The organism is Streptomyces sp. NPDC050509, from assembly GCF_044457965.1.
In the GTDB taxonomy this organism is placed as follows: domain Bacteria; phylum Actinomycetota; class Actinomycetes; order Streptomycetales; family Streptomycetaceae; genus Streptomyces.
Genome location: NZ_JBITHL010000004.1, coordinates 167,901 through 225,571 on the forward strand (window position 1 = coordinate 167,901; position 57,671 = coordinate 225,571).

General features: G+C 69.8%; 41 protein-coding genes, 1 tRNA gene and 6 pseudogenes (1 of these 48 only partly in view). 23 read left to right on the plus strand and 25 right to left on the minus strand.

Annotation, left to right across the window (positions count from 1 at the left end; translation table 11 throughout):
* From ACIBJC_RS13265 to ACIBJC_RS13275, 3 genes are all read right to left on the minus strand, one after another.
* On the minus strand, positions 1-210 hold the full coding sequence (locus tag ACIBJC_RS13265) for a DUF397 domain-containing protein (protein ID WP_399291598.1): 210 nt from the start codon (positions 208-210) through the stop codon (positions 1-3).
* A 216-nt stretch (positions 211-426) separates the two neighbouring features.
* Positions 427-1,284 (minus strand): helix-turn-helix domain-containing protein, encoded by an 858-nt coding sequence (locus ACIBJC_RS13270; protein ID WP_399291600.1) that lies wholly within the window; start codon positions 1,282-1,284, stop codon positions 427-429.
* 431 nt (positions 1,285-1,715) lie between these two features.
* Positions 1,716-2,459 carry a GPP34 family phosphoprotein gene (locus tag ACIBJC_RS13275; RefSeq protein ID WP_399291601.1) on the minus strand — a complete coding sequence of 248 codons (744 nt, stop codon included), beginning with the start codon at positions 2,457-2,459 and terminating at the stop codon, positions 1,716-1,718.
* Between the two features lie 194 nt (positions 2,460-2,653).
* Between ACIBJC_RS13275 and ACIBJC_RS13280 the strand changes: the two genes are divergently transcribed.
* Together ACIBJC_RS13280 and ACIBJC_RS13285 are read left to right on the plus strand one after the other, a co-directional pair.
* Positions 2,654-5,080 carry a D-alanyl-D-alanine carboxypeptidase gene (locus ACIBJC_RS13280; protein ID WP_399291603.1) on the plus strand — a complete coding sequence of 809 codons (2,427 nt, stop codon included), beginning with the start codon at positions 2,654-2,656 and terminating at the stop codon, positions 5,078-5,080.
* Positions 5,081-5,387: 307 nt separating this feature from the next.
* Positions 5,388-7,217, plus strand: a complete 1,830-nt coding sequence (locus ACIBJC_RS13285) for an MFS transporter (protein ID WP_399291605.1) — start codon at positions 5,388-5,390, stop codon at positions 7,215-7,217.
* 123 nt (positions 7,218-7,340) lie between these two features.
* Here the strand turns inward: ACIBJC_RS13285 and ACIBJC_RS13290 are convergent, their stop codons facing one another.
* The 3 genes from ACIBJC_RS13290 to ACIBJC_RS13300 form a co-directional block, all read right to left on the minus strand.
* Positions 7,341-8,447 carry a hypothetical protein gene (locus ACIBJC_RS13290; protein WP_399291606.1) on the minus strand — a complete coding sequence of 369 codons (1,107 nt, stop codon included), beginning with the start codon at positions 8,445-8,447 and terminating at the stop codon, positions 7,341-7,343.
* A gap of 1 nt (position 8,448) precedes the next feature.
* Positions 8,449-9,690 (minus strand): methyltransferase, FxLD system, encoded by a 1,242-nt coding sequence (gene fxlM, locus ACIBJC_RS13295; protein ID WP_399291607.1) that lies wholly within the window; start codon positions 9,688-9,690, stop codon positions 8,449-8,451.
* Between the two features lie 116 nt (positions 9,691-9,806).
* On the minus strand, positions 9,807-10,016 hold the full coding sequence (locus ACIBJC_RS13300) for a hypothetical protein (protein ID WP_399292381.1): 210 nt from the start codon (positions 10,014-10,016) through the stop codon (positions 9,807-9,809).
* Here ACIBJC_RS13300 and ACIBJC_RS13305 point away from each other — a divergent pair.
* From ACIBJC_RS13305 to ACIBJC_RS13320, 4 genes are all read left to right on the plus strand, one after another.
* Positions 9,916-10,200, plus strand: coding sequence for a lasso peptide biosynthesis B2 protein (locus ACIBJC_RS13305; protein ID WP_399292321.1), 285 nt, complete (start codon positions 9,916-9,918; stop codon positions 10,198-10,200). The two genes, ACIBJC_RS13300 and ACIBJC_RS13305, sit on opposite strands and share 101 nt — an antisense overlap.
* Positions 10,201-10,286: 86 nt before the next feature.
* A complete protein-coding gene (locus ACIBJC_RS13310; protein WP_399291609.1) occupies positions 10,287-11,306 on the plus strand; it encodes a protein-L-isoaspartate O-methyltransferase in 1,020 nt (339 codons plus the stop codon).
* A 402-nt stretch (positions 11,307-11,708) separates the two neighbouring features.
* Complete coding sequence (locus tag ACIBJC_RS13315) at positions 11,709-12,608, plus strand: Scr1 family TA system antitoxin-like transcriptional regulator (RefSeq protein WP_399291611.1); 900 nt, start codon at positions 11,709-11,711, stop codon at positions 12,606-12,608.
* Entirely contained in the window at positions 12,608-12,853 is a 246-nt protein-coding gene (locus ACIBJC_RS13320) for a DUF397 domain-containing protein (protein ID WP_399291613.1), read from the plus strand. Before ACIBJC_RS13315 ends, ACIBJC_RS13320 begins: the two co-directional genes overlap by 1 nt.
* Before the next feature lie 74 nt (positions 12,854-12,927).
* Here ACIBJC_RS13320 and ACIBJC_RS13325 read toward each other — a convergent pair whose 3' ends face one another.
* The 5 genes from ACIBJC_RS13325 to ACIBJC_RS13345 form a co-directional block, all read right to left on the minus strand.
* A complete protein-coding gene (locus ACIBJC_RS13325; protein WP_399291614.1) occupies positions 12,928-14,004 on the minus strand; it encodes a C40 family peptidase in 1,077 nt (358 codons plus the stop codon).
* A 28-nt stretch (positions 14,005-14,032) separates the two neighbouring features.
* Positions 14,033-14,515: a poly-gamma-glutamate biosynthesis protein PgsC/CapC gene (locus tag ACIBJC_RS13330; RefSeq protein WP_382886346.1), complete on the minus strand. Its 483-nt coding sequence runs from the start codon at positions 14,513-14,515 to the stop codon at positions 14,033-14,035.
* Entirely contained in the window at positions 14,512-16,245 is a 1,734-nt protein-coding gene (gene pgsB, locus ACIBJC_RS13335; protein WP_399291616.1) for a poly-gamma-glutamate synthase PgsB, read from the minus strand. The genes ACIBJC_RS13330 and pgsB overlap by 4 nt, the downstream gene beginning before the upstream one ends.
* A 6-nt stretch (positions 16,246-16,251) precedes the next feature.
* Positions 16,252-18,597 (minus strand): HAMP domain-containing protein, encoded by a 2,346-nt coding sequence (locus ACIBJC_RS13340; RefSeq protein ID WP_399291618.1) that lies wholly within the window; start codon positions 18,595-18,597, stop codon positions 16,252-16,254.
* A 371-nt stretch (positions 18,598-18,968) separates the two neighbouring features.
* Positions 18,969-20,258, minus strand: coding sequence for a CapA family protein (locus tag ACIBJC_RS13345; protein ID WP_399291619.1), 1,290 nt, complete (start codon positions 20,256-20,258; stop codon positions 18,969-18,971).
* A 53-nt stretch (positions 20,259-20,311) separates the two neighbouring features.
* Between ACIBJC_RS13345 and ACIBJC_RS13350 the strand changes: the two genes are divergently transcribed.
* The gene (locus ACIBJC_RS13350) at positions 20,312-21,289 is read left to right on the plus strand and encodes a hypothetical protein (protein ID WP_399291621.1); all 978 of its coding nucleotides are present in this window, start codon (positions 20,312-20,314) and stop codon (positions 21,287-21,289) included.
* A gap of 108 nt (positions 21,290-21,397) precedes the next feature.
* Here ACIBJC_RS13350 and ACIBJC_RS13355 read toward each other — a convergent pair whose 3' ends face one another.
* A complete protein-coding gene (locus tag ACIBJC_RS13355) occupies positions 21,398-22,243 on the minus strand; it encodes a MerR family transcriptional regulator (protein ID WP_399291623.1) in 846 nt (281 codons plus the stop codon).
* A gap of 236 nt (positions 22,244-22,479) precedes the next feature.
* Between ACIBJC_RS13355 and ACIBJC_RS13360 the strand changes: the two genes are divergently transcribed.
* Together ACIBJC_RS13360 and ACIBJC_RS13365 are read left to right on the plus strand one after the other, a co-directional pair.
* On the plus strand, positions 22,480-23,640 hold the full coding sequence (locus ACIBJC_RS13360; protein ID WP_399291625.1) for an adhesin: 1,161 nt from the start codon (positions 22,480-22,482) through the stop codon (positions 23,638-23,640).
* Between the two features lie 541 nt (positions 23,641-24,181).
* Positions 24,182-25,768 carry an RICIN domain-containing protein gene (locus tag ACIBJC_RS13365; protein ID WP_399291627.1) on the plus strand — a complete coding sequence of 529 codons (1,587 nt, stop codon included), beginning with the start codon at positions 24,182-24,184 and terminating at the stop codon, positions 25,766-25,768.
* Between the two features lie 21 nt (positions 25,769-25,789).
* On the opposite strand, the gene ACIBJC_RS13370 is transcribed toward ACIBJC_RS13365, so the two are convergent.
* Both ACIBJC_RS13370 and ACIBJC_RS13375 read right to left on the minus strand, forming a co-directional pair.
* On the minus strand, positions 25,790-26,590 hold the full coding sequence (locus ACIBJC_RS13370; protein ID WP_399291629.1) for an MBL fold metallo-hydrolase: 801 nt from the start codon (positions 26,588-26,590) through the stop codon (positions 25,790-25,792).
* Positions 26,591-26,606: 16 nt separating this feature from the next.
* The gene (locus ACIBJC_RS13375) at positions 26,607-27,152 is read right to left on the minus strand and encodes an ester cyclase (protein WP_399291631.1); all 546 of its coding nucleotides are present in this window, start codon (positions 27,150-27,152) and stop codon (positions 26,607-26,609) included.
* Between the two features lie 175 nt (positions 27,153-27,327).
* Between ACIBJC_RS13375 and ACIBJC_RS13380 the strand changes: the two genes are divergently transcribed.
* From ACIBJC_RS13380 to ACIBJC_RS13410, 7 genes and pseudogenes are all read left to right on the plus strand, one after another.
* Positions 27,328-28,077 (plus strand): TetR/AcrR family transcriptional regulator C-terminal domain-containing protein, encoded by a 750-nt coding sequence (locus ACIBJC_RS13380; protein WP_399291633.1) that lies wholly within the window; start codon positions 27,328-27,330, stop codon positions 28,075-28,077.
* A 6-nt stretch (positions 28,078-28,083) separates the two neighbouring features.
* Positions 28,084-28,365: pseudogene (locus tag ACIBJC_RS13385) on the plus strand (type II toxin-antitoxin system RelE/ParE family toxin); the annotation flags it as partial.
* Positions 28,355-28,525: pseudogene (locus ACIBJC_RS13390) on the plus strand (helix-turn-helix domain-containing protein); the annotation flags it as partial. The pseudogenes ACIBJC_RS13385 and ACIBJC_RS13390, both read left to right, overlap by 11 nt.
* A 966-nt stretch (positions 28,526-29,491) precedes the next feature.
* Positions 29,492-31,051, plus strand: a complete 1,560-nt coding sequence (locus ACIBJC_RS13395) for an FAD-binding oxidoreductase (RefSeq protein WP_399291635.1) — start codon at positions 29,492-29,494, stop codon at positions 31,049-31,051.
* A 51-nt stretch (positions 31,052-31,102) separates the two neighbouring features.
* A pseudogene (locus ACIBJC_RS13400) lies at positions 31,103-32,212 on the plus strand (replication initiator); the annotation flags it as partial.
* Positions 32,202-32,381: a helix-turn-helix domain-containing protein gene (locus ACIBJC_RS13405; RefSeq protein ID WP_399291637.1), complete on the plus strand. Its 180-nt coding sequence runs from the start codon at positions 32,202-32,204 to the stop codon at positions 32,379-32,381. The pseudogene ACIBJC_RS13400 and the gene ACIBJC_RS13405, both read left to right, overlap by 11 nt.
* Positions 32,381-33,368 (plus strand): annotated as a pseudogene (locus ACIBJC_RS13410) (tyrosine-type recombinase/integrase). Before ACIBJC_RS13405 ends, ACIBJC_RS13410 begins: the two are co-directional and overlap by 1 nt.
* Before the next feature lie 68 nt (positions 33,369-33,436).
* On the opposite strand, the gene ACIBJC_RS13415 reads toward ACIBJC_RS13410, so the two are convergent.
* From ACIBJC_RS13415 to ACIBJC_RS13450, 8 genes are all read right to left on the minus strand, one after another.
* A tRNA-Arg gene (locus ACIBJC_RS13415) sits at positions 33,437-33,512 on the minus strand.
* Positions 33,513-33,640: 128 nt separating this feature from the next.
* Positions 33,641-34,462 (minus strand): hypothetical protein, encoded by an 822-nt coding sequence (locus ACIBJC_RS13420; RefSeq protein ID WP_399291639.1) that lies wholly within the window; start codon positions 34,460-34,462, stop codon positions 33,641-33,643.
* Positions 34,463-34,972: 510 nt separating this feature from the next.
* A complete protein-coding gene (locus ACIBJC_RS13425; RefSeq protein ID WP_399291641.1) occupies positions 34,973-36,223 on the minus strand; it encodes an IS701 family transposase in 1,251 nt (416 codons plus the stop codon).
* Positions 36,224-36,355: 132 nt separating this feature from the next.
* The gene (locus tag ACIBJC_RS13430; protein WP_399291643.1) at positions 36,356-37,165 is read right to left on the minus strand and encodes an ISL3 family transposase; all 810 of its coding nucleotides are present in this window, start codon (positions 37,163-37,165) and stop codon (positions 36,356-36,358) included.
* A gap of 430 nt (positions 37,166-37,595) precedes the next feature.
* Positions 37,596-38,636, minus strand: a complete 1,041-nt coding sequence (locus ACIBJC_RS13435; protein ID WP_399291645.1) for a hypothetical protein — start codon at positions 38,634-38,636, stop codon at positions 37,596-37,598.
* Positions 38,534-39,133: an HIT family protein gene (locus tag ACIBJC_RS13440; protein WP_399291647.1), complete on the minus strand. Its 600-nt coding sequence runs from the start codon at positions 39,131-39,133 to the stop codon at positions 38,534-38,536. The genes ACIBJC_RS13435 and ACIBJC_RS13440 overlap by 103 nt, the downstream gene beginning before the upstream one ends.
* Before the next feature lie 329 nt (positions 39,134-39,462).
* The gene (locus ACIBJC_RS13445; protein ID WP_399291649.1) at positions 39,463-40,008 is read right to left on the minus strand and encodes a TetR/AcrR family transcriptional regulator; all 546 of its coding nucleotides are present in this window, start codon (positions 40,006-40,008) and stop codon (positions 39,463-39,465) included.
* 25 nt (positions 40,009-40,033) lie between these two features.
* On the minus strand, positions 40,034-41,533 hold the full coding sequence (locus tag ACIBJC_RS13450) for an MFS transporter (protein ID WP_399291651.1): 1,500 nt from the start codon (positions 41,531-41,533) through the stop codon (positions 40,034-40,036).
* 138 nt (positions 41,534-41,671) lie between these two features.
* Here ACIBJC_RS13450 and ACIBJC_RS13455 point away from each other — a divergent pair, with 138 nt between their 5' ends.
* Positions 41,672-42,313 (plus strand): helix-turn-helix domain-containing protein, encoded by a 642-nt coding sequence (locus ACIBJC_RS13455; RefSeq protein WP_399291653.1) that lies wholly within the window; start codon positions 41,672-41,674, stop codon positions 42,311-42,313.
* A gap of 678 nt (positions 42,314-42,991) precedes the next feature.
* Positions 42,992-43,314, plus strand: a pseudogene (locus ACIBJC_RS13460) (metallophosphoesterase); the annotation flags it as partial.
* A gap of 49 nt (positions 43,315-43,363) precedes the next feature.
* On the opposite strand, the gene ACIBJC_RS13465 reads toward ACIBJC_RS13460, so the two are convergent.
* Both ACIBJC_RS13465 and ACIBJC_RS13470 read right to left on the minus strand, forming a co-directional pair.
* Positions 43,364-45,856, minus strand: coding sequence for an excinuclease ABC subunit UvrA (locus tag ACIBJC_RS13465; RefSeq protein WP_399291655.1), 2,493 nt, complete (start codon positions 45,854-45,856; stop codon positions 43,364-43,366).
* A 120-nt stretch (positions 45,857-45,976) separates the two neighbouring features.
* A pseudogene (locus ACIBJC_RS13470) lies at positions 45,977-46,393 on the minus strand (ACT domain-containing protein).
* Between the two features lie 717 nt (positions 46,394-47,110).
* Here ACIBJC_RS13470 and ACIBJC_RS13475 point away from each other — a divergent pair.
* The gene (locus ACIBJC_RS13475) at positions 47,111-49,120 is read left to right on the plus strand and encodes an N-6 DNA methylase (protein WP_399291656.1); all 2,010 of its coding nucleotides are present in this window, start codon (positions 47,111-47,113) and stop codon (positions 49,118-49,120) included.
* Between the two features lie 96 nt (positions 49,121-49,216).
* On the opposite strand, the gene ACIBJC_RS13480 is transcribed toward ACIBJC_RS13475, so the two are convergent.
* Positions 49,217-50,668: a protein kinase gene (locus ACIBJC_RS13480; protein WP_399291658.1), complete on the minus strand. Its 1,452-nt coding sequence runs from the start codon at positions 50,666-50,668 to the stop codon at positions 49,217-49,219.
* Positions 50,669-50,880: 212 nt separating this feature from the next.
* On the opposite strand from ACIBJC_RS13480, the gene ACIBJC_RS13485 reads away from it, so the two are divergent.
* The 4 genes in view from ACIBJC_RS13485 to ACIBJC_RS13500 are tightly spaced (each overlapping or abutting the next) and all read left to right on the plus strand, a layout consistent with a single transcriptional unit that may run on beyond the window.
* Complete coding sequence (locus ACIBJC_RS13485; protein ID WP_399291660.1) at positions 50,881-52,554, plus strand: PD-(D/E)XK nuclease family protein; 1,674 nt, start codon at positions 50,881-50,883, stop codon at positions 52,552-52,554.
* Positions 52,551-53,705 (plus strand): hypothetical protein, encoded by a 1,155-nt coding sequence (locus ACIBJC_RS13490; RefSeq protein ID WP_399291662.1) that lies wholly within the window; start codon positions 52,551-52,553, stop codon positions 53,703-53,705. The genes ACIBJC_RS13485 and ACIBJC_RS13490 overlap by 4 nt, the downstream gene beginning before the upstream one ends.
* Complete coding sequence (locus ACIBJC_RS13495; RefSeq protein ID WP_399291663.1) at positions 53,698-57,336, plus strand: hypothetical protein; 3,639 nt, start codon at positions 53,698-53,700, stop codon at positions 57,334-57,336. Before ACIBJC_RS13490 ends, ACIBJC_RS13495 begins: the two co-directional genes overlap by 8 nt.
* On the plus strand, positions 57,299-57,671 hold the beginning of the coding sequence (locus ACIBJC_RS13500) for a pPIWI_RE module domain-containing protein (RefSeq protein ID WP_399291665.1). It continues 2,801 nt past the right edge of the window; only the first 373 of its 3,174 coding nucleotides appear in the window; its start codon is at positions 57,299-57,301; the stop codon falls past the right edge of the window. The genes ACIBJC_RS13495 and ACIBJC_RS13500 overlap by 38 nt, the downstream gene beginning before the upstream one ends.

Below are 57,671 nucleotides of genomic sequence, written 5' to 3' on the forward strand. Positions count from 1 at the left end.
TCAGGCGAGGTCGGTGGCGCCCCTGCCCATTTCCTGGACGAAGGCGTTCCACGAGCTGGGGACGAAGGAGATCGACGGCCCCTCGGGAGCCTTCGAGTCCCGCACGGCAATGGCCTGGACGACGGGGGACTTGACCTCTACGCATGCGCCGTTTCCGCCGGAGTACGAGGACTTCGTCCACGTGTCCGTAGCGCCCTGAAGGATTGCCATATTCGCTCCGGTTCAACAAGTGAGGTGAAATAGCGCCAACTTCTGTTGGCATGATCGACGCTACTCGCCTCACGTGATGAGCGGAGCGTGCATTCACTCGTCCGGATGGTCTATGGCCGAATAGCCTTACGAGGGACGCTGGTTGAGGTGTATGCTACCTCGTCCGTCTGCGTAAAAGCGGATCAGTTCGACAATCCGGACCAACGTGACGGCTGCTCAACGGGCGTAATCCTTCGCGATATCCGCGATGTACTGCCGCGTCTGATCGGCATTCAGCGCCTGCGCGCGCAGGTGTTCGTACATCACGCTGTACCGCTGCACATCATTGGCCTTCTCCAGATAAAGGTCGCTCGTCACGCCCTCGATGTAGACCACGCTGGAGTCCGACGCGTCGGGGAATTCGAGAATCGCGTAGTGCCCGGTGATTCCGGGATGCGCGCCCATGTCGAAGGGCAGCACCTGAACGGTCACATGCGGCAACTGCGACTGCTCCAGAAGGTGTTCGAGCTGCTCGCGCATGAGCTGGCGGCTGCCGACGACCCGGCGCAGCGCCGCCTCGTCCACCACGGCCCAGAGCCGCAGCGGCTCCTCGGGCGCGTTGATCCGGTCCTGCCGCCGCAGCCGCACCCCGACGCGCTTCTCCACATCCGGTACGGCGGACTCCGGCAGCGCGCCGTTGATCAGCGCCTCGGCGTACGGACGGGTCTGGAGCAGCCCGGGGACCACCTGCGGCTCGAACACGCGCAGCGAGGCCGCGTCCGTCTCCAGCCCGATGTAGACGCTGTACGGGATGTCGCCGAAGGCGTGCCACCAGCCCTGCTGGCGGGAGTCCTTGGCCATTTGCATAAGCGAGTCGACGATCCGGCTGTCCTCGACCTCGTAGACCCCGCAGAGATCCCGCACATCGCGCTGGCTGATCGAACGGCGGCCGTTCTCCAGCCGGCTGATCTTCGACTGGGAGACCAGCAGGCGTTCCGCGACCTCCTCCGCCGTCATGCCTTTGAGTTCGCGAAGCCGGCGCAACTCCTGGCCCAATCGGCGTCGCCTGACGGTGGGATTGACGTTGGACGCCACGGAAACTGCACCTCCGGCTGTGTAGCTGTAGCTGTACGTATCTACTGCTCAGCAGACTGCCACCAAAGGTCCCGACTGCGCTGGGAAATGGCTACAGAGGTGATTGAGCCGTTCTGCGCGCCTGGCCGCGCGCCCCCACGCGCGCCGTCGCGCCGGTCCGGGCGCGAGGCGGGCAAGCCCCTTGGGGCGGCCTGGGGCGGCCTGAGGCCGCCTGGAGGCCCTGTAGCGGGCCCGTCAGGCCGTGGCCAAGGGTCGGGACCCTCCGGGGGCCCGCGCGTTGCGCGATGGCCGATACGCGACGCGCGGGGCGGCCGGAGGGTGTCCGGCTGCCCCGCGCGTCCTGTGCGGCTCCCGAACCGGGTCTGGGGACGTCGGTGCGGCGGATTGCTGTGGTGCGTCAGTCGGCGCCTGCTTCGGCGCCTGTTCCGTGTTCAGTGCGCCGGTACGCGCGCCATGCCACCGCGTTGCGGCTGCATGGGCACGCCACCGACCGGCCGGGCGCCGACCGGAGCGCTGGGCGCGCCCTGGGCCGGGTTACGGCGCGGCTGTGCGCCCACCCCGTTCTGGACGTCCATCACGGCGTGCGCCACGAGACCGCCCATCGGGTCGTGTCTGATCAGGTCCCGGAGCCGGGAGCGCGACGAGCGCCCCTCGTTCCCGGGGTAGAGGTGCTTGCCGAGTCCGACCGCATGGGCCAGCGCGGCGAGCGCCGCGGTCCGCGGGTCCGGCGGAACGCCGGTGCGGATCGCACTGTCCAGCCGGGACTTGATTTCCCGGCTGATCGCCGTCTCCGTCGCCTGGTAGCGAGTCGTCGGCAGCACTCCGCACATCTGGCCCGCCACGGCATGCACCATGCCGCACCGCTCCAGATGCGAGAGATAGGTCTGGCGCAGCCCCAGTCGGGGCCCGCCGATCCAATGGACGGCCCGAACCGGGCTGCCGCGTCTGCGCAACAGCTCCAGTGCGGAGTCCAGAGTCGGATCTCCGGTCGGCCGTGGCATCACCACGGCGATACGATCCCCGTCAGGGGCTATCCGTCCTGCCAGAGCCAGCTCCACTAGCTGTGCTCCGGCCAGGCCGAGGTCGAGCGACTGCGGCTGCGCTGTGGTACCCGTGGCCGGGTCCAGAGCGAGCAGCAGAAGCTCCTCCGGAATTGTTCTGCGGCTCCTGCCCATCCATGCCTCCCCGCGTGGATGAATGACAGGGTGACCCCTCTCACAATGGTCTGTCGAGGGTGCCTGGGTACTTTGTGCGGGAACCGTTATGTATGTCGTTCTCGTCTAGCACTCGGGCCGAGGTCCCAGAGCGGGACACTGATAGATGCTTCGGACAGTGCGGTTTACGTCGGATGAGACATGAAGGAGACGCGGTGGCGGGCGAGTCCCCCGACAAGTCGGATCAGCGGAAGTCGTCGGGGGAGGCGGTTCCTGGCGAACGCGACCCGAGGCTCGCGGTCTTCCGTGAATCGGCCTCGTCCGCGACGGACGGAGCCGGCGGGGCCGACGGGCCGGAGTCCGGCTCAGGGGGCTCGACGAAGGTTGCGACCGCAAATCGCACCGAGGGTTCCACGGCGGAGTCCGAGGACGGCCCGGCGGAGGCCGAGGGGCCAGGGGAAGCGGACGGCGACCGCATAACGGCGGCACCGGAGCGCCCGAAGTCCGACAACCGGACGATGACGCTGAAGAGCGACGGCAACGGCGGCACGGCACCGTCCTGGGCGAGGCCGGAGAAGTCCGGATCGGCCGATTCCCCGGACCGGGACGCGACCTCCGCCAAGGGCGAGAAGAACGAGAAGAACGAGAAGAACGAGAAGAAGAAGGACGACGGGAAGGAGTCGGCGGACCCCAAGGACTCCAAGGACTCGAAGGGTGCTGAGGGCTCCAAGGACACCGAGGAGCCGAAGAAGCCCCAGGAGTCCCAGGAGCCCAAGGACTCGCAGAAGGACGCCCAGAAGGACGCGAAGGAGGGCTCCAAGAAGGAGTCCCGGAGCGACAGCGGCGACGACCGGCCCGAGCCGGAGTCCAAGCCGAAGCCCGAGGCCAAGTCCAAGCCGGAGCCCGAGTCCGCGTCCAAGTCGAAGGCGGAGCCGGAGTCCAAGTCCGACCCTGAGACTGCACCCGACCCCGACCTCGACCCCGACCCCGCGCCGGTCGACCAGGCCACCGCCGTCTTCAGGACCCTCCCGAAGCCCGCCACCGACCAGCCCACCACCGCGCTCAAGCTGCCCAAGGAGACCGGCGCGGCCGAGGCCGGGACGGACGCGAAGGCCGGGAAGACCGCGGAGGACGCGAAGGCAGGGAAGCCCGCAGAGGCCGGGAAGGCAGGGAAGGACGAGACCCCGGCGGAGCGGACGAGCACGTTCGTCCCTCTGCGCCGCGACGACCTTCCCGCCGCGTCGGCCGAGCCCGCCGCGTCACCGGCGGCACCCGCCACGTCCAAGCCCGCCCCCGCGCCCGCCCCCGCGCCGTCCCGGATCCCCGAGGCCGAGCGGACCCGGCAGCAGCCGTTGCCGCCGATGCCCCCGCTCGACCTGCTCGCCGAGCTGACCAACAAGCCGGCCCCGCCGGAGACCCCGGTCCGCACGATGGTCCGCCGGGTCAAGATCTGGACGCCGCTGGTGCTCCTCGCGGTGGTCGTCTTCGCGATCGTCCAGGCGGCACGGCCGCTCCCCGACCCGGAGCTCACGCTCACCGCGGAGTCCACGTACGCCTTCGAGGGCGACAAGCCCTCACTCCCGTGGCCCGACCACGGGCAGGGCGTCGTGTCCGTGGCGGGGCTGGGCGTCGTGGACACGTTCGGTGAGCAGAAGCCGGTGCCGATCGCCTCCGTGACCAAGTCGATGACGGCCTACATCATCATGCGGGACCACCCGATGAAGGTGGGTCAGGACGGCGCGCGGATCCCGGTCGACGCCCTGGCGGAGAAGGAGGGCGGCTACGACGAGTCCGGCAACGAGTCGACGCTGAACACGATCAAGGAGGGCGACAAGCTCTCCCAGAAGGACGCCCTCAGCGCGCTCATGATCCCGTCGGCGAACAACGTGGCGCGGCTCCTCGCGCGCTGGGACGCCGGTTCGCAGGACGCGTTCGTCAAGAAGATGAACGACGCCGCCAAGGAACTCGGGATGAAGGACACGACGTACACCGACCCGTCCGGCCTTGACGCGACGACCGTCTCCACCGCGGCCGACCAGGTCAAGCTGGGCATGGAGCTGGTGAAGATGCCGGGCCTGATGGTGATCACCCAACTGCCCTCGTGGACCGACCCGTCCGGCAAGACGTGGCCCAACTGGAACACCCTGGTGCCCTACAACGGCGCCATCGGGATAAAGACCGGTACCACCACCAAGGCCGGCGGCAACCTGCTCTTCGCCGCGACCAAGGACGTCGACGGCACGAAGCAGTACGTCGTGGGCGCCGTCCTCGGCCAGCAGGGCCCCTCGATCATCGACGCGGTCAACGCGGCGAGCAAGAAGGTCCTGATCCCGACCCGCGAACTGCTGGAGTCGAAGACCGTGGTGAAGAAGGGGCAGACGGTCGGGTACGTCGACGACGGCCTGGGCGGTCAGACGCCCGTGGTCGCCACGAAGGACCTGAAGGCGGCCGGCTGGCCGAGCCTGAAGATCTCCGTCGGGCTGACGGACGGCGGCAAGACGATCCCGCAGACGGCCACGGCGGGCACGGTGGTCGGCCAACTGACCGTCGGATCCGGTCCCGGCCAGGTGACCGCCCCGGTCGCCCTCCAGAGCGACAAGGCCGAGCCCGGCTTCGGCGCGAAGGTGACCCGCGTCGGCTGACCGGCCGCGGAGCTGAGCCCACACCGGTGGCCCCGGAGCATTCGTGCTCCGGGGCCACCGGCGTGGAGGCCCTGTGCCTGCCGTACGGGCCAGTCATACGTGCTAGCGTCGCGAAACGGACATCTGTTGGGCACCGCCCCGTCATCCGCTCAGCCGGCCGCCCCGGGCAACTGAGCGCCCCGGGATCGGCGTCCTGGACGATGCGGGCGTCCTGCGGGATGCCGGGGGTCGGCACGCCGCGCTTCGGGCGGAGACGCGGAGACGGTGCGACGGGTGCGACGGGGACGGGAAGACGTGGAGAGCCGCAGTGACGACCACTGAGCCGACGCGCGCCGACAGCGGCGCTGCCACCGGGGTGCCCGCCGCCAGGGCGCGAATAGACCCGCCTCCGGGGCCCACCCCCACCAGCGGCCGGTTCCGGGCCCTCCGGGAGCGTGTGCCGCGCCACCCCGTCCTGTTCACCACCCTCGTCGCCGCGGCCGTCCACGTCCTCTGGTTCTTCTTCTTCGCGAACAGCGGCGGCGACATCGCCGCCCAGGACGCCTGGGCCGAGTTCGTCGGCCGCCACCCCGACTCCGCGTACAACCTCGCCTGGTACGGCGGGATGCACCCCGTCTCGTACAGCGTCGTCTCGCCCTATCTGATGTCGGTCCTCGGCGTCCGTACGACGATGATGGTCGCCGGGACGGTCTCCGCCGCCCTGACCGCGCTGATCCTCGTCCGTGTCCCGGCCGTCCGTAACCCCGTGGCGTGCGCGCTCGCCGGGGTCTTCGCGTTCCTGTGCAACGCGCTGTCCGGGCGCGTCACCTTCGGCCTCGGCATCATGTTCGCGCTCGGCGCCGTCGCCGCCGTCTTCTGCTGGCCCCACCGCTGGCGCCGCAAGCGCTGGCTCAAGGGCGTCGCAGCCGCACCGCTCGCCGCGCTCGCCACCGCCGCCAGCCCGGTGGCCGGGCTGTTCCTCGGGGTCGTGGCCGCCGCGCTCTTCCTCAACAAGCGCCGCCCCGGCGCGTACGCGCTCGGCCTCGCACCGGCGGCGGTCGTGGCGCTCTCGGCCTGGCTGTTCCCGTTCTCCGGTACGCAGCCGATGTCGGTCGGTACGGCCTCGCTGCCGTTCCTCTTCTCCGTCCTCACCTTCGTCCTCGTCCCCGGGGAGTGGCGTACGGTCCGGGTCGCCACGGCCGTCTACGGCTCCGGCGTGCTGCTCACGTACGTGATCGACTCGCAGATCGGCTCCAACGTCTCCCGGTTCGCGATGATCGTCGGCGGGGTGGTGCTGCTCGCCGCCCTGCCGTACACCGCGCCGCGCTCACGCCGCTGGTACGCGCTGGTCGTCGCCTTCGCCGGGCTGAACTTCTGGATCGGCTTCAAGGGCGTCGACGACATCGTGCGGACCGCCCCCACCGCCTCCTGGGCGCGCGAGCTGGCGCCGCTGGTCAACCAGTTGCAGCGCAGGGGCGCGGAGACGGGCCGGGTCGAGGTCGTCCCCGCCAGCAGCCACCGCGAGTCCTCCGCGCTCACCCCGTACGTCAACCTCGCCCGGGGCTGGAACCGGCAGGCGGACATGGAGCGCAACCCGCTCTTCTACGACGACACCCTGACCGAGACCACCTACCGCGACTGGCTGGACCGCTGGGCCGTGCACTACGTGGTGCTGCCCGAGGGCAGGTCCGACGACGGCGCCGCGCAGGAGGCGGAGCTGGTCCAGAAGGGCCTGCCCTATCTGGAGCGCCTGTGGGGCGACGCCAACTGGCAGCTCTTCGCCGTCCAGGACCCGACCCCGCTCGCCGATCCGCCCGCGACCGTCGACCGGGCCGCCGCGGAAGAGGTGACGATCCAGGTCCCGTCGGCCGGGCGGGTGCTGATCCGGATCCCGTACTCGCCGTGGCTCGCGCTGGTCGACGAGGACGGCAACCGGGTGCTGCCGCCGGAGGAGACGCCAGCGTCCGAGGCGGCCGGGGAAGCGGAAGGGAACAGCCCGAAGACCTTCACCAACCCCAACGGCTGTCTGCTGAAGGCCGAGCCGACCGCGCAGGGCGACGAGTGGACGGAACTGCTCGCGCCCCGGGCCGGGGTCTACCGGCTGGCCGCCCCGTACAAGCTGCCGCGCGGGACGGGCTGCCCGGAGGAACTGCGCTGAGCGCACGAACCCAACAGCCCGGTTCCCGGGAAAACTCGGCCATGCCACCGAGGCCGTACTCTCCGGGCGTGTACGGCGGCAGGAGCGGTACGTGCCCTGAGCAACCAGGTGACGCGGCGGCCTTCACGAGTCGGCGTGGAGCCGCCGGGCAAGGTGGCGTTCCGTCACGCCAATGCTAATCGCCACGGCGTCCGAGAGGTCCTGCTCCAAGGGTGCGGGGATCCTGCCTTGGCCGAGGCCGGCCGAAGCGACGGCGGCCGACAGCGTGCAGATCTCGTCCCGGTCCATCTGCTCGCGACACATCGGATGAGCAAGGATGTCCCGCGCCACGTACCCGTCGCCGTACGTCGTTGCCTCGTGCCTGAGGCGGCGGAACGCTTCGGCCTGCTGGGGACGTGGGGAGAGATCGAGCACGGCCAGTCCGACACGGGAGCGGAAGACGGCAAGTTCGGGGGCGGTGTCGAGTGCCAGGTAGTGCTCCACCATGGTCTCGACGGGGCCGACAGGGCACTCTCCGGCTGCGGTGAGACAGAGCACGGCGAGGCACGCGGCGACAGGGCGTTCCCAATCCTCCGACAGCGCGCTGTTGTTCAGGAATTCCAGTGCTTCCGTGGGCTGGCCACCGAGGCAGCGGACCAGCACCTCCACTTGACGTCCGTCGAAGAGGCGCCGGCCTACCCCGTGGTGTTGCTCGACGTGTGCCCGTGCGCGGTCCCATTGACCAGCGGCAACGAGGGCACGGGTGCCGTCGCCGAGCAGAACCGTCCACAGCCACTGGCACACCTGTTGATATCCGGCCGCTGAGTCCGTGAGGTGCTGAAAGGTCACGGCGCGGCCGTCGATGACCGCTTCTGATTTCGATCTCACCGCTCGGTTCAATGCGTCGAGCAGGAGGTACGCGGCATCCCCGTCGCTGTCGCGGATGCGCAGGCGTGCCAGGTTGACCAGGGGCTCCAACGCGTACCGGGCTTCCTGCGCGCCCAGGGGTTGAGCGCGCAGGAAGACCTCGGTGTGACGCCGACACAGATCGCGCGCCAGATCCGGTATGCCGCAGTCGCTCGCGATCAGCGCCGCCTTGTTCAGCACGACGGTCGCGGAGTTCACCTCGCTGTCGCGTTCAGCGGCGCGAGCCAGGTCACTGATCTCACGGACCCGATCTGCAAGAGGTGGGCAGGCCGGACGCGGACGGGCGACCAGCGGGAACCGCCGTGCTGTCTGACCGACGTCCATGTCACTGCCATTCGATGACGATGCGGTTCAGCTCGTTGTCGAAGGCGAAGCGACCGGGCTTCGGCGCGAGCGGCGCCGCGTCGAGCGGCTGGATCTCGAACCCGACGTCGCGGCTCCGGAAGTCACGGTTCCAGGCGCGGACCTGATCGGAGACAGCTCCGGCGAGTGCCTCGCCATCGGGGCCGTGGCCGATGACGCCGAATTCGTACAGGTTGGCGCCGTCGGGGGCCTTCTCGGCGGCCGGGCGTCGGGTGAGGTAGGTGAGCGTTGAGCCCTCGAAGACGGCGGTGGAGGACGCGTAGGGCGCGGTGACCAGACCGCTCTTGAGGGCTTCGGGCTTCGCGGGCATCCGGCTCAGGCCGTTGGGCATGGTGCAGGTGAGCCACAGCTCCAGGTACTCCGCCGACTCCGGGCCCCGGAAGTTGACGCCCGTCCACACCTCCGCGCGCGGCTGGCGGAAGACGTCGCTCAGGGCCTCCGGGGCTACCGTCTGGTCTCCGTTGGTGACGAGGGTGACGGTGTTGTCGGGGTCCAAGGGGACGAAGACGCGCGGGTCGTCGGCGATGCCCCTGCGCAGCGGCATGAACGTGTTCATCTGGCTGCCGACGCTGCGCCAGGCCCCGTCCTGGTGCTCGAAGGCGATCGAGCGCGAGACGCTGCCGCGCAGGCGCATCGGGGTGAGGAGCCGACCGCCGGGGGCCAGTTGGTCGATCCAGGCGTGGGGCACACCGTGGGCGCCGACCGTGGCGACGATGCGGTCATACGGCGCATTGGGAGCGTGGCCTACTGCTCCGTCGCCGAGGATCACCTCCACGTTGCGGATGTCGGCTGCGGCCAGTCCGGCACGTGCCCCGTCCACGATGTCCCGGTCCACGTCGATCGTGGTGACATGCCCCTTCTCTCCGGCGAGGTAGCCGAGGAGACCCGCGTTGAAGCCGGTGCCGGCCCCCAGCTCCAGGATCTTCTGGTCAGGCTCGACCTCCAGTTGTTCCAGCATCATGCCGACGATGTCGGGCTGGGAGGCACAGCTGATGGAGGCGCCGCTCTCATCGAACTTGGTGTTCACGGGAGCGTTCCCGTACGCCTTCTCCAGCGGGGCGTTCGGGACGAAGAGGTGCCGGGGCACCGCCCGCATGGCCTCCTCCACGCGGGGCGTGCGCACGTGTCCTTCATCGACCAGACGGTCGATCAGCTGGGTGCGCAGTCGGTCGGCTGAACTGGCTTCGATGGTGTCACCGTTCACCTGTTGACCGTAGTGCTCTACGGCCCCTCAGTACGGTGAACGCGGCGTTGTCGCTCGTCCCTACGACTATCTCTTTCGCGAGTGTCGACAAGGACACCAGGAAGGGCTGCCAGAGCCTAGACGCTGAGGAAGTCGATCGCTCGCTCGTCGAGTTCTGCCGCGCAGTGCACCCCGCGGGCGCGGAACCGGGCGAGGTCCTTGCGCATGTTCTTGACGGCCTTGCGTGTGCGTACCGACTGCACGCCTTCCATGTGGTCGATGGCCCGGTTCCAGGTCTTGGCCGTGCGGCATGCCGGCCGCTGGTGGCCGGGGCGTATCGCCTGCATGGAGACCTCCCTCGGCGCGGTCCTCGCCGCCGCACTGGTCGGGCAGCGGCTCGATTGGTGCCTGGGCGTGCGCTTCGCCCCGCCGCCGGTCGAGTACCACTCTTGGGCGTCCCTTCCCGATGGCGGCCCGGTCGGGGAGTACACCGCCGCCGGCTGGCATCACCACACAGCCCTGACCATCTGAACTCCGTGCGATCACCCTGGCGTGTCCTTCACTCGCCTGGAGCAGTTGACGCATACGCGTACCTCACCCCTCGAAGGAGTGGCCCCGTGACCACCGTCGCCCAAGCAGCCGAGACCGTACCTGAGCACCACTACACCCACCACGAGGAACGCGGCGTCACACCCCACCGCTCCAATCCCCGCGTGATCCATCGCGAGTTGAATACGCTCGACGTGCGCGAGGGCATGAATGTGGTGGAGTTCGGCACCGGCTCCGGCTACTCCGGCGCCCTGCTCTCGCAGCTCGTCGGAGCTTCGGGGCAGGTCACCAGCCTCGACATCGACGCCTACCTGGCTCGCTGGGCCGCAGTCATCCACCAGGAGCGCGGCGTCCGCAACGTCGAATGCCACGACTCGGACGGTACCGCAGGCTTCGCCTCCCGGGTCCCGTACGACCGGATGGTGGCCTGGTGCACGCCTCCGCTCCTGCCCAAGGCATGGGTGGATCAGATGGTGGACGGCGGGATCATCGTGGCGCCGCTCCCGATCGCGGCCGTGCCCAACGTGACCGTCGTGGCGAAGATCGTGGTGCGCGAGGGCCGGCCCGAGGTCGAGTCGGTGGCGAACGGCGGCTACATCGAGGCCACGACTTCACCCAAAGGCGATCTCGACCTGCCTGGCCGGTGGGTGGACTGGGAGAACCGCGTCCCGTCCCCGTCCTGGATCTCCCTGGCCTGGCGCGACGAGGACGACCAGATGCGCACCGGTGCCCGAACCGCACTGGACCGGCTGAAGGGCGCGCACACCGCGCCGTACGGCCGGGAGATCGACTGGCCGTCCTGGCGGACCTTCGCCGCCTCGCTCGCAGACCCCCGCCTCACCATGGCCGGACTCCGCCCGGACCTGTGGGCCATCGGGCACACCACGACGACCTCCGCAGCCGCCATCCAGCAGGACGGCACGATCCTGGCCGACCGCTCCGACAGCCCCTCCCTGGAAATTCTGCGCGGTTGGCTCACCGCGTGGGAGGACGCGAACCGCCCCGCACCCGAGACCTACACGCCCCGTCTGGTCCGACAGGATCTGGCCGACGGCCAGGACGGCTGGGCGCTGCGGCTCAGCCGATAGGCCGAGCCGGTTCAACTGCTGTCCCACGAAGCCCGTGCGGCCTGAGTCAACTGCATGGGCTTCGCTGTGTTCGAGACCTCCGGCCGTCAGACCGGTTCCCGGAACATGTGCTGGACTTGGCGGGCCGTCGGCCGCGCACTCGGGTCGGTGACCAGCCCAAGCCCGGAACATTGCCCGCACCGACCGAGGCCGAACCCGTGAGCGCGTGACCCGTGAGCGCGGAAACCTCGGCGTTGGCGTCAGGGCGCCAATCCGACCCGGCCGAACACCGGTTCACCAGTCCGGCGACCCGTACGCTGAGTCAGCGTACGGGTACACACGGTGGACGGGTGTGGTAACTCCACGTAACCATGTCCGGGTTCGGGGTGTGTGTCGAGGCGGGTGTGCGGGAGGTGTCCTGGCATGGCGGATGAGACCGGCAGTGACGAGACCGGCAGTACGGACGGGACCGGTGAGATCGGTGGACCCGGCGGGGCGGGCCCCTGTCCCACCGGAGTGGAACCGGAGAGGTCGGACAGCCTCAAGGCGTTCGGCGAGGTGATCAAGGCATTCCGCAAGCGGTCGGGCCTGACCCAGGAGGAGTTCGCCCCGAGGGTTCGGTACTCGCCGCAGACGGTGGCCTCGATCGAGCAGGGCAGGCGGTTCCCGCAACGGGCCTTCGTGGAGCGGGCGGAGGAGGTGCTGGACGGATTCGGGGCGATCAGGGGCGCGGCAAAGCATCTGTCGCGGAAACCGGGGCTGGCGAGCTGGTTCCGGCAGTGGGCGCTGCTGGAGGCGGAGGCGCTGAATCTGTACACGTATGAATGCCGCCTGATTCCCGGCCTCTTGCAGACGGAGGCGTACGCGCGCACGCTGTTCGTGGAGCAGTTGCCGCCCCTCGGCGACGACCAGATCGAGGCGCAGTGGGCGGCGCGGGCGGAGCGGCAGCGGCTGCTGCGGGAACGGCCGAACACGGCGTACAGCTTCATCCTGGAGGAGCACCTGTTCCTGCGGCGGACGGGCGGGGCGGAGGTGACGCGGGGGCTCGTCGAGCATGTGCTGGAGATCGCGGAGTTGCGGAATGTGGAGATCCAGGTGATGCCGCAGGTGCGGGAGGCTCATGCTGGATTGGATGGTCCGGTGCAGTTGCTGGAGACCCCGGAGAACCGGTGGTTCGCGTACTGCGAGGGCCAGCGAGGCGGCCAGTTCGTATCCGACCCGAAAGAGGTCAGCGTGCTCCAGATGCGGTATGCCAGGATGCGTTCGCAGGCTCTCTCCCTCGAAGACTCCCTGAGCCTGTTGCGGCGAATGCGAGGAGCATGATGAGCACCATGGAACTGGTCTGGTTCAAGAGCAGTTACAGCAGTGGCGGTGACGGCGACTGCGTCGAGGTGGCCCTCTCCTGGCGCAAGTCCAGCCACAGCAGCGGCTCCGGCGACTGCTGCGTGGAGGTGGCCACCTGCCTCGACACCGTCCACGTCCGGGACTCCAAGGTGCGGCAGGGTCCGCAGCTCGCCCTCGCACCAGCGGCTTGGAGCAGCTTCCTCTCGTACGCGGCCCAGGCCTGACCCTCGGCATATACGCATGAGCGCCCCGCCCCGGAGCTGACCGGTCCGGCGCGGGGCGCTCGCGGTGACGTACGTCAGAGGCGCTTCGCCGCGCGCAGCAGCGCCGCGTAGAAGCCGTTGCCGTCCAGGCGCGAGGTGCCGCCCTGGTCGCCCATCGTCGGGCCGTTGACCTCTTTGCGGCTGGAGATGAAGATCTGGTGGCCCTCGGTGTCGTTGCCCAGGTACAGGCCGACGTGGTCCATCCGGTCCTTGGTCCGCCTGTCCATCTTGAAGAACACCAGGTCGCCCGGCTGGAGCTTGCTGGTGGACTCAGGACGCGTGTACCAGGGCGAGGGGCCGCCCAGCTTGTAGATGTCCACACCGACGTCCGAGCGCGTCATGCCGTTGGCGGTGCGCGGCAGGCCGTCGCCGACCCCGTCGGCCACCATCAGCGGGTAGCGGGCCCGGTAGCCGAAGATCGTCCGGATGTAGCCCGAGCAGTCGATGGCGCGGTAACGCGCCTTCTGCGGCTGCTTGGTGGTGCCGTCGCGGAAGGTGTACGGGATGCCGAGGTAGTCGTAGAAGTCGGACTGCTCCAGCCGGTTACCGGGGGAACTTTCGTCGACCGGACCGAAGTTGGCGTCTCCCGTGTACGGGACCCCCTCGTCGTCCTTCTTGAGCGGCGCGCCCTCGATGTACTGGAAGGCGTACGCGAAGATGTCGTCCTCCTCGCTGCCGAAGAACTCCTTGAACCAGTCCTTGAACCACTTCTCCTTCTCGGCGCCCTCCGTCCACACCTCCGGCATCAGCCGCACCCAGTCCTCCGTGACCACCCGGGACTTGGTGTTGGTCGGCTCGTCGAAGGTGCGGCTGGGGCCGGTGAGGGTCGCGGTGCGCGCGCCGTCGGTGAAGGTGGCGAGGATCTCGCCGTCCTCCCCGCGCAGCACCGAGCGCTCCGGGTTCTTCAGCCGCTCCCAGGACTGCTCGCCGGTCGTGGCCTTGGCCCCGTTCCGCAGCTTGCCGGGGGTGTCGGTGATCGCCTGGACGGCGGGCGCCTTGGCCTGCTCGTCCTTGCGGAGTTCTACGGTCAGATAGGCGCTGCCGGCCAGCAGCGCGAGGACCGTCGTGGCGTGCAGGACCGGGCGGCCCCGCTTCTTGGACTTGGCACTCATGACGAATCGGCTCCCGTGGGTGGGCGGGTCAGGCTGACGGCAGGGCGCCGAGCAGAATGCCGGCGGTGAGGACGACGTAGGCCGTGAGCGTGACCGTGCCGGTGGCGAGGATGGTCGCGCCCTTGGGCTGGCGTACGAGCTGGTACGCGATCAGACCCGGGACGATGAAGCCGAGTGTCTGGTTGGCGTACATGAGGGGGAACTCCAGCGACAGCACGATCATCACGGTCCCCTGGAGGAGCACGCCGATCATGACGACCGCGGAGAACAGGCGCTTTCCGTAGAGGATCACGAAGCGCTGGACGAGCAGCGTGCTGACGTACGTCAGTACGGTCACGCCGACGACCATGGCGGCGCGCTGGAGGTCCTCGACGAGGGTCAGCGCCAGCCAGCCCGGGGTGATCATGCCGCCGGGGGAGAGGTTGGTCGTGAGGTAGCAGATCAGGGAGAACATCAGGCCCAGGCCGATGCCGATCGCGGCGATCTCGGGGGTGAGGACTGCGGGGATCAACGGGGTTCTCCTGGGTTCTGCCGCGGGGTCTGGTGGGGCGAGGGGTACTCGTGGTGCTCCGGGTGTTCCGGGTTCTCCTGGTACTCGCCTGAGGCGGTGCGGTGGTCGTACGGGGACTGCCGCGCCTGCTCCTGCTGGTCGTGCTGGTCCTGATGGTCCTGGTGGCCCGGCATCTGGACCGGTTCGAACGCGCCGCGCTCCGGCCGCTGCTGGTAGCGCTGCTCGTACGCCTCGGAGTAGGGGCGGTACGGGTCGATGCGCGGGGCGTAGCGCGGCAGCGCCAGGGTCTCGTCGTGCCGGGGCTGTGCGGCGGGCCGCGGGGTCTCCTGCCCGTGCGCCTGTACGTCGGCGGGCGCGGGCGGGAGTGCGAGGAGCGGGGCGTGCGCCGGGGCGTTCCCGGACGCGGACACGACCGGGACGGCGACGGTGTCGTCGGCGGCCGGGGTGACCGAGGCGGAGGCGGCCGACGCGGCGGTGGGCGGTGTGCGTACCTCTCCGGTCCCACCGGTCCCGCCCGCTCCTCCGTCACCCTCCTCCGGGTCCGGCGTCTCGTCGGCGGGCAGCTCCGCCAGGTGCTCCAGCAGCAGTTCGCCCTGGCCGTGGATGTTGCCGATCGCGACGAGCGAGGACTCGGGCCCCAGGATCCCCAGCAGCTCGCGCATGAACTCCTCGGGATCGCGCTTGTCGCCGCCGAGGTCGACCGCGTGCGACCGCCACTCGGCCGGGATCGCGTCGATGGCGCTCTTCGCCGGGTGGCCGATGACGAAGACCTTCTCCGGCTGGAGCTCGGGGATGATCTCGCCCATCTGGCCGTTGCGCTCGACGCGGTCGGGACGGCAGTTGATGACGACGTTGAGCGGGCGGGAGATCGCGCCCAGGTCGAGGAGCTGGTTGATGTTCATCAGCGTGGACTCGGGGTCGTTCGCCGCGAAGACGTTCGCGAACCGCAGCTTCTTGCCGTCGGGCGTGAGGTAGCGCTCGACGGAGAGGACACCCGGGTCCGGCGGCGCGTCGTACATGCCCTGGAGCGCGGTCTCGCGCTCGACGCCCATCAGCTCGGCGACCTTCAGCGCGATGGCCACGTTCTCCTTGAACGTGAACCAACTGAAGCCGCGCAGCTCCTCGTCGGAGACGGTGTCGGGGTCCGCGTAGATGAGCTGGCAGTTACGGGCGTCCGCTTCCTCCTGAAGGATGTCGAAACGATCCTTCTCCGCCGTGACGCAGATGCCGTCCTCCGGCATGGAGCGCGACAGCGAGCGCGCCACGTCGTCCAGGGTCGGGCCCATCTCGGCGAGGTGGTCCTCACGGACGTTGCACAGCACACCGATCGTGGAGCGGATCAGCTTCGACTGGTTGATCTCCTGGAGCGCGGGCATCACGGCCATGCACTCGATCACCAGCGCGTCGGGGTTGTACGCGGCGGCCCGCCGCACGATCCCGATCTGCTCCACCACGTTGGCGATGCCGAACTTGCGGTAGACGGGCTCCTCGGTGGCGTCCGGGTGGATGAAGCGCGCCGCGGTGCCGGTGGTCTTGGCGACGGTGACCAGGTCGCCGCCGCGCAGCGCGCCCGCGCACAGCCGGGTGATGGAGGACTTGCCGCGGATGCCGTTGACCAGCACCCGGGTGGGGATGCGGTTCAGGTTGGTGAAGTGCCGCCGCTGTTCGACGAGCCCCGCGATCAGCAGGATCGCGCTGCACACGAGCAGCACGAAGTAGAGGAAGAGCACGGTCGGTCAGTTCCTTCCGGCGAGGGCGGACGGCGCGCCATCGCGCTTGCGTTGCTCCAGAAGCTGCTGGCGCAGCAGCTCCAGGGAGCGGGCGATGGCGCCGACCTCGTCGTGGTGGCGCGGGTAGAGGACGGTGCGGCGGTCGCCGCCCGCCAGCGTCTCGGCCTGCTTGGCCAGGTCGCGCAGCGGACGGACGACGATGATGTGCAGCCAGCCCAGACAGCCGGCCGCGGCCGTGACGCCGAGCAGCCCGGCGAGGACCGTACGGTTCTGCGCGCTGTACTCGGGGATGGCGAGACCGGAGGCGGGCTGCCAGCTCACGACCGTCCAGCCGAGTGCCTTCGCCGCGCCGCCGCCCGCGAAGGGCGCGGCGGCGGCGATCTGGATGCCGTCCCCGCTGCGGTAGAGGACGCTGCTGGGCTTGGCGCTCAGGCCGACCTGCTGGTTGGTGCCCGCGACGAACGAGTCGAGCCGCTTCGACGGCAGCTTCTCGAACGCCAGGTAGCCGGTGTTGGAGCCGAGGACGCGCCGCTCGGCGTCGACGATCCGCACCTGGCCGAGGCCGGGCCGCTTCAGCAGCGAGTTGAGGAAGTCGACGCGGAACTCGCCGACGACGGCGGCGCCGTCCCGGCCCGGCAGCTCGGCGTATCCGGCGATGCGCGGCTTCGTGTCGTCCGTGTCGAGGAGGGTGACGGGCGCCTCGCCCGGCTTCTGTCCCGCCGGGTGCTTCGGCGTCTCACCGGCCTTGGCGAGCACCTCGCCCTCGGGGGACAGGACGTACATCGACTCGTAGCGCGGGTGCTCGCGCATGGTCCGTTCGAGGACGGTGGTCATGGCGTCCGGCTCGGTCTTGTCGCCGATGAGCGTGGCGACGGAGACGATGTCGGCGTGGCCCTCGTTGAGGGCGCGGCGCACCCGGTCGGCGAGGGTGTCGGTGCGCTCGCGCTGGTCGTTGACGATCTGCTGCGGTACGACGACGGAGTCGCCGGCGCGGTTGAGCAGCAGCATCATCGGGGCGGACCAGACGAGCAGCAGGATGCCGCCGGTGGCCAGCAGGGCGCGGGTGCCGACGCGGCGTCCGCGGCGGCGCCGCGGTGCCTTGCCGGAGCCGCTGGAGCCGGAGGCGCTACCGGACACGGACGCGGGCGCGTCGTCCGCGGTCGCCTCGGGCGTCTCGCCGAGGAGCTGGCGGCGCAGCCGGTCCAGCGCCTGCCCGAGCCGGCGCGTCTCGCCGAAGCGGGGCACGGTCACGGGCCGGGTCAGATCGCCGCGGGTGAGGCGGCGGCTCTCCAGGAACAGCCGGATCAGGGGGCGCTGGACCGTACCGAGCAGCAGGGTCACGGCGAGCGCGCCGATGACGAGCAGCGCGGCGGCCGAGAGCAGACCGAACAGCGGGCTGTTCACGCGGCTGGTGTTCTCGGGGACGGTCACGAGGGAGACGACGGAGAGGCCGAGGCTGGTCGCGTCGGTGGACTCGCCCGCCTCGGGCGCGGCCAGCGAGGCGTATCCGGCGATCGGGCGCTCACCGCTGATCCGCGTTCCCGTCATCGTCCCGCTGACGCCGAGGAAGCCGCCGGAGCCGGGCTCCTTGGACTTGACCGGGTTCTGCTCGGCCTTCTTGGCGCTGCGCTTGGCGAAGGAGCGGAGCTGCTTCTTTGTCTGCTTGACCTCCTCCTCGACCGTGTCGGAGGGGATCTTCTCGGGCGCCGGGATGCCGTCGCTGCTGAGGATCTGGCCGCCGGAGTCGACCACGGCGATCACCCGGAACTTGCCGATGCTGACGCCGGGGAACTTCAGGCTGTTCGAGGTGACCAGGAGCTGCTGCGGCTGCCCCTCCCAGGAGAGCAGGGCGAAGGTGAGCAGCCGGGTCTCGCCGTTCTTGAGGCGGACCATGCGGGGCGCGAGGCCGTCGGCGTCGGCGAGCTTGTCCCGGTCGATGGCGAGGAGCGGTACGTTCTCGCCGCGCGCGGCCAGCAGCTTGCCGGACTTGATCTCGACGACCGCCGAGCCGCGCCACTTCTGGTAGACGCTGCCGAGCTTGTCGAGGACGGTGTCGGCGGAGACCGGGTCGCCCGCGTTGAAGAGGGCGGCCGTCCGGTTGAGGTCCGTGATGGACTCGTCCAGCGAGGCGCGCAGCGCGATGGCGCCGTCCTCCGCGAAGTGCTGCTGAGAGGTGAGGACGGCCTCGGGCAGCGGCTCCCGCTGGGGGTTGCCGAGGCCGAGTGCGGTGAGGGCGGCCAACGCGAGAAGCAGGGCCGAGAGGGCCGCGATGGGTGGACGAATGCCGCCCAGGAGCGACATATCGGCCCGTTTGCGGACCTTGTGCCGCCGCTTCGCCGACGAACCGGCCATGCGGGTACCTCTCTCAGAACAGTGCGTGCGGGCATGCGGGCAGAGCGGGACGCGGTCGCGCGGGAACGCACGACCGGCAGGTGGGCGCGGTGGGGGACGGACGGGGGCGTGACAGCACTTCCCCGTCGCGGTACGAGCCCCCGTCGCGATATGAGGACCGGTCACACCGACGAATGGTTGTGTCGACCTCGAACGAATTTTTGTGTGATCTGAGTTACAGGAGGTGTTCGTGTGGGTAACAGGGCCGATTCGGGGCCCGTGCGGCGGTATGCGGGCCCAGCGCGGCGGAACGCTGTGCCCATGCGGCGGAACGCGGGCCCCGTGCGGCGGAACGTGTCCGTCCCGCCCGGGTCACCCGCCCCCACCCACCCTCACTCGGGCAGGGCCTGAAGGGGCGTCAGCCCGTCCTTCTCCGCACCACGATTCAGCATCGTGCCTTGTGTACGGTCGAAGGCCAGTTGGTAGCGGGCGAGTTGCTCCTGCGTGAACTTCTTCCCATCGGCGCCCTTGCCGTCCTTGACCGCCCGCGCCGGGTCCAGCAGGCGGTAGTCCGTGACCGCCCCCGCCGGCAGGCTGTCGGGGTCCTCGTGGTCCTCCGGGTCGGGCGGGGTGTCCACGAACGTCGGCACGTACTGCGCCTTCACGTCCCACTCACCGGCCCGCTTGGTGAAGGTGAACCAGCCGATGACGCCCTCCTCGGACGTACCGCTGGGCACCTCGTGCCGGGCGACCTGGTTGCCCAGACCGTAGGCGAACCAGGTGCCGCCGACCTTCTCCATCGGCTGTACGACATGGGCGTGGTGGCCGATCACCAGGTTGATGCCGGTCTTCTCGGCGATGCGCTTCGCGAGCTTCATCTGCGCGGTGCTGGGCTCCGGCTGGTGCTCGCGCCCCCAGTGGATGCTGAGGATGACGACGTCCGCGCCCGCCTTGCGCGCCGCGCGCTCGGCGGCGGCGATCGCCTTGAAGGAGGTCTTGTTGACCAACCAGGGCTTGTCGGCGGGCACTTCGTGCTTGACGAAGCCGAAGGCGAAGGAGATCTGCGCGACCTTCACCCCCTTGACGTCCACGATCAGCGGCGTCTCGGCCTCGTCCTTGGTGCGGGCGGAACCGGTGTGCTTCAGACCGGCCTCGTCGAGGGTGTCGAGCGTGCGCTTCACACCCGCGGGGCCGTGGTCGATCGAGTGGTTCGACGCCGTCGAGCAGGTGTCGTACCCGATGTCCTTGAGCGTGCCGGCGATGTCCGGCGGGATCTGGAAGTTCGGGAAGCCCTCGTAGGGGCCGCCCTTCTTGGCGATCACCGGCTCCATGTGGCAGATCGCCAGGTCCGCCTTGCTGATCACCGGCTGCACGCCCGCCATCAGCGGGCCGAAGTCCAGCCCCTTGCCGTTGCCGCCGGGCGCCTTCGCGTCCTTGGCGGCCTGGTCGATCAGGGGCGGGTGGATCAGTACGTCACCGGCCGCGGCCACCGTGAACGACGGGCCGCCGCCTTTCGCTTCCTCGCTCCCGCCCGATCCGCCGTCGTCACCCGAGCCGAGTGCGGAACACCCCGCGACGGCGGTGGCGAGAGCGAGGACCGCGGCGGCGCGCAGGGCGGTACGCGCCGTCGTGCGCAGAGCCGTGCGGGGCACTGCGCGGGACAGAGGGAGGGATCTCTTCACACTGGTATTTTGACCCGCATATGACACGATCTCCGACCGTGAAGATAACAATCATGGCAAGCCTGCTGGTCGCAGCCCTGATCGCGGTGGTTGTGGTGATCGTCACCCCCCTGCTGGGCCGGTCCTCCGGCACGTCCTCCCCGCCCGCCGGGACCGGCGACGCCGACCTGGCCACCGAGGTCGACCTGGAACACCGGATAGCCGACTTCGCCACGGCCAAGGTGGCGGACGCCCGCTACCTGCCGCCGAACCGGGCCCAGCGCGACACCCTCGCCGAGGGGGTCGCGCTGTACGTGGACGGCAAGCACGAGGCGGCCGAACGCAGGCTGGCCGAGGTCGACTTCGGCGTACGGATCCTGCGCGACACCGTACGGGCACCCGCCACGACCGGGTCCGCCCCGTCCGGGGCGAGCGACGCGCCGGGCCGCCGGTACGCCGAGATCGCCGACCGGGCGGGCGAGAACGTACGCGGCTGGGGGCGCGTGTACGTGGCGCTCGACGCCCCGGTCCACTTCTCCGTACAGGTACCGCACCCCGTCGCCGACGCGTACAGCGACCAGCTCGGCGTCGGCGTCCTGCGCGGTACGCCCGGCGGGGTGCTGGTGATCGCCGGGACGCGCCGTACCGCGGGGGAGGGCAAGGCAGCCGACGTGGCGCACCGCCGCGACACCGTCTTCCACGCCGTCTGCGCCGAACTGGTCGCCCGCCGGATGCCCGGGATCCAGGTGCACGGATTCGCGGACAGCAGCGCCCCTGACCACGACCTCGTCGTCTCCACCGGCGCGGGCGAGGCGGCCCGCCCCCAGGCCGTCACCCTGGCACGCGCCCTGTCCGACGACGGCTTCCGGGTCTGCCGCGCCTGGTCCGCGAAGTGCCCGCTGGCGGGCCGCAAGAACAAGCAGGGCGTCCTCGCGGCGGACAAGGACGTCCCGTTCCTCCACGTGGAGGTCAGCCGCACGGTCCGTACGGACCCGTCCCGCATGCGCGACGCGATCGAGGCGATGACGGCGGCGGTACGCCAGTGGTCCTAGCGCCCCTCCCGGCACGGGAGAGCGCGCCGCGCACGCGGGGACTCCCTCCACACGCACCCCGCACGCACCCCGCACGCACCCAGCACTCACCCCGAGCTCACTCCGAGCTCACTCCACGGGGAAGGCGATGTCGCAGACCTCGTCGGACGCCGACGCCGCGTCCCAGTCGGCGAAGTAGACCTCACGGCACGGCCCGCCGACGGACAGCCCCTGCCCCGCGATCCACTCCTCCACCGCCTCGAACGCGGAGAGGATCTGCGGGTGCGCCACCTGGGCCTTGGTGATCCGTACGTACGCGAGACGCCGCGCGGGATCCACGCGCACTCCGGTCGTACGGCCCGCGCCGGTGGCAGCCGACACGTACGCCCGCGCCGCGGCCACGTCCGCGACGGGGACACACACCTCCGCCGGCCCGTCGCTGTCCGGGCTCACCGCCGCGTGGTAGACGACGAACGGAGCGCCCGCCACGCCCCCGCACTCCCCGGCGGCCCCGGTCAGCCGACCGAGGGCGGCGGGGATCCAGCGGGGCAGTTCGTCGGCGAGCAGATGCCTGCGCTCGGTGAGTACGGCCTGCTCCGGTACGTCGACGGTCCTGACCTCGTACATGTGCGTTCTCCTGCCTGACAGCCGGTCACGGATATGGGCGGCCAGCGCGCTCCGTACGACATGGCGCTCCTCGATGTCGGTCCAGTACGCGGCCACCTCGGTCGCCGCCCGTTCGCCGGGCAGGACAACCACCTCGGCGATCCGCGCCAGCGGCATGTCGAGCTGCCGGAGCAGCGCGACCAGCCGGGCGCGTTCCACCTGGTCGGGGCGGTACCAGCGGTAGCCGGTGGCCGCGTCGACCCGGGCGGGGGTGAGCAGGCCGAGCCGGTCGTACAGCCGCAGCGCCTTGGGCGAGAGCCGCGAGCGCGCCGCGAACTCACCGATCGTGAGCAATTCCACACCGTCCACGAGGCCCCATCCTCCGTCACCGGGCCTCCTTCGGCCCGGCGGGCGGAGGCTGCGCCCTGACCTTGGGGCAAGGTCAACGCGGCGGGGCGGAGGGGGACGGCGGCGCGGGAGTGGGCGGCGGAGAATTGGTAGACCAATCGTGGTCTTCTGCTGCCGGAGCGCACCGTGATCCCCCATAGTGAGGCGGCATGAGGTGTGAGCGGTGCGGGAATGGCCATGGACTCTCGCTGCCGGGCATGCAGTGTCCCGTATGTGGCGCGGGCACCGAGGAGTTCCGGGGCGAGCAGGGCGTACCGGGTGAGTACGGCGTACAGAGCGAGTACGGCGTGCAGAGTGAGTACGGCGTAGCGGGCGGGTACGGCGTACCGGGCGAACAGCGCGGGACCGGCGGGCCCGACGAGTACGACGTGATCCGTGCGTATGAGCCGCCACCGCCGGACGACGACCTCTGGGTGTCCAGAACGATGACGCCGGGAAGCGCGCCGGGCCCCGGCGGACCGTCCCCGGCCGCCCCCTCCGCCGCCTCGGCCCCGCGCAAGCGCCTGCTGGTCACCGTGGCGGTGGTGGCCCTCGGCTGTCTGGGCGCGGTGGTCGCCGTCGTCGGTACGAGCGGCGGGGGCGACGCCGGACGCGGCCCCTCCGCCGACGGGCAGCCGTCGCGGATCGGGTCCCCGGAGCTGCCGGGGCTGGGCGGTGTGGTCACCCCGGGCCCCGGCGACGGCGGCGCCGGCGACGGCGGCGCCGGCGACGGCGGCGCCGGCGGCGAAGGCGCGGCCGGCGGGGGCGGGGGCCAGGCGGGCGGCGCGGCTGCCGGACCGGGGCCGTCCGCGCCCCCGGCCCCGGCCCCGCCCGCACCCTCCGACTCCGCCTCGGCGCCGGGCCACGGACCGGGTACGGGGGAGTGGGCCGGCCCCGGCTGTACGACCGGCACCTACCGCGAGCACGGCCGCTTCGAGAACGGCAAGGCCGCCTGGTACACCGTCAAGACCGGCGGCTACAAGGGTGGTTCGTGCGACGGCCGGTTCTCCGCCGTGCCGATGTCCGGCAGCCCGAACGTCGACCGGGGTTCCACCGCCGTCTGGTCCTGGAAGCTCGACGCGTCGTACAAGAAGTGCGCCCTCGCGATCTACGTACCGGACAGTGGTCACGACGCCGACGCGGCGGGCGACCCCACCGTCTACCAGGTGCTCGCCGATCCGGCGGACGGCACCTCCGGCTACGCGGCCTTCGGCGTACGCCAGACCGTGCACCGCGGCAGCCTGGTCCAGGTGGGCAGTTATCCGGTCAAGGGGAAGGTGTTCTCCGTACGGCTGGTCGACCGGGGCCAGGACTGGGGCAGCCAGGAGCGGTTCGGGGCGCACCACGCCGCGGCGCAGATGCGGGTCAAGTGCGCGTAGGGCGTCGCGTGCGCGCAGGGAGTGGTGTGCGCGCAGGGCGTCGGCTGTGCGCAAGGAGCGGAGTGCGCACAGGGCTCTGAGCGGCAGGTCAACGGCCGGGTACGGCACGGGCATTGCGCGTACCCACGGATAAGTCGCCCTCCGCGCGGACACATTGACTTACCTTCAAAACAGCGATCTGCCATGTGTCTTGTTTCCGTCGAGTCACTTGTGGAATGGTGAACTTCCTCGTGCATGGTCCATGGCTGCCATTGCTCCGTCCCTCGAAATTACGGGCGCCGACCGCGCCGACCGCGCCGTCCCGTAGTGCCAATACCGAACAGGTATGTACCAATCGAGGGTCTGCTTTTCAGGCCAGAACTTCTGCGTGTCACATTGCGCCCTGGAAGGAAGTATCTCTGTGCACCCCCCTCACCCCCCACGCCCTGCCTATCCGCCCCGCTCCGCCCGTCCGCCCCAGCCGTCCCCCGGCCCAGGGGAATCCGACGCACGCCTTCTCGCCGCACTCCGGGCGAGAGCCGGTACGGGGGACACGTACCCCGTGGCGCTGCTGATGGCGCGGCACTGGGAAGCGGTCCACGACTACGCGGCGGTCTGCCTCGCCTCCCCGGCGAAGAGCGCGTCGGTGGTCGCCGCCGCGACGTTCCATCAGGTGCTCGAAGTCCTCGGCCGGGCCGAACCCGGCGCCGCGCTGAGACCTCAACTGCTCGTCACCGTACGGGACATGGTGGGTGCCTGGTCGTCGGCCGAACCGATCAGGGATCTCCTTCCCGAACTGGGGAGACCGGCGGTGGCGCGTGGCACGAGGGCGGCGAGGACGCGCGACGCGAGCCATCGCAAGCTCGCCGTTCGCTCTTTTCGGGCGATGTCGGGAACTGCGCAGTGCCTGCTGTGGCACACCGAGGTCGAGGCCGAGCCCATATCCGTACCGGCGGCATTGCTCGCCCTCGATACCGATACGGCGCGCATCGAACTGGAACAAGCGCGCGAGGAATTCCGGAGAGGCTGTCTCCGGGCACACATCGAAATCGCCCCGAAGCCGGAATGCCGGTATTACAACCGTCTGCTCGATGTACCGATTCGTCGCGGCGGCGCCCTGCTCCCCGACGTACGGAACCATCTCGCCGAGTGCGCGCACTGCCGGGACGCCGCCGACCAACTCGGCCATTTCAACGGCAAGTTGGACGTCCTGCTGGCGGAGGCCGTACTGGGCTGGGGCGCCCGCCGCTACCTCGACCTGCGGGCCGACGCCCGTACGGCGGACCCCCGGGCCGGCGCCGCCGCGCGTCCCGCCGGCCGCCACTCGGCGCCGGGCCGGCAGCGGCTCCTGCCGGCGCTCACCGTGCTCAACCGGGTCTCCCCCCTGTCGCCGGCCCCCACCCGCGCCCTCGTCGCCGGCCTGGGAGCCGGCTCGGTGATCCTGCTCGCGGCCGTCCTGACCGTCAGCCTGTGGCCCGCGCGGCACGCCCACGACGACTACGGCTCCGCCGCGTCCAGCAGCGCGTCCGCCCCCTACCCCGCGCACACCGGCTCCGCGGGCGCGGACGGCCAACTCCCGCCCGACCCCGCCGGGATGGCCACGGGCCCGCAGGACATCCGGCTGCGCAACGCCGCGGACGGCCTGTGCCTGGACAGCCGCGACGCCCGGCCGCGGCTCGGCTCGGCGGCGACGATGGCGACCTGCTCCTCGGTCGGCACCCAGCAGTGGTCGTACGAGGACGACGGCCTCCTGCGCAGCGCCGCCGAGCCCGGACTGTGCCTGAACTCCCGCGGTGTCGACGGCGTCGCCGTCCTCGGCCGCTGCGCCACCCGCCCGGCCCGCGCCGCCGACGTACGGTACGACCTGACGGTGCAGGGCACCCTGATCCCCCGCTGGCAGGACGACCTCGCGGTGACCCCGGTTTCACGGGACGCGGACGCCGATGTGGTGGTACGTCCCCGCGACGGTTCCCCGGGCCAGCGCTGGCTGGCCGACCGCGTGGCGACGACCACGGGCTCGCGCCCCATCACCGAGTCGCCCCCGGCCTCCGCCTCCGCCACGGCCCCCGTCACGGACCCGCCCATGCCGGCCCCGGGGCACAACCGGCCGGACCCGCTGACCGAGGCCCGGCTGATCCCGCGCCCCTGACGCCGCGACACCGCGACGCCGTCACGCCCCGGCGCGAGCCTTCTCGTACAGAACCGGGTCGTGGGCGGAGAAGACCGCCGGACCGGAGTCCGCCGGACCGGAATCCGTGCGCCGGTACAGCTCGGCGAGGCGGGCGTGGTTGTCCCTGACCCTCCTCCGGTCCCAGGCGACGAGGGTCTCCATGGCCCGCAGGGCGGCGGGGACGGGCGTACGGCCGTCGACCGTGCCGTGGTGGTAGAAGGCGTCACCGGCGTGCAGCAGCCAGCGGGTGCCGGTGTCGACCGCGACACACGCGTGTCCGCGGGTGTGGCCGGGGAGCGAGACGAGGACGATGCCCGGGGCGATGGAGTCGAGCTCCTTCGCCGCGGCGAACCCGAGCCACCTCTCGCCGTCCGGGCTGTGCTCCACGATCTTCGGGCCGTGGGCCCACTGGGCCGGCCGGTAGCGGAGCCTCTCCCGCCGGGACGGGGCGACCATGGATCCGAGCGCCTCGGCCGCGGTGAGATGGACCTGGGCGTGCGGGAAGTCGGCGATGCCTCCGATGTGGTCCGCGTCGACGTGCGTGAGGACGATGTGCCGTACGTCGTCCCGCGCGAAGCCCAGCCGCTCGACCTGGTGCGCGGCGGTCTCCTCGGCCCGGAAGACGGGCCTGACGAGATGACGTGCAGGACCGAAACGCCGCCGGGGATCCGCGACGTCCTCCAGCCCGAGGCCGGAGTCGACGAGGACCAGCCCGCCCGCCGTCTCGACGAGGAGGACATGGCAGACCAGGTGCGCGGTCGGCAGCAGCATCGTGCCGCAGTTGAGATGGTGGACCTTCATGGCCGGGTCCTCGCCGTCAGTCGGCGAAGGCGGGGGACGTGGTGTTGACGAGCGAGGGATGGGGCTCGTCGCCGGACATGGAGAGCAGGCCCTTGAGACAGCGGGCCGCCAGGAGCCAGTTCTTGGGGTTCCTCATGTTCAGGCCGCCGATGAGCTGCTTGAGCATGGTCAGGGTGTCGAAGTAGACGCGTTCGCAGACCAGGTTCTCGTCGGCGTCGAAGAGGAAGTACGCGGTCATCCGCACCCGGAACCGGCTGCCGGTGGCCGGGATGGCCCCGAGCGGGCCGAGGTGGGTGCCCAGCAGCCAGAACTCGGCGATCACGGCGTCGTCGCTGTGACGGAACGCGATGATCTCGTGGTCCTGGTCGGGGAAGGCGACCCGGGTGTCGTGGTAGTAGCCGCGTACGGCCGTGTCGCCGTCGTGGACCTGCATGGTCGGGATCAGCTCGTAGTGCGGATGCGGGAACGTCGACAGGACGTCGTCCCACTCCTGGCGGACCTCGTCCCGGAAGTGGTCGAGGACGAGCTTCTGGCGGGCCGCGCGTATCTCGGCGGTGAGCATGGGATGTCCTGTTCGTTCAGGCCGTGTGGGCTGGAGGAACCGCGGGTCGGGCAGGGGGGCCTGAACGACGAACGGAGAGAACACTTATGGCGTATGTCTTCGCCGAAGCTAGACTTGCGCTGTAAGTGATGTCAAGGGGTGCCCGGACACCGATCCGGCGCACAGGAGGCCGACCATGAGCGTCCGAGGCACCGGCCGAGGCAGACGTCTCGGGCTGACCCGGGAGAAAGTGACCGAGGCGGCCCTGAAGCTGATCGACCGCGACGGCCCCGACTCCTTCTCCCTGCGACGGCTGGCCACTGAACTCGACGTCGAGGTCATGTCGCTCTACAACCACGTCCCCAACAAGGAAGCGCTCCTGAACGGCGTGGCCGAACTGCTGCTCGCCCGCATCGACTTCACGGGAGCGGACACCGGCACCTGGCAGGACCGCATCCGGGCCCACGCCATCGCCTTCCGCGCCGCCGCCCAACAGCACCCCAAGGCCTTCCACCTGGTCTGCGTCCGCCCCACACAGTCCCCCGCGTCCCTGCAATCCATCCGCTCCGCCCTGGCCGCCCTCACCGAACTGGGCCTCACACCCGAGGAACAGGTCCACGCCCTACGCGGCTACGTCGCCTTCATGTCCGGCTCGATCATGCGCGAACTGGGCTCCGCCATCACCGTGGGCACGGTGGACCCCGGCCAGGTACGACAGCGGATCGACGAGATCACGGCGACGGGAGACCCCCTCCTGTCCGCCACGGCACCCCACCTGGCCGTCAGCGACCACGACGTGGAGTTCCACTACGGCATAGAACTCCTGATCGCCGGCCTGGCGACACGAGCGGGAGTCCCGTACGACGGCGGCCCGCCCACCACGCCACGCACGGATCGCGGGCGCGCGGCGTGGCCAGAGGGAGGCGTGGGTCGCGGAGGCTCGTGAAGGGAGTTGCTTCCGTTCCGCCTCTACCGGCGGGTGGAGGACAAGACGGACCGTCTCCTGGACGAGCCGACGACGCTTGGTGAGCCGTACTCGCGTCACCTGGGCGGCAAGCTGCGTGAGCTGCGCTTCGCACTGGACGGCGAGGCCGTGCGCATCCCGTACTGGCTCGCCTCCGGACAGCGGATCATTCTGTTGACGGTGTTCCGTAGGACGAGGATGCGTGAGGCGGCGGAAGTCGAACGTGCGCATCAGGCCCAGAAGGTCTGCGAGGCCGAACATGGCCGAGCGGGCCGGGCTGACGCAGCCTCAGGTGTCCCGGATGGAGGGCGGCGACACCGTGCCCACTCTTCCGTTGCTGCGACGCCTGGCCAAGGCCCTGGACGGCACACTGAACCTGGCCATCGACGAGGGTGACTCCCGCGTCACCTTCACTCCGCACGCCGCCTGAAACCGAATCCCGCCCCGGCGACCGTGCCGCGCGCACGAAGGCCCTCCCGTTCGCTGGACGGAAGGGCCTTTCACCAGGTGTTTCTCTGTGCCCTCGGCAGGATTCGAACCTGCGACCCCCGCTTTAGGAGTTCGATCACCGGACCGTGGGCAGGGCCGGTCGTGAAGGTGGGAAGGTCGTCTTCCGGTGCCGGGGACTGCCCATGTCCACGGCCGTTGATGTCAGCGATGGATGTCAGGTGGTCTGTCCCGCAAGGCTGTCGCGTCCGTCCTCATCTGCGCGGCGGTCCAGCTTCTCACCGGCAACGACGGCTCCTCTGGAAGTGTCTGGTCGGTCTGAGCCTCAGCCGACGACAGTTAGCCACGACGGCGGGAATGCCGACCGATCAGGCGCGCGTGTGTCTCGCTGTACCCCCACCGGCCTCAGCCGCGGTGCCATGCCGTCGACCAGAGCAAGATGCGCCGGTGGAAGTCTGGCGGCGAGACCTTGGGCGAGGCCTCTTGGTCCCGAAGCAAGTTGGGCGAGCGTTTGACCTTGGGTCGGTGTGTCTCTCACCTGTCGTGACGGTCCTCAGACGTCCGCGGTTGTCCGCCGCCGTGCGTCGGCGTTGTCACGCAGTTTGACACTCACCCGCCCAACCCGACCGGGCGCTCAGAAGGTGCGGGCACACCGGTTCAACCAGGCTTTAGCAGCTGGTCCCCATTCCGCCGACGGGCGTGCGGGTCTGCCGCGGTACGCCGTCGTTGCCGTCAGGACTGCCGTCACCGCTGTCACAGCGACAGTCGGCGCACAACAAACGGCGATCTCACGAACCGGTTATGACGAGATCCGCTGGGTTACTCCTTCAGGCTGTTGTCATCGACCTCAATTGGCGTGTCGGGAAACACCGCACGACCACCCCCTTAGCGTGCGGAGGTCAACCACAAAGGACTGCCCGGCAGCGGGCAGATAAGGGCTCCCTTAGCCGTGTACCGGGGTAGCCCGATCGAGAGGATCTGGACCTTGAGCGATGTTTCTCGCCGCTACCTGCTCAGGGCGTCGGCGGCCGCCGGCGTCGGGGCGGTCGTCGTCCCGGGCCTTACGGCCGCAGGCGCGCCGGATATCGCGGCCGCGAGCACCCCGGGCCTTATGGCCGCGAGCGACCCGAGTGGAAGGCCGGGATGCCCGCCGGCGAAGCTGACCGGCCACATCGTCCGCCCCGGGGACGCCTCGTACACGGATGACCGAATCGGGTACGACCAGCTCTTCTCTCACTATCCGCTGGTCATCGTCTTCGCACAGGAAACCCAGGACGTGGTGAACGCCCTCACGTGGGCGCGGCAGCACGACGTCGCGCTGCGCGTACGGAGCGGCCGCCACGCCCTTGAGGGCTGGTCGAACGTCGACAACGGCATCGTGATCGACGTCAGCCAGCTGAAGTCGGTCCAGATCGACACCGACGCCCGTATCGCGACGGTCGGCGCCGGGCTGACCCAGTTGGAAGCGGTGACGACGCTCGCCAAGCAGAACCTTGCCGTCACGACCGGAAGTGAGGGCAGCGTCGGCTTGGTCGGTGCGACGGTCGGCGGCGGCCTCGGGCCCCTCAACCGCTGGCTCGGCATGGCTTGCGACAGCCTGATCGGGACCGAGGTCGTCGTCCCGTCGGGTGACGACTGCGCCAAGGTGATCCGTGCCGACTTGAATGACCACTCGGACCTGCTGTGGGCGCTCCGCGGGGCGGGAAACGGCAACTTCGGGATCGTCACGCAACTCACCTACAAGGTGCACTCGCTCAAGCGTATCGCCTATGTGCAGGCGACCTGGGACGGCCTGGGGGACCTGCACGGGATCTTCGATGCATGGCAGCGTACGGTACCGTTCGCCGACAACCGTCTCGGATCCGAAGTCGAGATCCACAAGTCCCAGATCCTGCTGTTCGGGTGGCTCGCGGAGGGGTCGGCGGCAGAGGCCGAAGAGATGCTGGCCCCGATCCTGTCGGTCGGTACGCCCGATGTGAAGGTGCAGGTCGGTAACTGGGGCGACATCTTTGCGGGATCCCAGGTCCCGCGCGCGCAAGAGCCCGCCAACGTGAAGTTCTTCTCGGAGTTCGCCAAGCAGCTGTTCCCGAAGGAGGCGATCGACGTCATCGGCGACTTCATGCGAAACGCTCCCACGGAGGACAGCAACTACTTCGTCGATGCCTTCGGCGGGGCGATCAAGAGGGAGCCCCGCGGCGGCACGTCGTTCGTGCACCGCGACGCGATTTTCTACGGCGAGATCGGCGCAGCCTGGGGGACTCCTTCAACGACACCAGGCGTCTGCGACCCGCTCACCTCGACATGCCAGGCCTGGACCGCCGAGTTCAGCCAGGCGATGCGGCCCTACGTGGACGGCGCCTACGTCAACGTGCCGAACGTCGGAATGCAGGAGTGGGAGACCGCCTACTGGGGGAGACAAAACTTCGAGCGGCTGCGCAAGATCAAGGCGAAGTACGACCCCTGCAACGTCTTCCAGTACGAGCAGAGCATCCCGCCCGCGTCACTCTGATCGACAGTTCGTCGGGGGGTCTGTCAAACGACGAACGTTTTACAGTCCCCCACCCGGTGCTCCTCCTGCGCCAAGACCTACCGTCGCGACACCTACCACCTGATCACCGCCGGACTACGCGGCGGCAAAGGCACCCCCGAACAGGTCGCGCACCACCCGCGAGTCTTCGCCACCTTCACCGCCCCCAGCTTCGGCCCCGTCCACAACCGCCCCACCGGCCGCCCCGCCTGCCACTGCGGCACCACCCACCCCGCCGACGATCCCGCCCTCGGCACCCCTCTCCACCCGAACTCGTACGACTACGAAGCCGCGGTGCTCTGGAACGCCCACGCCGGGGCCCTGTGGCGGCGCTTCTCCATCTACCTCCGCCGCGAGACAGCCAAGCGCGCCTGACTCACCCAACGCGCCTTCCGCCAGCACGCCCGCGTCTCCTTCGCCAAAGTCGCCGAATACCAGCGGCGCGGCGCCGTCCACTTCCACGCCGTCATCCGCATCGACGGCCCCGACGGCGGCGCCACCCCACCCCCGGCCTGGGCCACCGCCGAACTCCTCACCGACGCCATCGCATCCGCCACCCTCGCCGCCCGCGTCACCGGACCCGTCCTCGACGGCCACGCGCACACGTTCGCCTTCGGCCGCCAACTCGACGTACGCACCATCCGGGGCGCCGACTTCGCGGGCGGCACCGAACTCACCGACCGCGCCGTGGCCGGCTACATCGCCAAGTACGCCACCAAGGGCGCCGAAACCGCCACCGGCACCCTCGACCACCGCATCCGCCTCCTGGCCGAACTCGCCCACACCGACCTCACCGAACACGCCCGCCGCCTCGTCCGCACCTGCTGGGACCTCGGCGCACGCCCCGACCTCGAACACCTCCGCCTCCGCGCCTGGGCCCACATGCTCGGCTTCCGCGGCCACTTCTCCACCAAGACCCGCCGCTACTCGACCACCCTCGGAACCCTCCGCCAGGCCCGCGCCGAATGGCAGCGCCTCCAAGCCGCCCTCGCACGCGGCGAAGACGCCCACGCACCCGCGCTCTCCACGCTCGTCCTCTCCCGCTGGGACTACGCCGGAAACGGCCTCACACGAGACGAAGCCTGGCTCACCGACCTACTCCACGCAGACCGCTCGGAGGGAGACGGCTCTCATGGCCGATGAACTGCTGACCGTCCCGGAAGTGATGGCCCGGCTTCGCCTCGGCCGGTTCACGGTCTACGACTTGATCCGATCCCGGCGACTGCTTTCCATCACGGTCGGCCGTGCCCGGCGCATCCCCGGTCACGCCTTGCGCGACTTCATCACCCATGAGATCCAGGAGGCTGCCTGATGGCCACCCAGCGCAAGCGCAACCCGAACGGCGCGGGCACCATCACCAAGCGCAAGGATGGCCGCTATCAAGCCGCCGTCCATGTCCTCCAGCCGACGGCACCCGCGCCCGCAAGTTCGCCTACGGCAAGACCTGGACCGAGTGCGACACCAAGCGCCGTGAGCTGCTGGCCAAGTCCGAGAGCGGCATCCCCGTACCCACCCGCTCGGCCAAGCTCGCCGAGTGGCTGCCGTATTGGCGCGACAACATCATCAAGCCACGCAGGAAGCTCAGCACGTACGACAAGTACGAGTCACACGTCCGTCTTCAACCGGAACGTGGCCGGTCTTGTCGAGCCGCCGCGCGCCAAGTCCCGCGAGCTGAGTCCCTGGACGCTGGACGAGACCTTGGAGTTTCTGGCGGCTGCCCGGAAGGACCCGCTGTGCGCCGCGTTCGTGCTCGCGATCACCATGGGCCTGCGCCGTGGTGAAATCGTCGGACTCCGCTGGAAGGATGTCGACCTGGAGAACCGCGTCCTTCACGTCTGTCAGCAGACCCAGCGGCGGCGCGGTGTCCTCTACGACGACGATCCCAAGGGGCGTCGCCGTCGGGCGGTCCCGCTACCCGCCATGTGCGTTGCTCCGCTGCGCTGGCACCGTATGCGGCAGATAGCTGCCAAGAAACGAGCGGGGAAGAGGTGGCAGGAGGGCGGATACGTCTTCGCCACCCGGACCGGCCACGCCGTCGAGCCACGCAACGTCTACCGCTCCTTCACCCGCGTTGCCGAGTCGGCCGGCCTGCGGGTCATCCGGCTGCACGACGCCCGGCACGGCTGCGCCACGATCCTCACCGCTGCCGGGGGTGGCCCCGCGCGTCGTGATGGAGATCCTCGGCCATAGCCAGATCAGCATCACCATGGACGTCTACACGCACGTCGTCCACGACACCCAGCGCGAGGCGATCAGCCACATGGACCGGCTACTCAAGAGGCGCCCCGGTCGCCAGTGATCGCCGGCGTTGATGTCAGAAGTGGATGTCAAAGGCCCCGGACCATGATCGGTCCGGGGCCTTTTGGCTGGTGCCCTCGGCAGGATTCGAACCTGCGACACCCGCTTTAGGAGAGCGGTGCTCTATCCCCTGAGCTACGAAGGCGGGCCTTGCGTGAAACGTGGATGAATACTCTGAGTGATGACTCGTCCATGTTGAGGCAAGGTCCTGGGCTGCCCGTGAGGGCAGACCAGGACAGCGTAGCGGATGTGGGCGGGGCCGTGGTGGCTGCCTCAGCGCGCCGGGCTTTGGCCGGTGTCGTCGATGGTTTCTGCGTCTGCGTCGGTGTATGTGGGGTCTTCGGTGTAGCGGGCGTGGCTGGTGGTGTTCTGGGCGAGCACGAAGCCGAGGATGACGAGGCTCTGGGCTTCGGCTCCGAAGGCGATCATGCGGCGGTTCCAGAGGGAACGGTCGAGTTGTGAGAAGCCGGATTCGCTGCCGTCGCGACCGCCGTAGAGGGTCTGGTGGGTGCGGGTGGCGTCGGGGATTTGGTGGAGGTGTTCGGCGCGGTGGAAGCCTTGTTCGGTGTCGCTGTGTCCTGCTTCACGTTCGCCGGGGGTGGTGGTGATGCCGACGGGTTCGCGGTGTTCATGCGGGCCGCGGGGACAGGGGATGGCCAGAAGGTGGTACCAGCGGTGGGTGTGGGCGGAGCGGCGGCGTTCGAGTTTGCGGACAGGGGCGGGCAGCAGGGTGCTGGTGCCGTTGTCGAGGAAGACGCGTTCGTGGAAGCGTCCGTTCTTGGACCAGAGTTCGTGGGCACAGTGGGGGTGGGTGAGGGTGCGGATGTAGCGGGGGCGGGCGCCCTTGTGCTGTTTGTTGATGAGGAGTCTTCCGCGGCGGGCGATGATGTCGCGGTGCGTGCCGCGGAAGGCGCCGTCGTAGAGGACGCCCATACAGCCGTCGGCTGCGTCGAGGACGGCGCAGGCGGTTTCCAGGGCGATGGCGGCTTCGCCGCCGGGGTGGTCGTGAGGGACGTGGCGGTAGCGGAGGAAGCCCCGGCGGAAGTAGCCGCGGTGTCGGGTGGAGAACGCGACGAACTTGGTGCCCAGGACCATCGTTGTCCCGTCGTCGCTCCCGCCGTCCTTGCTGCTGGTGTCGGTGTTGTTGTCTGAGGCGCTGGTGTCGCTCTCGCCCTCGTCGCGGTTGCCGCCGCCTTCTTTCTGCCAGGAGGCGGCCTGGCAGCGTCCGCGTACCGTTTGACGGTTCGGCTGGTCATGCCGAGCTGCCGCTGGATCGCGCGGCGGCTGTGTCCCGCCTCCACCAGGGCGTGGACCGTGGCGTGAACGGTCCTGGTTCGGTCGGCGAACCGGTGGCCGGTCGGCCAAGGTGAGTCGGAGGGCTCCGGTGCAGGCTCCGGCTCGGCCGTTTCAGGTCGCTGGGGTACTTAGTACTCCAGCAGGATTTCGCTGTCTGACCTGTGGGTTTGGCTGGGCGGCCGGATTGTAGCGGGACGTGGAATGGTCAGGGGTGGTTTCACGGAGGCCGTCCCTCGATCGTGCGACAACGCCGCACGTAATGACAGCGACGCGCGACTGCTTGTCGTCGTCGGCGCCAGTTCGACCAGCTCACCGCGTGGTGTCGGCCTCGACGTCCGCGCAGGTGCGGGGGTTGGGGCCGACAAGCTGCCAGGAGTCGCCGAACCTCTGCCACGGTGAGCCCGACGGCCCCGGCTGCCTCACCGGTTCCGCCCCCTTTTCCCGGGCCCGGTGTGCCGTGACGGCGAGGAAGGCGTGCGCGAGCATCGCCAGAGTGATGTGCCGATACCAACCCGGGTAACGTCGGACTTCGTACTGGTCCAGGCCGCACTCGTTCTTCGCGGCCTGGAAACACTCCTCGATCGCCCAGCGCGACCCGGCGATCCGCACCAGCTCCACAACACTCGTCCCCAACGGAGCGTAGGCGAGGTAGTAGGCGATCTCGTCGGGCTTGCGGATGCTGCGCCGGGCCAGCGCCCACCGTATCCGGTGAGGGACCTCCCCCTGGTAGTCGAACTCAGCCACAGCCGGCAGCCGAACTGCCGCCCAGTGGTAGACGCGCGGGCCCTTCGCGCCGTCGCCGCACGAGATCTTCTCCCATGCCTCGTCCGGGGCCTGCGCGAACAGGCCGTCGATGCGGGGACAGCCCACGCTGAACTGGGATTTGGGCACGGCCAGTACGTAGCCGACGCCCGACTGCTCCAGGAGCCGGCGGAAGCGGCTCTCCTGTCCGTAGGCGGAATCCGCGGTGACCCAGGAGATGGGCAGTGGTGAGGCGAGGGCGCGGAGCACGATGTGCCGGGCCAGTTCGCCCTTGGTGGCGAAGGTCCGCTCGTGCGGGACTTTCGCCAGGCGGCAGCGTTCGCGGTCCCCGGTCCAGGACTTGGGCAGGTACAGCTCGCGATCGACCAGAGCCCGGCCGCAGGCGGTGGCGTAGGCGGCGAAGACGCCGATCTGGCAATTCTCGGTACGGCCGGCGGTCCCGGAATACTGGCGCTGGACCCCGGCGGAAGTGGTGCCCTTCTTGATGAAGCCGGTGTCGTCGATGATGAGGACTCCGTCGTCTTCCCCGAGCTTGTCAGCGACGTATTGCTGCAGGTCGTCGCGGATGTCGTCGGACTCCCACTTCGCGCCGGCGAGCAGGTGCTGCAGTCCGTCAGGAGTCGAGTGGCCTGCCTGCTCGGCCAGTTGCCAGCTGTTCTTGCGGGCCACCGGGGCGAGCAGTCCGCGCACGTAGTCACGCATGCGGCGGCGCAGCTCCACACGGCTGAAACGGTGGCCGATGGTCACGAAGAGGTCGTCCAGATCCAGGTCCCACTGCTCGGCAGCACGCTCCGTCATCACACGGGGGCACTTTCCCCGTCGCTGTCATTACGTGCGGCGTTGTCGCACGATCGAGGGACGGCCTCCGTGAAACCACCCCTGACCATTCCACGTCCCGCTACAATCCGGCCGCCCAGCCAAACCCACAGGTCAGACAGCGAAATCCTGCTGGAGTATTAGGACGCACAGGCATCGGCGGTGCTGGGCGATGCTCCGCTCGGCGGCCTCACTGAGGTTGTGCCAGAGGTGCCACCGGTCTGCGACTTGCACGGCTTGCGGGGCGCCGATGGCGGCACCTTCGGCGAAGAACGGTGCGCGGTCTCGGCAGACCACCTCGATTCCGGGCCGCTGGGCCAGCCACGCCGCCAAGGTCGACGACTCCCGGTCGGGCAGCAGGTCGATGGGCCGGCGGGTCTCGACGTCCACAAGAACGGTCCCGTAGCGGCGGCCCTTGCGGGTGGCGTACTCGTCGACGCCGACCACCCGCGGGGCGGGCAAATCCGGTTCGGGAAGCGCGGCGACCAGTCGCAGGACTGTGCTGCGGCTGACCGCCCCGCCCACGATGGCGGCCAGGCGGGCACCGGCCCGGCCCGCGAGGGCAAGACCGATCGCGGCCAGGGCCGAGCGGAGCCGCTCGGTCCGCTGACCATTCCTCCGGGTCGGGCCAGGTATCTGCTCGACGAACGTGCGATGTCCGCACTCAACGTTCCGACAAGCGAACCGGCGGTCCCGCAGCTGGAGGACGACACTTCGTCCCGCGCTCGGAACATCAGCGGGAAACCGCAGGTAGGAGCCGTGCACCTGGGCGGACCACGCCCCACACCCCGGACACAAGGCGCCCACGGTGGTGCACCGCACATCAACACGCACCATCGCGATGTTCACGTCTACCGACAGCACCGCGACGTCCGCGGTCGACGGGAACAGCAGCTCCTCCAGCCGGAACAAGATCTCATTCACAGCCACGAACTGTCGGCCCAATCACGCGTGCCATTGCTCGTTCTGAGGCAACTTCCCAGGACACCCCAGGGAGTTCATTCGTCACTCACAGTGCACGGATCACACAACCTGAGCCAGAACCACTACTCGTGAATAAAGCCAGGCAGCCGAGGTCGTGGTGAAGTCGCCTCGGGACTTCACGGCACGGTGCTCGTATTGTGACCGCCAGGTGGCATGTAGCACTGGGTAACCAGGGGGCCCCGGTCGCGACTGTGGGTGGCGAAGCTGGATGGGGGCCCTGCTGTCCCTTCGCACTCAATCGAGTCGTCTTCTCAACGGCCCCAGCCATTCGGGCTTCCATCTCAGCGAACCTGGTCGCGCGGCTCAGTGCACTGGGGGGGATAAGTGCGGATGCGACGGCGTCGGCGAGCCTCCACCGTCTCCCGGAGACTCAGAACGACACGGTGAGGGCGATGACGACGATGTTGGCGATGAGGTACAAGCCCGTCGCGATGGCGAAAGTGCGGTTGTTGAAGCGCCGCGCCGCCGGTTCGGCCATGGGATCGGTCAACAGCTTCATGATGTAGGTGGTGTTGGCGACACCGACCAGTACGTAGAGCAGGCTCATGAAGTGGATCTCTTCGACCAGCGTCACGTTCAGGAAGGTGCCCAGCGCCTCGTCGACTGCCCGTAGGTTGAGCATGATCGTGAAGAGCGCGGCACCGAGAATCCCGAGCCGTGCGACCATGGCGACCTCGTTGTCCTTCGACCAGATCAGAAACGAGATCAGGGCGACCATGAGAGCCACATACACCGGCAGGATCTGCTTGCCGAAACTCGTGAGGTCCACTCGGGTGAGCTGGAACTCGATCACCAGCTGGGAGTAGTGACTGCTGCCTCCTTGTTTGAGCCGGGGATCGCCGAAGCTCGTCCTGTAGGGCGCGTCACCGACGCCGATCCGGAATCGCGTGATCTTGAAGTCGCCGGGATGGATCCTGGGGTTGTACGTGGAGTTCTTCGCATCCGCCCGGTAGACGAACCGTGACCTGTCCAGTTTGTTTTCCTCAACCCGGATCCGGACGACCTGTTTGTCGAACGGGAAGTCCGTCAGGTTCAGGGTCTGCCGGAAGGTCCCGGACACTTTGACCTGAGTCCAGTACTCGTTGTCCACCTTCTCGCTGGAAGGCGCGGTCAGCGTCGTCTTCGTCGCGTTGGTGAATTCGAGACGCTGGACAGCGGCAAGGTCCTTGCGTGGGCATACGCTCCACAGCCACAGGTCCGCGTTCACGGTGCTCTCGACCGGATCCACCGCGTAGAGGTCGGTGACGTAAGCCCCGACCCTGCAACTGGGCACGGCCGCAGCGGCGGGCGTGGCGATGATCAGCGTGCTCAGCACCGCAGCGACCGCTGCGAGCAGGGCGGCCGCTCCCGACGGGAGCCCGGCCAGGAAGTCTCGTCGGCCGTTCGCTGGCCCGCCGTACGAACGGGGCATACCTGCGAGCCTCCAAGGACGCCGGCGGGAGCAGCGGGAACTGCCTCAGGGGAGCGTTTCCACGCGGACCTTAACCCGGCGGCCGAGGCAAGATCGCGATCAGAGCGGCCCACCCCGCAGACCGGCCCAGATACACCCCTTCGGCCCACTACGTGGATGTGCAGGTGAGGTACCGACTGTTCCGATCCGGGTCCGCTGGCACTCAAGATGTTGACGCCTGTGGCGTCGAGCGCGGTCCTCATGGCCGCCGCCAGGCGCTGGGCCAGCGGCATCGACGCGGCCAGCACGTCGGGTGGAGTGTCGAACACGCCCTCGTAGCAGCTTGGGCTGCGGCTTTCACAGAAGCTGAGCCAGAGCCCGTTCTCGTGAACAGAGCCACCCCTACTTGCGGAGACCGCCTCATAGCCGTCGCGGGCACTCGGCGGCGCTGTGGACGGAACTGCACGGAGGGGTGTACATGTCCTGTCGCTGATATTCGGGCCCACCGATACGCCCACGCTGCGCCGACTGCTGGTCAGCCGCAGGAGCCTGGCCGATGAGTCGACTCAGGTCCCGCATTCGGTCAGGCCGGAGGAGGTCGTGGCGGAGGCCATCGCCCACTTGTCCAACGGCCCGACCCGGATCGTGGGTAAACAGCTTCGGGTGATGATCCGCCTGTTGGGCACCATCTCGCACGGAAAGGCAGTCAAGCCGGCCGTACGGCACGCTGGGGCGGTCATGGGCAGCGATCACCGGATGATGAGCCCAAGTGGGCTGGCTACGGTGACGTCATTGGGGGACGCCGTAGCCAAGATGGCCTGCGGACACGAAACGCGGGCGTCCAATTTCAGGCGTCGTCGTGGTTGAGGGTGCTGGCGATGCGTTCGGCGACGGCATCCCGCAGTGCGGGATCCATCCGTTCGGTGGTCAGGGATTCGTACAGCCACAGGCCGTCGGCTGCCAGGCGGGCGATGAGCCGGTCGAGCGCGGCGGCGTCGTCGGTGTCTGCGGTCAGGGGTGGGGCCCACCGTTGCGTCACCGCGTCCCAGGGGGCCGCGTGCTCGGCGGTCGTCGTTCCTTCGAGCATGAAGAGAAGCTCGGCCCGGGTGGCGCTGTGGGTGGCGACACGGGTGTAGGCGGTGAGCCGTTCGATGGGGGTGGCCTCGGTGGCGGGTTTGCCTGCTGCCGCCGTCATGCCGGCTTCCCATTGGTCGGCGAGGTGTTGGTGGATGGCCTGGACGAGGTCCTCGCGGGAGGCGAAGTGGTAGAGCAGTCCGCCTTTGGTCAGGCCGGCTTCGGCGGCGACGGAGTCGAAGGTGACGCTCTTGACTCCTTCGCGCTCCACGACGCGGGTGGCCGCTTCGAGGATCTCGGTTCGCTTGCTGGTTCGCATGGGCGCTCCTCCCTGGCGGGGGGTGTCAGTAGTGCGTGGGGGTGGACAGGGCTGATCCTGGGCCATGTCGGCGCAGGAGGAGGCCCGTGGCGATCGCGCCGGCGGCCATGACGACGGTGATCACGATCATGACGGCGAAGTAGGCGCTGTCGAACGCGTGTGACGCGGCGGCGATCAACGCCGCGTTGTCCTTCCCGGCCAGTGCGAGCGCGCTGTCGACGCTGTCGCGCGCACTGGCCGGGGCCCCGGCGGGCAGGTCGATGGTCGCGGTGTAGACGGCGGTCAGGAGACTGCCGAGCAGCGCGACCGCGATGAGGCTGCCGAACTCGTAGGACACTTCTTCGACGGAGGAGGCCATTCCGGCCCGGCGTGCCGGGACGTTACCCATGATCGCGCTGGAAGCCACGGACATGGCCGATCCGAGACCGGCGCCGGTGATGAGGAGCCCGGTGATGAGCAGCCCCATGCTGGTGTCGAAGTTCAGCAGGACCAGCACGGCGCCGAGGGTGCTGAGGGCGAGACCGCCCGCGACGATGGGCAGCAGGCCGACCTTGTGCAGGCTGGCACCGCCGATCATGGCCGTCGGCAGCGCCCCCACGGCGACGGCGGCGACGAGGAGCCCCGCGCGCAGCGGGGTGAAGCCCTCCACGAGCTGGAAGCGCTGGGTGGTGACAAGTTGGATACCGGCGATGGCGAACATGGAGAATCCGGCGGCCAGGACTCCGGCGAGGAACGCCCGGTTGCGGAAGATCGCGAAGTCCAGCAGGGGGTAGGGCAGGCGGCGCTGCCGCCGTGCGAAGGCCCACCCGCCGACAGCGGCCGCAAGCACGGCGGTGGCGATGGTGAGGGGTGCGGGGCCGGTCTTCGCCGTCTCCTTGATCGCGATCACGAGGCCGACCAGGGCGACGAGCGCGAGGAGCGAGGAGAGCAGGTCCCAGCGCTTGGTGGGGTCCGCGTCGTTGGGAGGCGCGAGGAACAGCGTGGCGACGATCGCCGCGACGACGACGGGGACGTTGACGAGGAAGACCGAGCCCCACCAGAAGCTGTGGAGCAGGAGCCCACTGACGATCGGGCCCAGCGCGCTGCCCACGATCGCCAGACTTCCCCAGATCGCGATGGCGACATTGCGCTCACGCTCGTCCTCGAACGTCACGCGGATCAGAGCGAGCGTGGCGGGCATCATCGACGCCGCACCGACGGCCAAAAACGCCCGTGCCGCGATCAAGGTCTCCGGAGTCGGTGAGAACGCGGCAGCCAGCGAGGCGACCCCGAATATCACCAGGCCTATCAGGAACATCTTCCGGTGCCCCACCCGGTCACCGAGCGTTCCGCTGCCCAGCAGCAGCCCCGCCATCACCACCGGATAGGCATTGATGATCCACAAGCCCTCGGAACCGCTCGCGCCGAGATCCTCCACCAGCGTCGGCAACGCCGCGTACAGGATGGAGTTGTCCAACGTGATCAGCAGGAGCCCCGCGCTCACCACCGTCAGCAGCAGCCAGCGTCGCCTCGTACTCAGAACCATCCCGCGCACCTCTCCCTCAGCATTGCCACACCTCGTAACTGTACCTTACGAAAGGTACAGTTACGAGGTGTGGCAATGCGCCTGCACGCCGCTGAGCTGCCCTTTTACGGTCTACCCGTGCGGGAGGAGTGCTGACGGATGCGGCGTGCTCCGGGCGCGGGCCCCTGGGGCGAGGCAGGCCCGGACAGCACGCTGCTGCTGAGCGGCCTCTACACCGTGAACGGCGGTGTGCCGGGTCGGCTGCTCGCGGCGCTGCCACCGCTGGCCGTCATCGAAGCCGAACTGGGCACCTGTCCGATCAGCTCGGCAGCCTTCGAGGAGATCACCCGCGAGGTGCCCGGGCAGCAGATCCTGCTGGACCGGGCACTGGACCTGATGCTCATCACCGCCCTGCGCGCCTGGTTCACCCGCCCCGGTGCCCAGGTCCCCGCCTGGTACCAGGCTCACAGCGACCCGGTGGTGGGAGCGGCCCTGCGCCTGATGCACAGCAACCCCGCCCACCCGTGGACACTGGAATCACTGGCAGCCGGAACCGGCGCGTCCCGGGCCAACCTGGCCCGCCGCTTCACCACCCTCGTGGGACAGCCACCCATGACCTACCTGCGGGAACGGCGCCTGGCCCTGGCCGCCGACCTGCTGCGCGAACCCGACCAGACGCTCTCCGCGGTGGCGGACCGCGTCGGGTTCGCCAACGCCTTCGCCCTGAGCGCCGCGTTCAAGAAGGAACACGGCATCAGTCCGAGCGAATACCGGACAGGTACAGCGCGGGCACGGCCATAACAGCTTCGGGTGAGCCCTGGTGGGGTCACGTATTCAGCTGTCGCCGGTTCCCTGTCGATCCTGACCCGGCTGGTGTTCCAGGGGATCCATTCGGCCAGGCGACGCCAACAGGTCATGCCCGAGCCGAAGCCGAGCTCCTGCGGCCATAACTGCTCTTTCGTCGGCGAGTACGGAACGATCCTCGCTCGACCTGAGGCCATCCTTCATCTCATTTGGTGCCGGCGATCTGGCATGCCAATGTCGCGTACGCAGGTGCTGCGACTCCTACTGGCGACACCTCAAAGGCAACCCTGTGCAGCTCGAAGTGGGCGTGCGGGCCGGCCGGGGCCCAGCAAACAGCTCAGGCTTGGAGACGACGTGAGGCTGACGGTCATGCCGTCAGTTGGCGGCGGTGCACAGAGCCGTGACCAGCGAAGATGTCTCTCGCGTCCCTGAAGCCGGGATGTCCGTTTCTGAAGCTTAACGACCAGGGCTGCTGACCAGCAGATTTGCAATTTCAGGCGATCATGCGGCGGTTCCAGAGGGAACGGTCGAGTTGTGAGAAGCCGGATTCGCTGTCGTCGCGACCGCCGTAGAGTTTCTGGTGTCTGCGGGTGGCGTCGGGGATTTGGAGGAGGTGTTCGGCGCGGTGGAAGCCTTGTTCGGTGTCGCTGTGTCCTGCTTCACGTTCACCGGGGCGGCGCCGACCCCGACGACGGCCCGGACTACGAGGGCGCGCTCGGCGGACGCGACCGGCACCGGGCCGTCGTCCTCCTCGCCCACCAGCCCGCACAGGTCATGGAGGCCGCCCGTTACGAGGTGGATCTCCAGTTGCCCGGCCACACCCACGGCGGCCGGCTCTGGCCCTTCACCCATCTCACTGCCCTGGCCAACCCGGACGTCGCCGGGCTGAGCGGCACGGGGACACCCTGCTCCACGTGACCCGGGGCACCGGCTTCTGGGGGCCGCCGGTCCGGCTGGGCGCCGGCCCGGACATCACCGTCGTGGAACTGGCGTCGCCCCGCGTCCGACCGTGTACGCGACGGCCGGGCGCGGGGCGCCACCGGTGCCTCAGTGGCCGCCGGGCCCGCCCAGCAGCGGCAGGCCCGCCGTGTACCGGCGCAGGAAGCCCGCGGTCGGGGTGTCGGCTTCGGCGACCTGGTCCGGGGTACCCGCGGCCACGACCGCGCCGCCGTCCGGGCCGGCGCCCGGCCCCAGGTCGATCACCCAGTCCGCGGAGGCCGCGACGGGGATGTCGTGCTCGGCGACGACCACGGTGTTGCCCGAGTCGAGCAGCAGGTCGAAGGCGTCCACCATGCGCTGGATGTCGGAGGGGTGCAGACCGGAGACGGGTTCGTCGAGCACGACCAGTCCGGCCTTGCGCCCCGCCGATCCGCGCTGGATCGCCGACGCCAGCTTCAGGCGCTGCGCCTCGCCGCCGGAGAGTTGAGTGGCGTTCTGGCCGAGTTGCAGATAGCCGAGGCCGACCCGGTCCATGGCCTCCAGCGCCTCCGCCAACTGCCGCTGTCCCGTGAGGCGTTCGACGGCCTCGGCGACGGTCAGCTCCAGCACCCCGTCGATGGTCAACCCCTCGTAGGTGATCTCCAGGGCCTCCGGTGTGTAGCGGCGGCCCTCACAGGCGTCGCAGACCACCCACACGTCCGGCAGGAAGTGCATGTCGACCAGCTTGCGGCCGTACCCGGTACAGGTCTCGCAGCGTCCGCCGTTGGCCGTGTTGAAGGAGAACCAGGAGGACTTGACGCCGCGCTTGCGTGCCTCGTCGGTCTCCGAGAACAGCTTGCGGACGATGTCGAACGCCTTGCTGTACGTGGCGGGGTTGGACCGGGGTGTCCGGCCGATCGGCTCCTGGTCGACCACGGCGACCCAGCTGAAGCGCTCGCTCCCGGCGACCCGGCGGACGGTTTCGGCCGTCGTTCCGGTCAAAGCCGCCTCCGTCCCGGCACCGAGCGCGCCGAGCAGACTGCTCTTGCCGCTGCCGCTGACCCCGGTCAGACAGGTCAGCCGGCCCACGGGGAAGCGGACCAGGTCCGTTGTCACGTTGTGCGCGGACAGCCCGTGCAGTTCCACCCAGCGAGTGCCCTCCCCGACCGGCCGGCGGGTACGGCGCAGCCGCGGTCCCTTCCCGGCGAGGTAGTGGCCGGTGAGCGAGCGGGGGTGCGCGGCGATGTCTGCGGGGGTGCCGGAGACGAGCACCTCGCCGCCCAGCCGTCCGGCGCCCGGTCCCATGTCGATCACCCAGTCGGCGCGGGCGATCAGTTCAGGGTCGTGTTCGACCAGCAGCACGCTGTTCCCGGCGGCGCGCAGTTCCAGCGCGATGTCCAGCAGATGGGCCTTGTCCGCAGGGTGGAGGCCGGTGCCCGGTTCGTCCAGGACGAAGATGATGTCGCTGAGTTCGGTGCTGAGCTGGGCGGCGAGCCGGGTGCGCTGGAGTTCGCCGCCGGACAGGGTGGCCGCGCCGCGCGACAGTTGGAGATGGGCGAGGCCGAGGCGGTCCAGCACGCGGAGTCTTCGGGCGAGGTCCTGGAGGAGGGGTTCGCCGACCGCGCGCCGGCCGGTGTCGAGACCGGAGGTGACCCGGTCGCCCCAGGCGCGTACCTCCCGGACGTCGACCTCCAGCAGTTCGGGGTAGGCGAGCCCGCCGAGCCGTACCGACCGGGCGATCGCGTCGTAGCCGGTGCCGCCGCAGGTGGTGCAGGGCATCTTGCGCATGTACGGCAGATAGCGCTCCTTGGCGCTGGGAGTCGCCGCATTCGCGAAGACCCTCTCCACCTCGGCGAGCGCTCCGCGCAGCGGCTCGCTGGAGGTGTACGTCCAGGAGGACGTCTCGTTCTTGTTGGGCATGTCGACGGTCGCCTCGATCCTCTCGTCACCCGTGCCGTGCAGCACGTCGCGCCGGAAGCCCTCGGGCAGCGACTGCCAGGGCTGTGCGAGGTCCACGCCGCGTTTCTCGGCCAGTGCGGGAATGAAGGCGTGTTCGCCGGAGCGCCACTTCGCGTACCAGGGGGAGGCTCCGTCGAACAGGGGCAACTCCGGGTGCGTGACGACGAGTTCCTCCCGCGCCTGCCAGCGTCCGCCGACGCCGTGGCAGTCGGAGCAGCTTCCCTCCGGGGTGTGCCGGTCGAAGTGGGCGGTACTGAGATGGCCGTCACCGGATATCGCGTCCGGGCCGATGCCGGGCAGCCGGGAGTAGAGCAGTCCGAGGTGGCCGTCGATACCGGTGATGGTGGCGACGGTGGAGCGGGGGTTGCGGTTGAGCCGGCGCTGGTCGACGGCGAGGGTGGCGCCGAGACCGAGGATCCGGTCCACCTTGGGGCGGTTGCGCTGGGTGATGTACTGCCGGACGAACGGCGAGAGCCCTTCCAGATAACGGAGTTGGGCCTCGCTGTGCAGAGTGTCGATCGCTAACGAGGTCTTGCCGCTGCCGCTGACCCCGGTGAAGGCCACCACCCGGCCCTTGGGGATGCTCACGGTGACATCGCGGAGGTTGTTGGTCCGTGCCCCCACCACCTCGATGGTCTCCGAGACGCGCACGCTTTCTGTCATTTCCTCAGTCCTCTCCCGACGGCGGGAAGGACAACGTACGGGCCCGGAACGCCCGGTAGGGGCCCGGCGTCCTCGTTCCGAGCACCTCGAAAGCCCCTCCCGGACAAACCAATGAGGCTACTACGCGACGTCGGCCGCCGATCTGCGGGAGAGCGCTTCGAGCAGGTCCATGGCACGGTCCGCCACCTCGTACGGCACGAAGAGATGGTCGCTCTTCGTGGTGGAATCCGGCCACTACATTGCGGCTGACTCCGGCCCGAGCGAGTTCATGGGCGACGGCGGCGGTCAGGCCCACCGCATCCAGAGCGGAGTGCACCCGCAGGACCAGCCACCCGGCCACGTAGTCGTACCCCGGCCCCGCCGCCTCGGCGTCCTCCTGCCGCAGCACCAGAGTGAGGCCTTAGCGTTCGGCCACCGTGACGACCGGGGTCACTCCGGCAGGATGTCGCCGGCCACAGTGGTGAACACGTAGCGCCCCGGATTCATCTCCGGCCGCATGTCGATCAGAAGCCGTCGCAGGTCAGTCTCGCCATACACGGGAGACACCCTTACAGCCGGGCGGGCGGACGACGCACCGAGAGCGGCAGACCGGGCTGTCGTTCGATCGACCGGGGAGCGAGTGGTGGTCGCCGGACGGGTGACTCATACGCCGCGGAGTACCCGAAGGCTCACGTCGGCGACCACCCGCGCGGGCTCCGCGGGGACCCGTGGGAGGGGTAGAAGTCCATCCAACTGGCCTACGGGCTCAACGTCCCAACGAGCTACCGGCGTTGGCGGGCAGGCGCGCAGCCATGTTTTCACGCCGACAAGGCGCACCCGAAGGGATCAGGGGGACTGACCTGCGAAGACGCCCCACGCGTTCCCGAAATCAAAGAGGGGCGTTCCTGGGCCCCATCGCGACAAGCCGCTGACCTGCGCTTCAGCAATTGTCCGCAAGGCCCACGAAGGCGAAGACGAAGGCGAGGCGAGGTCAAGTGTTGGGCGGTTGGCCGCCTGACCTGAACGGGGTGGCGGATGGGGCGCTGATGGTTGCGTCCGGGACTGTCGGCGCGCAGCGCTTCCGGAAGGCGGCATTTAATCGTTCACGTGTTCGATGTAGGGTCCGGATCGGTGGGGTTGTGGATGCGACCGCTGAGTCATGGCCGACTGGCTGAACAGTAGACTGAAAACTAAGTCAATCAATCCGCCATGAGATATGTGGGGGTTCGCCGCGCCAGGTGACGCGGCAGAGTGCCGGATTCAGGGAAGGGCAGCATGACGCAGCGTGATGAGCGGGTTCTGGTGACGCTCGCCGAGATCGCTCGGTTCGCCGGAGTGGGGCGTGCGGCTGTCAGCAACTGGCGGCGGCGGTTCGAAGACTTTCCCGTCTCCGTGGGGGGAAGCGATGCCAGCCCGCAGTTCGCACTCGACGCGGTCGAGGAGTGGCTGCTGACCCGCGGCAAGCTGCGCGCCTCCAGCGGGGCTCTCGATCGGTTGTGGCCGCACATCGAGGCGCTCGGTGACCGTGACCGCATGGGACTGGTCATCGCGGAGGCGGGTCTGCGACTCGCCACAGCCGCGGCGCCGCCTCCCTGGCCGGATGCAGTGCCTCAACTTTCTCCTGGTGAACTCCGCTTGGTGTACGAGGCCATGGGGGCGGGACCGACTGCCGGCGGTGCGGAAACCTTCCGTGTTCTGCTGGAGCGCTGGCTGAGTACCCATGTCCGGCAGATCACCACGACACCTGTCCCGCTCTCCGACCTCATGACGGAACTCGCCGACGAGACCCGCGGGCGGCGCCCCGTGCGCCGTGTGGCGGATCCGGCCTGTGGCGTCGGCACACTGCTGCTGGCCGCCGTTCGGCACTGGTCGGTGCGGGAGCCGCTGAGGCTCACGGGGCTCGACATCGACCCTGTCCTCGGACGGCTCGCGGCGGCCCGGCTGGCCTTGGTCGCGGATCACGAGCAGGTCGACATCACGATTGCCGACACCCTGCGTGACGACCCCGGCGCCGATGCTCGCGCGGACGTCATCCTGTGCAGTCCGCCTGCCAACGAACGGGACTGGGGTCATGCGCAACTGGCCACGGACCGGCGCTGGCTCTTCGGCCAGCCGCCCCGCACCGAGTCGGAACTCGCCTGGGTGCAGCATGTCGTATCCGCCCTGGCCGAGGACGGAGTAGCGGTCGTCCTCCTGCCGCCTGCCGTGGCCTCGCGCCGGGCGGGCCGCCGGATTCGGGCCGGTTTGCTGCGCGCCGGATCGCTGCGAGCAGTGGTCGCGCTGCCGCCCGGTGCCGCACCGCCTTACGGGGTGGGGCTGCACCTCTGGGTTCTTCGTGCGGCGGACGCGAACCCGGATGAGAGGGGCATCCTGCTGGTCGATGCGGCGGATTGCCGCCACACAGCAACCGCGGGCGGTACACAGGTCGTCGACTGGGACGGGGTGCGGGAGCGGGTCTTCGCCGCCGTACGGGGCGATGTCCCGCCCGGTGCCGTGACGGTGCCGGTGGTGGACCTTTTGGGGGAAGAGACAGACCTCACCCCTGCCCGGCACGTGCCGCCCACCGTCGCCACGTCGGCCGTCGAACTGAACAGATCCTGGGGCCGTTTCGACCATGCGCTGGTCGCTGTGCGCGACGCCGGGCAGGCCTTGCGGCCCCTGGCCTCGACGCAGCCGCCCCGGGCGCCCGCAGCCGTGAGCGTGGGGGATCTGGAGGCCGCCGATGCCGTCAGGCTCACGCCTGGAGAGCCCTTGCCCGAGGGAGTGCTGCGACGTGGGCCCCGCCCTGACCGCGGGGTTCCGGTGCTCATGGCCGGGCACTTGGGGGAGGGGCGGATCGAACAGTGGTGGATGGCCGCGGACGACGTGGAACGCGGGGAGCGGGAAAGAGGGCTGACCGTCACCGGCTTCGGGGACGTCGTGGTCGTCACCACGTTCGCGGAGTTCGACGCCTGGGTCGAGACGGCGGCACCGACCGTGCTCGGCCCGCATCTGCAACGGCTTCGGGTGGATCCGGAGCGGCTCGACCCGTGGTTCCTCGCGGCCTGTCTGAGAGTGCGCTTCAACGCGCGCCAGGCCGGTACGCACGCATCGGTCAGTTCACGTGTGGACGTACGGCGTTTGAGGGCGATGCGGTTGCCGCTCGACGAGCAGCGACGGTACGGAGGGATTCACCGGCAGTTGGTCGAGTTCGAGCGGGCTGCCGCGGAACTCTCCTCGGTTTCGGGTGCGTTGAGCGGGGCACTGTCCGAGCTGCTGGCGGTGGGGCACGTCACCATGGAGTGAGGACAGGGCCCTCGCCGCCCTGGTGAGGAACCGGGACTTCTCGACGGCACCGCGCGTACGCGTCGGCATCCGTGGCCGTGTATCGGGGCTCGGCTCTCAGCTCGGCGGCAGCACGTCGCTCGGCAGCACGTCCAGCAGTGCCTCCACGGCCGTGCGGTGACCCCATTCGGCGAATTCCTCGCCGGACTCCCGAGCCCGCCGAACCACCCGCCGCGGTGGCGAGGGCAGCAGAACGTGCAGGCGCCGGACGGTGGCTTCCCAGAGGGGGAAGGCGCGATCCGTGCTGTCCTCCTCCGGGACCATGCACTCCGCCACCCCGATCCGGGCCTCCAGCAACCGGTGGTGCTCCGCCGTCCCCGCCGCGGCGCCGTCGAGGTCGCGTGCCAGCGTCCGGTATCGCGCGCCCGCACCCGGCCAGTCCCCCGTGTGCCGTAGCCGGTCCGCGCACAGCAGGCGCGCTCGTACGACATCCGGATCACAGGCTCCCCAAGGGCCACGGGCCTCCGGGAGCATCGCGTCGAGTTGCTTCGCCCGATGCCCCGCGTCTCCGCGCGCCAGTTCCCGCTCGGCCTCGTCCAGCAGTGTCCGGAAGGCGGAGCGGTCCGGAACACCGGGGGCCCGACGGCGCACGACGGGCCGACGGCTGTGCCCCCGACCGGCTGCCGGGACGCGCGTGGCCGCGAGGGTGTCGGGATGCGCGCGGAAGGGCCGGGTGGGGTCGGGTTCGAGCGCCGGGTCCGGTCCGGGGTCACCGGGCCTGGGCACCAGCGCCGCGAGCGCCGCGGCGGCGCCGCCCGCGGAGGGGCGCGACCTGGGGTCCTTGGCCAGCATGCGCGCCACCAGGTCGGCGAGTCCGGGAGGAAGCCCTGGGAGGCGGTCGTCGAGCCGGGGCGCCGGAGTGTCGCAGTGGTGCTGCTCGATGATGTGCTCGGAGGCGCCGTTGAAGACCCGGTCGCCTGTGGCGAGGCGGAAGAGCGTACAGCCGACGCCGTAGATGTCGGCGGCCGGGGCGGGGTTGCGTTCTCCGAGGATGATCTCGGGGGCCTTGTAGCCGAGGCTGCCCGGGGTGCGGCCCTCGGTGTGCCGGGTGGCGTCGGGGTCGTCCGGAAGCGCGATGCCGAAGTCGACGAGAAACACCTCGCCGGACTCGGCGAGTATGACGTTCTGCGGCTTGATGTCGCGATGAACCACCCCTGCCGCGTGCACCCGTTCCAGAATCCGCAGCAACTGAACGACGATCGCCGCGGTGGCCGTGAGGGTGGGCCGGTGCGATTCCAGGAAATCGCGCAGGTTCTTGCCGTCGATGAACTCGGTGACGAGGTAGGGCCGTCCGCCGTAGAAGTCGTAAGTGACGAGGCGTGGGACGCCGTGCCCGCCCAGACGCTCGTGCATCTGCCGCTCGCGCTCGAAACGTTTGAGTTCGTTGGGGGTGAGCCGGCCGTAGTGGTCCCCATGGCCGGGCGTGGAGTCGCGCGGTGGGCGGACGAGGAACTTCACCGCGACGATCTGGCCGGTTCTCAGATCCTCGGCCCGGTAAACGGTACCCATGCCGCCGCTCTTGGGCGCATGGGTGACCTTGAATCTCTCGGCGATTACCTGCCCACGCTTCATGCCTCTACCCCCTCCTGTGTCTTTCCGTGATCGGTCGCACACAGCGTAGTGGAAACGCGCCAAGCGGATTCATATCGCTTGACTGTGTTCACACTCTACCTCCATGCTGGAATGGTCCCGCTCGGCCGAGCCGTAAGGAGGCGTCACTCATGAGTGCGTTTCGGAAGCCGCCCCAGGTGGATGGTGACGATCAACTGATCCGGATCGGCCTGCCGCTGCTGCGTCAGGAGCCGGACGCCTGCCCCGCCGGGCGTGCGCTGCGCGCCAGGCCGCTGCTGACGCAGCAGCCCGATCGCAGCCGTCGCAAACCGGTTGAGGACTTTCCCTTCGCTCCCTGGGGCAACCTCGTCGACTCCGTGGAGCATCACGGCAGGAGCCTCGCCGAGGCCGCGGCGATCCCCGGGAACACGCGGCGCTGCTCCGAGGCGCACGTGCGCTGGGCCGTGGAGGCGGCGGGTACGTATCTCGCCGCCCGGGCCCGTGAACAGAGCGTTCGCGTGGCTGCCGGGCGGCCCGCCACTCGTCCTGTGCAGAAGCAGTGGGTCGGGGTGGACCAGCTGCGCGAACAGGACGGCCGCGGTGCCGATCGGTACGAACGCACCGCATGGGGACGGCAGTACGCCAGTGAGGACGGCTCCTCGCGGGAGATCTGGATTCCGTCCATGGGCTCCGTCAAGCGCGACCGGCCACTGCCGGAGATCGCTGCCGCCGCTTACGTGGCAGCGGGCGGCATCCCGGCTGACCTTCCGTACGGCGAACGAGCACAACTGCCCGACCGGCACGGAGTGCTGCCGCAGCGGGTCCGGGTCGTCGGCGTGGGACTCGGTGACGGCAGCACCCAGGTGCTGGCCGACTGGGATGCGGCGGAGGCCAGGCGTCAGTTCGGTGAGCACGCCAAGCCGCTGATGTCGCGCGCTGCCGACGGCCGTGAGTTACGCCCGGGCCAGGACTGCGTCCGCTGCGAAGCCCTCAGTGGCTGCCCGGCCGTTCCACGTGTGCCCGGACTGCTGGGCGCGCCCGCCCCGTTCCGCCCCCGTAAGCGGCGCAGCGTGTCCGTCTCCGACCTGAGGGCTTACCGGGACTGCCCCGCCCGCTACTACCTCACGCGCGTACTGAAGCTCAGGGACGGCCGCACCGAGAACGCGGCGATCCGCCGGGGGCGGGCTGTGGACGCATGGCTGAACGAGCGTCATGGCGGCGGGACCGGCACGCCCTGTCGGTATGTGCCACTCCCCGAGGCCCTGCCCGGCCTGTCCGCCGAGGAACTGCCCGCCGCCCTCGCCATGATCCGCCATCACCGGGGCCGCTGCCCTCTCGACGGACTGGCGGCGGACGAAACCGTCCAGCCGCAGCGGCGGATCGCCGTGTACGACGCCGACGCCGACGTAGTCGTCATCGCCGACTGCGACCTCGTACACACCGACCGGGGCGGCACGGTCGTACGCGAGACGAAGACGGCCGCGCACCGGTTCGGCGAGCGGCGTGAACTCGTGCGGACCTACCCCCAACTCGCCCTCGCCGTGCTCCTTATGGCGTCCGGAGCGCTGGGCGGCGACCCGCGCCGTTCCCGCATCGAGCTGGAGGTGCTGCGCCAGGACGGCGCGCATCTGGAGGAGATCGACCCCTTCGACGCCGTCACGCTCGACCAGTCCCGACGCGTCATCACGGAACTCGCCGCCGGGTGGGCGGCCGACGAGAGGTACACCGCGGCCCCCGCCCGCGACGTCGACTGCGCCGACTGCGAGGCCCGCCGCTGGTGCACCTCGGCCCGGAACCCACGCGGTGACGGCGCCCTCCACACCCCTGGGGGAGCTCTCCGATGACCCTCGACGACGCCGTCCCGCTGCCCGCCGAAGAATGGGCCGCCCACGACGGCGTTCCCCTGCTGCGGACCCTCGCCGGCGCGCTCATCGTCCTGGAGGCCACCACCGGCCTGGACTCCTTCACCTTGCCCTATCCGCCCGAGGCGCAGCGCGCCCTGGACCGGACAGTGCTTTCCTGTCTGCTGGGCGGGGAACAACCCCCCGCCGGGCTCACCGAACTCGTCGACCGCTGTCGCACCCTTGCGCTCTCCGAGTGGCCGCTCGGCCTGCCCCTCGACGCGATCGGCCCCGAGGACCGGTTGCTGGACGAGGAGTCCGGGCGCCCCACCGAGCTGTGTCACGAGTGGGCCTGGCGTACCCCGGACGCGGCGGTGGAGTTCCGGGACCGGCAGATCGTACGGGCCGCGCTGCGCATGTGCCGGGAGTACGGCGACGAGGAGGCGTACACAGCCTTCCGCGGCCTGCTGGTGCGCCGACCGGTCCTCACTCTTTTCGAGATGCACGAACTGGACGGGGACATGGTGTTCGAACCCGTCCGAGGCCTGATCCGGCAGATCTACCGGTCGGTCCCCGACTCCTACCTCTACGACGGCGCCTACACCTGCTGCGAGCGCTGTCTCACCCTGCTCTCCCCCTCCCCGGAAGGCGATTGGTGGTGTGAGCGGGACCGGTGCAGACGGCAGGGACCGGCTCCGGCCGGGCGCCGCATCCTCAGGGAGACCGCCGGTGGGCTCTGCCAACTGGAGCGCCCGCTGCGGCAGTTCGTCACCGGTCCGGGACGCGCGGAGGCCGATCTCGAACGCGATCTCATCGCGCTCGGCCTCGACGTACGCATGTGGCCCGGCTACGACGCGTACGACCTGCTGGTGAGATTCCCCGACGGCCACCGCTGGGCCGTCGACGTCAAGGACTGGGCGCATCCCGTCTTCCTGGGCCGCTCGGCCCGGCCCGTCCCGCACGACCCGCCGTACGACGAGGCGTTCTGGGCCGTGCCGAAGCACCGCACTCTGGCCCGCCCCGGCTACGTCGCCGCCTTCGAACGAGCACGGCCCGCACGGGCCCGGGACGTGTCCCTGCTCACCGACGCCGAACTCGTCGCGCGGGCAGGTGCCCGTCTGCACGCACGGAAAGGAGACACCGACGATGCGTGACAGGGAGAGCTGGCACAAGCCGGTGAGCCGTGAACTGGCCCGCGTCTGGAGCGGGTTGCCGTCGGAGCTGGACGGCGTGAAGCCCGTCCAGGTGTGTCAGGCCGAACTGGCCCTGCGGCTCATGGAACGCCTCGCCCCGGACGAGCCCGCGGAGGGCGCCTACACGCTGCTCGGCGGCTACCCCTTCGCCAAGGCGGCGGGCCTGGCACGCACCCCGGAGCACGACACCATGCTCGCCGCGGCCCGCCATCTGCTGTGGACGTTGCGCCGGGGCCGCGCCTGGCAGCAGGTGCTCGACGTCTATCGCCGGGTTCCGGAGCGGCTGCGTGCCTACGACGTACCGTCGCCCGGATCCGGCGAGCCGCCGCGTCCGCTGCGGCCCACCGTCGCCGCCGGCCGTATCGCGGTGTACGGCGACGCCTTGGCGGCGCTGCCTGATTTCGCTCGCCGCCCGTTGTCCCTGGCCCCGGCCGGGCGCAGTAACTTCCGTGAGCGGCGCCGCACTACGTCCGTCACCATCCCCGAGGGGCTTCTCTTCGAGCGCCCGCCCGGCCACGACCTCGCGGCGGCCCGCCCCGGCGGCTCGAAACCGCTGAACATCACCCGCGCCGAACTCGACGACACCGCACGGTGGATGGACGACATGGAGCGGGAGACCGGTGTCGAACGGCCTGGGCGCTGGGCCGCTCGTCTGGCCGAGCTGCGGATCGCCCCGCGTGACGCCGACGGCCGCGGTTTCACGGACGGAGACACACTTCGCCTCGACGGGCTGCTGCATCTGGTCGGCATGGTCGGCGCGGGCAAGAGCACCCTGATGACGCTCGTCGCGGTCCGGGCGGCTCGTAAGGGCCTGAGGACCACGCTCGTCGTGGGTGACGTGGCCGAACAGCTCCGCCTGTGCGAGCTGTTCACCCAACTCGAACTGCCCGCCGTACCCGTGCTCGGCCCGACGGCCCGTCAGACCCATGTGGAGCGTCTCCACCGGAGGCTCGCCTCGCGGGGCCTCGACAACCTCCTCGATCACGACGCTTATGGTTTCGACGAGTTGAGCACCGTGTGCGTGGTGGACGCCCTGCGAGGCACCGAGGCGGCCGAGCCGCTGCGCTACGCCGACGCGCCCTGCACCGCTCTGTACCCCGAGAAGAGCAAGGCGGCGGCCCCGGAGCCCACGGAGGGTCTGCCCGGCGTATGGGACCCGGCGGCCCGTGAGGCCAGGGAACCGGGGCCGCGCCCCGAGGACGAACTGAAGGGCACCTCGCACGGTTGCCCGATCTGGGCCGAGTGCCCGCGCCATCGCGCCGCCCGCAGCCAGGTCGACGCCCTGATCTGGGTCGCCAACCCGGCCAGCCTCGTCCAGAGCGCCGTGCCCGCGCACCTCAACGACGAGCGGCTGCGGCATCTCGAACTTGCCTGTACCCGCAGCGACATCGTCTTCGTCGACGAGGCCGACGCCGTCCAGATGCGGCTCGATGACCTGTTCGCCCCGTCCGCGACGCTGGTGCGGCCCGACGTCGAGTCCTGGCTGGACCAGCTCCACACCCACAAGATCGAGGAGCTGTCGCGGTACGGGCGGCTGCCGCTGACCGACCGCGACGTGGAGCGGTGGAACGCCGCGCTGGCCGTCGTCACGGTCGCCACGGACCGCCTCTACCGGATGCTGATCTCCGACGAGGACCTGTGCGAATGGGTGGACACCGAGTACTTCAGCCCTTGGGCGCTTCAGGAGAAGCTGCTCGCCGACTGGTTCGGGGAACTTCCGGGCCCGGACGCCTACCGGCCCGCCGGAGCCGAAGCCCCCGACGGTGTGGCCGACGAGCGTGATCTGTACGAAGGATACGACGACGATGGCGACGAGGACCCCGAACCGGAGTCCCCGGTCCACGAGAACCCGCGCCGCACCGAACTGACCCGCCTCCTGGACACCTTCCGCGACGACCCGCTGGGCGGCCGGGGCCCGCACGGAACGCTCACCGACGCCATGGTCGCAACGGTCCACGACCTGCTGCACACCCAGTCCCCGCCCCGCAGCCGGGAGCGGGTGGACGCACTCCTGCTCGACCTCCTCGACGGCATTCCCGGCCTGCCGGGGGACGGTGACACCAAGTGGTACGACCTCACCTGCCGCAGGCTGGAGTTCACCCTGCTGCTGTCCGCGCTGCACCAGCGCCTGGACCGCCTGACCTTCCTGTGGCCCCAGGTGGAGGCGGCCCTGCGCCTCGACGGCCAGGGCAAGGAACTCGCCCGCCGGGCCCCGCTGGACTACGCCCCCGTCATTCCCGAAGCGCCCATGGGCAACGTCCTCGGCTTCCAGTACCTGCGTGACGAACGGGAGCGCGACGAGGACGGACGGACCAGCGGCACCCTGCGCTTCTTCCGCTGCGCGGGTGTCGGACGCGAGCTGCTGCTCTCCCTCGCCACCCTCGGCGCGGATCCGGCAACCAATCGTCCGGGTCCGCACGTGGTGCTGATGTCCGGAACGAGCTGGGCCGGTGAATCCACCCGTGCCCATGTCCTCGCGCCCGTCGGGGTCGTCCTCAAGCCGTCCCAGAAGTCCCTGGACGCGGTGAGCCGCACCACCTTCAGTACCCACTTCCTCTACGACGCGGACAACGGCAAGCCGATGTTCCTGTCCGGGACGCATCCCAAGACCCGTATCGACCAGGCCCGCGCCATGGCCGCCAGGCTCGGCCGCCTCGGACCCGGCGGATCCTCCAGCCCGCTCGACCTCGAACTCGCCAAGGTCGCCGACGACTACCGTCGACGCGCCATCCTGCTGGTGGGCAGCTACAAGGAGGCGTACGCCGTCGCCGACACCCTCCGCCGTGAGGACCGCTGGCAGGACGGCGTCCGCGTGCTCGTCCCCGACGCCGCCGACCTCGACCTGGCGCTCGACGGTACGGACATGTCCTACGCGGCCACCCTGCGCCGGGGAGATCTCGCCATGTTCGCGGAGGACCCGACGGCAGAGGTGCTGGTCGCGCCGCTCATGGCGGTGGAACGCGGCCACAACATTCTCAACGCGCGGTCCACCGCGGCCTTCGGCACTGCACTGTTCCTCGCCCGGCCGCACCCTCGCCCCGACGACCTCACCCTGGCGATCTACGCCATCAACGACTGGGTATGCCGCTTCGTGCGCGACCAGCGCCGCGACGACCTGCGCGAAGGTCCGTCCACCTTCGGCGAACTGGTGGCCCGGGCACACGACCTCGACCAGGCGGGCCGCAACCTGCGTACGGAGGGCCGTCAGGAGTGGCGGCGCCTGCTGAAGCGCCGCTACATCTACTCCCGCCTGGCCCCATGGGAGAAGCGGGCCTTCGCCTGGGATCAGCTGGTCACCATGTGGCAGGTCATCGGCCGCCTGGTCCGCGGTGGTGTGCCCGCCCGGGTGGTCTTCGTCGATGCCGCCTTCTCGCCCAAGCTCGCCCACGCCCTCGCCCCCGCGACCGCCGATACGGCCCTGCCCGCCGCCGACGGCCTGCTCAAAACGCTGGGCACCGCTCTCGCCCCCTATTTCTCGCCGACGGCGGACCCGTCCACGTTCCAGGACCCCGCCGATCCCGTGGTCGCCCGGCTCTTGTACGAGCCGTTCCACGATGCCCTGCGCACCCTCGACCATCACGTACGCCGCTGAGACCAGCGCGTACGCCGCCGAGACCAGCGCGTACGCCGCCGACGTTCAGGAGTTCACCATGCCCGCCGCCACCTACCGCCATGCCCGGACCGCTTCCTGGACCCCCGTGAGCCGGGAGGCTTCCACCCTCGCCCACTACCGGGTCCTGCCCTTCCCGGAGCAGTGGCGGGAAGCGATCCTCACCCTCTGCAACGCCGGGCGCGACCCGGACGCCGATCCCTGGCGCACCGTGCCGACCCGCCGCCTGGAACAGGTCCTCCAGGCGTTCGCCCCGGACGTGCTGGTGATGCCCCGGCCGTTCCACGACCGGGGCGACGAGCCGGCCCGCTGGCTGT

Bases quoted from the DNA above. Each gene is read 5' to 3' on its own strand.
- ACIBJC_RS13265 (WP_399291598.1), bottom strand. From the start codon at position 210: ATGGCAATCCTTCAGGGCGCTACGGACACGTGGACGAAGTCCTCGTAC.
- ACIBJC_RS13275 (WP_399291601.1), bottom strand. From the start codon at position 2,459: ATGGGCAGGAGCCGCAGAACAATTCCGGAGGAGCTTCTGCTGCTCGCT.
- ACIBJC_RS13290 (WP_399291606.1), bottom strand. From the start codon at position 8,447: ATGGACGTCGGTCAGACAGCACGGCGGTTCCCGCTGGTCGCCCGTCCG.
- ACIBJC_RS13300 (WP_399292381.1), bottom strand. From the start codon at position 10,016: ATGCAGGCGATACGCCCCGGCCACCAGCGGCCGGCATGCCGCACGGCC.
- ACIBJC_RS13315 (WP_399291611.1), top strand. From the start codon at position 11,709: ATGGCGGATGAGACCGGCAGTGACGAGACCGGCAGTACGGACGGGACC.
- ACIBJC_RS13320 (WP_399291613.1), top strand. From the start codon at position 12,608: ATGAGCACCATGGAACTGGTCTGGTTCAAGAGCAGTTACAGCAGTGGC.
- ACIBJC_RS13325 (WP_399291614.1), bottom strand. From the start codon at position 14,004: ATGAGTGCCAAGTCCAAGAAGCGGGGCCGCCCGGTCCTGCACGCCACG.
- ACIBJC_RS13340 (WP_399291618.1), bottom strand. From the start codon at position 18,597: ATGGCCGGTTCGTCGGCGAAGCGGCGGCACAAGGTCCGCAAACGGGCC.
- ACIBJC_RS13350 (WP_399291621.1), top strand. From the start codon at position 20,312: ATGGCAAGCCTGCTGGTCGCAGCCCTGATCGCGGTGGTTGTGGTGATC.
- ACIBJC_RS13360 (WP_399291625.1), top strand. From the start codon at position 22,480: ATGCAGTGTCCCGTATGTGGCGCGGGCACCGAGGAGTTCCGGGGCGAG.
- ACIBJC_RS13370 (WP_399291629.1), bottom strand. From the start codon at position 26,590: ATGAAGGTCCACCATCTCAACTGCGGCACGATGCTGCTGCCGACCGCG.
- ACIBJC_RS13375 (WP_399291631.1), bottom strand. From the start codon at position 27,152: ATGCTCACCGCCGAGATACGCGCGGCCCGCCAGAAGCTCGTCCTCGAC.
- ACIBJC_RS13380 (WP_399291633.1), top strand. From the start codon at position 27,328: ATGAGCGTCCGAGGCACCGGCCGAGGCAGACGTCTCGGGCTGACCCGG.
- ACIBJC_RS13405 (WP_399291637.1), top strand. From the start codon at position 32,202: ATGGCCGATGAACTGCTGACCGTCCCGGAAGTGATGGCCCGGCTTCGC.
- ACIBJC_RS13420 (WP_399291639.1), bottom strand. From the start codon at position 34,462: ATGGTCCTGGGCACCAAGTTCGTCGCGTTCTCCACCCGACACCGCGGC.
- ACIBJC_RS13425 (WP_399291641.1), bottom strand. From the start codon at position 36,223: ATGACGGAGCGTGCTGCCGAGCAGTGGGACCTGGATCTGGACGACCTC.
- ACIBJC_RS13435 (WP_399291645.1), bottom strand. From the start codon at position 38,636: ATGCCCCGTTCGTACGGCGGGCCAGCGAACGGCCGACGAGACTTCCTG.
- ACIBJC_RS13445 (WP_399291649.1), bottom strand. From the start codon at position 40,008: ATGCGAACCAGCAAGCGAACCGAGATCCTCGAAGCGGCCACCCGCGTC.
- ACIBJC_RS13450 (WP_399291651.1), bottom strand. From the start codon at position 41,533: ATGGTTCTGAGTACGAGGCGACGCTGGCTGCTGCTGACGGTGGTGAGC.
- ACIBJC_RS13455 (WP_399291653.1), top strand. From the start codon at position 41,672: ATGCGGCGTGCTCCGGGCGCGGGCCCCTGGGGCGAGGCAGGCCCGGAC.
- ACIBJC_RS13465 (WP_399291655.1), bottom strand. From the start codon at position 45,856: ATGACAGAAAGCGTGCGCGTCTCGGAGACCATCGAGGTGGTGGGGGCA.
- ACIBJC_RS13475 (WP_399291656.1), top strand. From the start codon at position 47,111: ATGACGCAGCGTGATGAGCGGGTTCTGGTGACGCTCGCCGAGATCGCT.
- ACIBJC_RS13480 (WP_399291658.1), bottom strand. From the start codon at position 50,668: ATGGGTACCGTTTACCGGGCCGAGGATCTGAGAACCGGCCAGATCGTC.
- ACIBJC_RS13485 (WP_399291660.1), top strand. From the start codon at position 50,881: ATGAGTGCGTTTCGGAAGCCGCCCCAGGTGGATGGTGACGATCAACTG.
- ACIBJC_RS13490 (WP_399291662.1), top strand. From the start codon at position 52,551: ATGACCCTCGACGACGCCGTCCCGCTGCCCGCCGAAGAATGGGCCGCC.
- ACIBJC_RS13495 (WP_399291663.1), top strand. From the start codon at position 53,698: ATGCGTGACAGGGAGAGCTGGCACAAGCCGGTGAGCCGTGAACTGGCC.